43 protein-coding genes and 1 pseudogene (1 of these 44 cut by a window edge) are annotated in these 51,318 nt (G+C 64.1%); 17 read left to right on the top strand and 27 right to left on the bottom strand.

Annotated features, from left to right (window positions below):
- Nucleotides 1-729 carry the 5' end (the start) of a mechanosensitive ion channel family protein gene (locus tag D4754_RS20640; RefSeq protein ID WP_240453957.1) on the bottom strand. 762 nt of this gene lie to the left of the window's left edge, so the window shows 729 of its 1,491 coding nt (coding positions 1-729); the start codon lies at nucleotides 727-729; its stop codon lies beyond the left edge, outside the window.
- A 60-nt stretch (nucleotides 730-789) separates the two neighbouring features.
- Here D4754_RS20640 and D4754_RS24595 point away from each other — a divergent pair, with 60 nt between their 5' ends.
- Entirely contained in the window at nucleotides 790-1,221 is a 432-nt protein-coding gene (locus D4754_RS24595; RefSeq protein ID WP_121067513.1) for an IS3 family transposase, read from the top strand.
- On the opposite strand, the gene D4754_RS20650 is transcribed toward D4754_RS24595, so the two are convergent.
- The 5 genes from D4754_RS20650 to D4754_RS20670 form a co-directional block, all read right to left on the bottom strand.
- Entirely contained in the window at nucleotides 1,135-2,757 is a 1,623-nt protein-coding gene (locus tag D4754_RS20650; RefSeq protein WP_121067516.1) for a chemotaxis protein CheW, read from the bottom strand. The two genes, D4754_RS24595 and D4754_RS20650, sit on opposite strands and share 87 nt — an antisense overlap.
- The gene (locus D4754_RS20655; RefSeq protein WP_121067519.1) at nucleotides 2,754-3,239 is read right to left on the bottom strand and encodes a chemotaxis protein CheD; all 486 of its coding nucleotides are present in this window, start codon (nucleotides 3,237-3,239) and stop codon (nucleotides 2,754-2,756) included. The genes D4754_RS20650 and D4754_RS20655 overlap by 4 nt, the downstream gene beginning before the upstream one ends.
- Nucleotides 3,236-4,081: a CheR family methyltransferase gene (locus D4754_RS20660; RefSeq protein ID WP_121067521.1), complete on the bottom strand. Its 846-nt coding sequence runs from the start codon at nucleotides 4,079-4,081 to the stop codon at nucleotides 3,236-3,238. The genes D4754_RS20655 and D4754_RS20660 overlap by 4 nt, the downstream gene beginning before the upstream one ends.
- Before the next feature lie 39 nt (nucleotides 4,082-4,120).
- Nucleotides 4,121-5,590 carry a methyl-accepting chemotaxis protein gene (locus D4754_RS20665; RefSeq protein ID WP_240453958.1) on the bottom strand — a complete coding sequence of 490 codons (1,470 nt, stop codon included), beginning with the start codon at nucleotides 5,588-5,590 and terminating at the stop codon, nucleotides 4,121-4,123.
- 297 nt (nucleotides 5,591-5,887) lie between these two features.
- Entirely contained in the window at nucleotides 5,888-7,030 is a 1,143-nt protein-coding gene (locus tag D4754_RS20670) for a LysR family transcriptional regulator (protein WP_163026009.1), read from the bottom strand.
- A gap of 16 nt (nucleotides 7,031-7,046) precedes the next feature.
- Here D4754_RS20670 and D4754_RS20675 point away from each other — a divergent pair, with 16 nt between their 5' ends.
- Genes D4754_RS20675 through D4754_RS20695 form a run of 5 tightly spaced genes read left to right on the top strand, consistent with a single transcriptional unit; the run spans nucleotide 7,047 to nucleotide 12,171 of the window.
- On the top strand, nucleotides 7,047-8,015 hold the full coding sequence (locus D4754_RS20675; RefSeq protein ID WP_121067530.1) for a Bug family tripartite tricarboxylate transporter substrate binding protein: 969 nt from the start codon (nucleotides 7,047-7,049) through the stop codon (nucleotides 8,013-8,015).
- Nucleotides 8,016-8,056: 41 nt separating this feature from the next.
- Entirely contained in the window at nucleotides 8,057-8,533 is a 477-nt protein-coding gene (locus D4754_RS20680) for a tripartite tricarboxylate transporter TctB family protein (RefSeq protein WP_163026010.1), read from the top strand.
- A gap of 4 nt (nucleotides 8,534-8,537) precedes the next feature.
- A complete protein-coding gene (locus tag D4754_RS20685; RefSeq protein ID WP_121067536.1) occupies nucleotides 8,538-10,049 on the top strand; it encodes a tripartite tricarboxylate transporter permease in 1,512 nt (503 codons plus the stop codon).
- 11 nt (nucleotides 10,050-10,060) lie between these two features.
- The gene (locus tag D4754_RS20690; protein WP_163026011.1) at nucleotides 10,061-11,446 is read left to right on the top strand and encodes a RidA family protein; all 1,386 of its coding nucleotides are present in this window, start codon (nucleotides 10,061-10,063) and stop codon (nucleotides 11,444-11,446) included.
- The gene (locus D4754_RS20695) at nucleotides 11,446-12,171 is read left to right on the top strand and encodes a sulfite exporter TauE/SafE family protein (protein ID WP_121067542.1); all 726 of its coding nucleotides are present in this window, start codon (nucleotides 11,446-11,448) and stop codon (nucleotides 12,169-12,171) included. The genes D4754_RS20690 and D4754_RS20695 overlap by 1 nt, the downstream gene beginning before the upstream one ends.
- Before the next feature lie 170 nt (nucleotides 12,172-12,341).
- On the opposite strand, the gene D4754_RS20700 is transcribed toward D4754_RS20695, so the two are convergent.
- From D4754_RS20700 to D4754_RS20740, 9 genes are all read right to left on the bottom strand, one after another.
- A complete protein-coding gene (locus D4754_RS20700) occupies nucleotides 12,342-13,955 on the bottom strand; it encodes a GMC family oxidoreductase (protein ID WP_121067544.1) in 1,614 nt (537 codons plus the stop codon).
- Nucleotides 13,952-15,466 carry an FGGY-family carbohydrate kinase gene (locus D4754_RS20705; protein WP_121067547.1) on the bottom strand — a complete coding sequence of 505 codons (1,515 nt, stop codon included), beginning with the start codon at nucleotides 15,464-15,466 and terminating at the stop codon, nucleotides 13,952-13,954. Before D4754_RS20705 ends, D4754_RS20700 begins: the two co-directional genes overlap by 4 nt.
- Complete coding sequence (locus D4754_RS20710) at nucleotides 15,459-16,301, bottom strand: class I fructose-bisphosphate aldolase (RefSeq protein ID WP_121067550.1); 843 nt, start codon at nucleotides 16,299-16,301, stop codon at nucleotides 15,459-15,461. The genes D4754_RS20705 and D4754_RS20710 overlap by 8 nt, the downstream gene beginning before the upstream one ends.
- Nucleotides 16,274-18,019: a glycerol-3-phosphate dehydrogenase/oxidase gene (locus tag D4754_RS20715; RefSeq protein ID WP_121067553.1), complete on the bottom strand. Its 1,746-nt coding sequence runs from the start codon at nucleotides 18,017-18,019 to the stop codon at nucleotides 16,274-16,276. The genes D4754_RS20710 and D4754_RS20715 overlap by 28 nt, the downstream gene beginning before the upstream one ends.
- A 66-nt stretch (nucleotides 18,020-18,085) precedes the next feature.
- The gene (locus D4754_RS20720; protein WP_121067556.1) at nucleotides 18,086-19,081 is read right to left on the bottom strand and encodes an aldo/keto reductase; all 996 of its coding nucleotides are present in this window, start codon (nucleotides 19,079-19,081) and stop codon (nucleotides 18,086-18,088) included.
- Nucleotides 19,071-20,051: a sugar-binding transcriptional regulator gene (locus D4754_RS20725; protein WP_121067637.1), complete on the bottom strand. Its 981-nt coding sequence runs from the start codon at nucleotides 20,049-20,051 to the stop codon at nucleotides 19,071-19,073. The genes D4754_RS20720 and D4754_RS20725 overlap by 11 nt, the downstream gene beginning before the upstream one ends.
- A gap of 10 nt (nucleotides 20,052-20,061) precedes the next feature.
- A complete protein-coding gene (locus D4754_RS20730; RefSeq protein WP_240453959.1) occupies nucleotides 20,062-21,060 on the bottom strand; it encodes an ABC transporter permease in 999 nt (332 codons plus the stop codon).
- Nucleotides 21,061-21,071: 11 nt separating this feature from the next.
- Nucleotides 21,072-22,583, bottom strand: a complete 1,512-nt coding sequence (locus tag D4754_RS20735; protein WP_121067562.1) for a sugar ABC transporter ATP-binding protein — start codon at nucleotides 22,581-22,583, stop codon at nucleotides 21,072-21,074.
- A 74-nt stretch (nucleotides 22,584-22,657) separates the two neighbouring features.
- Nucleotides 22,658-23,671 carry a substrate-binding domain-containing protein gene (locus D4754_RS20740; RefSeq protein WP_121067565.1) on the bottom strand — a complete coding sequence of 338 codons (1,014 nt, stop codon included), beginning with the start codon at nucleotides 23,669-23,671 and terminating at the stop codon, nucleotides 22,658-22,660.
- A gap of 340 nt (nucleotides 23,672-24,011) precedes the next feature.
- On the opposite strand from D4754_RS20740, the gene D4754_RS20745 reads away from it, so the two are divergent.
- Genes D4754_RS20745 through D4754_RS20755 form a run of 3 tightly spaced genes read left to right on the top strand, consistent with a single transcriptional unit; the run spans nucleotide 24,012 to nucleotide 27,025 of the window.
- Complete coding sequence (locus D4754_RS20745; protein WP_121067568.1) at nucleotides 24,012-24,557, top strand: GbsR/MarR family transcriptional regulator; 546 nt, start codon at nucleotides 24,012-24,014, stop codon at nucleotides 24,555-24,557.
- Nucleotides 24,558-24,573: 16 nt separating this feature from the next.
- Nucleotides 24,574-26,010: a cytochrome ubiquinol oxidase subunit I gene (locus D4754_RS20750; RefSeq protein ID WP_121067571.1), complete on the top strand. Its 1,437-nt coding sequence runs from the start codon at nucleotides 24,574-24,576 to the stop codon at nucleotides 26,008-26,010.
- 4 nt (nucleotides 26,011-26,014) lie between these two features.
- Nucleotides 26,015-27,025: a cytochrome d ubiquinol oxidase subunit II gene (locus D4754_RS20755; protein ID WP_121067574.1), complete on the top strand. Its 1,011-nt coding sequence runs from the start codon at nucleotides 26,015-26,017 to the stop codon at nucleotides 27,023-27,025.
- Here D4754_RS20755 and D4754_RS20760 read toward each other — a convergent pair.
- Nucleotides 27,022-27,942 carry a LysR family transcriptional regulator gene (locus D4754_RS20760; RefSeq protein ID WP_121067577.1) on the bottom strand — a complete coding sequence of 307 codons (921 nt, stop codon included), beginning with the start codon at nucleotides 27,940-27,942 and terminating at the stop codon, nucleotides 27,022-27,024. The two genes, D4754_RS20755 and D4754_RS20760, sit on opposite strands and share 4 nt — an antisense overlap.
- 92 nt (nucleotides 27,943-28,034) lie before the next feature.
- Between D4754_RS20760 and D4754_RS20765 the strand changes: the two genes are divergently transcribed.
- From D4754_RS20765 to D4754_RS20780, 4 genes are all read left to right on the top strand, one after another.
- Nucleotides 28,035-29,288 carry an NAD(P)/FAD-dependent oxidoreductase gene (locus tag D4754_RS20765; RefSeq protein ID WP_121067580.1) on the top strand — a complete coding sequence of 418 codons (1,254 nt, stop codon included), beginning with the start codon at nucleotides 28,035-28,037 and terminating at the stop codon, nucleotides 29,286-29,288.
- 88 nt (nucleotides 29,289-29,376) lie between these two features.
- Nucleotides 29,377-30,360: a Bug family tripartite tricarboxylate transporter substrate binding protein gene (locus tag D4754_RS20770; protein ID WP_240453960.1), complete on the top strand. Its 984-nt coding sequence runs from the start codon at nucleotides 29,377-29,379 to the stop codon at nucleotides 30,358-30,360.
- Between the two features lie 107 nt (nucleotides 30,361-30,467).
- Nucleotides 30,468-30,932 carry a tripartite tricarboxylate transporter TctB family protein gene (locus D4754_RS20775; RefSeq protein WP_121067583.1) on the top strand — a complete coding sequence of 155 codons (465 nt, stop codon included), beginning with the start codon at nucleotides 30,468-30,470 and terminating at the stop codon, nucleotides 30,930-30,932.
- Nucleotides 30,933-30,934: 2 nt separating this feature from the next.
- Nucleotides 30,935-32,443 (top strand): tripartite tricarboxylate transporter permease, encoded by a 1,509-nt coding sequence (locus tag D4754_RS20780; protein WP_121067586.1) that lies wholly within the window; start codon nucleotides 30,935-30,937, stop codon nucleotides 32,441-32,443.
- Nucleotides 32,444-32,457: 14 nt separating this feature from the next.
- Here the strand turns inward: D4754_RS20780 and D4754_RS20785 are convergent, their stop codons facing one another.
- The 7 genes from D4754_RS20785 to D4754_RS20815 form a co-directional block, all read right to left on the bottom strand.
- Nucleotides 32,458-34,020: a hydantoinase B/oxoprolinase family protein gene (locus D4754_RS20785; RefSeq protein WP_163026012.1), complete on the bottom strand. Its 1,563-nt coding sequence runs from the start codon at nucleotides 34,018-34,020 to the stop codon at nucleotides 32,458-32,460.
- Nucleotides 34,017-35,840 carry a hydantoinase/oxoprolinase N-terminal domain-containing protein gene (locus D4754_RS20790; protein WP_121067592.1) on the bottom strand — a complete coding sequence of 608 codons (1,824 nt, stop codon included), beginning with the start codon at nucleotides 35,838-35,840 and terminating at the stop codon, nucleotides 34,017-34,019. The genes D4754_RS20785 and D4754_RS20790 overlap by 4 nt, the downstream gene beginning before the upstream one ends.
- Before the next feature lie 52 nt (nucleotides 35,841-35,892).
- Complete coding sequence (locus D4754_RS20795) at nucleotides 35,893-37,350, bottom strand: glutamine synthetase family protein (protein ID WP_121067595.1); 1,458 nt, start codon at nucleotides 37,348-37,350, stop codon at nucleotides 35,893-35,895.
- Nucleotides 37,351-37,404: 54 nt separating this feature from the next.
- Nucleotides 37,405-38,727: an aromatic ring-hydroxylating dioxygenase subunit alpha gene (locus D4754_RS20800; protein ID WP_121067598.1), complete on the bottom strand. Its 1,323-nt coding sequence runs from the start codon at nucleotides 38,725-38,727 to the stop codon at nucleotides 37,405-37,407.
- Nucleotides 38,728-38,766: 39 nt separating this feature from the next.
- A complete protein-coding gene (locus D4754_RS20805; RefSeq protein ID WP_121067601.1) occupies nucleotides 38,767-40,065 on the bottom strand; it encodes a TRAP transporter large permease in 1,299 nt (432 codons plus the stop codon).
- Nucleotides 40,062-40,580 (bottom strand): TRAP transporter small permease, encoded by a 519-nt coding sequence (locus D4754_RS20810; RefSeq protein WP_121067604.1) that lies wholly within the window; start codon nucleotides 40,578-40,580, stop codon nucleotides 40,062-40,064. The genes D4754_RS20805 and D4754_RS20810 overlap by 4 nt, the downstream gene beginning before the upstream one ends.
- Nucleotides 40,581-40,694: 114 nt before the next feature.
- Nucleotides 40,695-41,702 (bottom strand): TRAP transporter substrate-binding protein, encoded by a 1,008-nt coding sequence (locus D4754_RS20815; protein ID WP_121067607.1) that lies wholly within the window; start codon nucleotides 41,700-41,702, stop codon nucleotides 40,695-40,697.
- A gap of 201 nt (nucleotides 41,703-41,903) precedes the next feature.
- Here D4754_RS20815 and D4754_RS20820 point away from each other — a divergent pair, with 201 nt between their 5' ends.
- Entirely contained in the window at nucleotides 41,904-42,668 is a 765-nt protein-coding gene (locus D4754_RS20820) for an IclR family transcriptional regulator domain-containing protein (RefSeq protein WP_121067610.1), read from the top strand.
- A 61-nt stretch (nucleotides 42,669-42,729) separates the two neighbouring features.
- Here D4754_RS20820 and D4754_RS24475 read toward each other — a convergent pair whose 3' ends face one another.
- The 3 genes from D4754_RS24475 to D4754_RS20840 form a co-directional block, all read right to left on the bottom strand.
- A complete protein-coding gene (locus D4754_RS24475) occupies nucleotides 42,730-43,479 on the bottom strand; it encodes a Fic family protein (RefSeq protein ID WP_338031162.1) in 750 nt (249 codons plus the stop codon).
- Between the two features lie 450 nt (nucleotides 43,480-43,929).
- A complete protein-coding gene (locus tag D4754_RS20835; RefSeq protein WP_121067613.1) occupies nucleotides 43,930-44,892 on the bottom strand; it encodes a ParB/RepB/Spo0J family partition protein in 963 nt (320 codons plus the stop codon).
- Complete coding sequence (locus tag D4754_RS20840; RefSeq protein ID WP_121067616.1) at nucleotides 44,889-46,091, bottom strand: AAA family ATPase; 1,203 nt, start codon at nucleotides 46,089-46,091, stop codon at nucleotides 44,889-44,891. Before D4754_RS20840 ends, D4754_RS20835 begins: the two co-directional genes overlap by 4 nt.
- A 703-nt stretch (nucleotides 46,092-46,794) precedes the next feature.
- On the opposite strand from D4754_RS20840, the gene D4754_RS20845 reads away from it, so the two are divergent.
- A complete protein-coding gene (locus tag D4754_RS20845) occupies nucleotides 46,795-47,745 on the top strand; it encodes a replication initiation protein (protein ID WP_240453961.1) in 951 nt (316 codons plus the stop codon).
- 218 nt (nucleotides 47,746-47,963) lie between these two features.
- Here D4754_RS20845 and D4754_RS24635 read toward each other — a convergent pair.
- Nucleotides 47,964-49,031 (bottom strand): annotated as a pseudogene (locus tag D4754_RS24635) (ATP-binding protein).
- Between the two features lie 546 nt (nucleotides 49,032-49,577).
- Between D4754_RS24635 and D4754_RS20855 the strand changes: the two are divergent.
- Both D4754_RS20855 and D4754_RS20860 read left to right on the top strand, forming a co-directional pair.
- Nucleotides 49,578-50,492 carry a LysR family transcriptional regulator gene (locus tag D4754_RS20855; protein ID WP_121067622.1) on the top strand — a complete coding sequence of 305 codons (915 nt, stop codon included), beginning with the start codon at nucleotides 49,578-49,580 and terminating at the stop codon, nucleotides 50,490-50,492.
- A gap of 251 nt (nucleotides 50,493-50,743) precedes the next feature.
- Nucleotides 50,744-51,247: a type 2 periplasmic-binding domain-containing protein gene (locus tag D4754_RS20860; protein ID WP_240453962.1), complete on the top strand. Its 504-nt coding sequence runs from the start codon at nucleotides 50,744-50,746 to the stop codon at nucleotides 51,245-51,247.
- The last annotated feature ends 71 nt before the right edge of the window (nucleotides 51,248-51,318 follow it).

Consider the following 51,318-nt stretch of genomic DNA (forward strand, 5'->3'; position numbering starts at 1 on the left):
ACCCAGGAGATCGAGGGCGACCACGATCCCGACGATGCCGGAAGCGACACGGAAGGCCTGACGGTAGATACCGGCGATGAAGGCATTCGGCGCAATGCGATCCCAGAAACGTTGCCGCGCCATCACTACTCCGACGGCAACGATCATCGCGAAGGCGGCTGCGGCGAGGATGAAAAGGGGCAAGCGGGCGATGAACTGATCGAAGCGCCCACGGAAGCGCTTGAACGCCGGGTCGATTTGCTGGGAGATGTCGTCCGACGCGGCAAGGGCATTGTTCACGGCGACAACGCCTTCCAGACGCCCGGATATCCCTTCCACCTTCTGACTGACGCCCGGATCCGCAATGTCGCCTATGAGCGTGACCACGCCGGCCTCCACGGATACGGTTATCTCGTCGTGATCGAGCGCACTGATGATGGCGCGCAGACGTTCGGCAATGGCTTGGTCCGAGGGGGCGCCTTCGATCGCCAGAACGGGTGGCAGGTCACGTCCCGGGTCATTCTCCTGCGCGGAAGCCGGCCCAGCCGCGGCAACGAAAAGACAGATCAGACAGACAAGAAATCGCTTCATGAGACTACCATTATCGAAGATGTACAGGGTCATCCATACACACCTGCGCCCGACCGCCCTAGAGAGCAAATTTTGATTGCGTGGAGGCGAGAGTCCCTGAGCTCGGAGGCCTCGAGACGTCCGCAGCGGACGGTGCGAATCCTGGAACTGGAAAGACATCAATCGCGGTGGGTCGGATCGTCGAGCTACCCCCGAATTCGGACACAGAACCTCGGCCTGATGCGGCGGATCGACGAGCAGTTCCTGGAGACCCCGTTCCTAGGCCTCCGCCATATGACCTGGCACCTGCGCAATAACGGGCATCTCGCGAACAAGAAAAGGATACGCTGGCTTATGCGCCTCATAGGGCTGGCGCCAATTACCAAAAACCCAACCCGAATACCAAGATCCAACCTGCAGGCTCTCGTTATGAATGAGGGACCGCAGGGGGCAGGTCAGCATGTTTGCTGCCCTGAAGTCGAGCTGCCTCGCGAGAATCTCGACAACTCCATGCTCGTTACGACCGCGATAAAGCTTCGGAACGCGATGTATGCCCAGTTCCGGAAGTACCCATGCGGCGACGGCTCAGGAAATGCCTTTCTCGCCGACAAGATTCACGCACCGGCGCAGTACCGCATCTACGTCGAGGATCATGATGCTGATTTCCGGTGAGGGATTGATACAGCCGCAGATATCGTCGGCAACCTTCTTCGATTTGTTCTGGTGGCTCAGCGCGGGCATTGCGCCAAACTGACTTTTCGTGGTGTTCACGATTTCATCGACGGAGTCGACCACCAGACCGTATTTGTTGCCATCCTGTTTGAAAATCAGAACCCGCTCGCCATGATGTTCGGTGACGGGCAGGCCATAGAGTTTGCGCGGATCAATGAGGCTGATCAATTCGCCGCGCAGATTGACGACGCCATCGACGAAATCGTTTGCAAATGGTGGCTTCAAAAGGGATTTCGGATATTCGATCACTTCGCTGACATTCGCCGTATCCATGGCAAAGCGCATGTCCACAGTGAAGACAATGTATGTCTGTCGCGCATTCGCCAGGCGGGTCCTGGTTTGGGTCTTTGCGGCTTCCTCGGAGGGGTGAATCTCGTTGCATCGCAGGGCTGTACCGACGAGCAAGGGGTCCCGCTTCAAGGCTTCATGGTCGAGCAACATGATGATCGCGTTGTCTGTGCCGAGGAGACACCCCCTGACGATGTCCTCACGCGGCAGGGCGAGCTTAGTGAATTGGAGGACCTCGTCCTCGAAACAGTTGACGATGCTGTCGATGGAATAGACCAGCAGTCCGATCTGACCGCCTTCCGTTTCGACAATCAGCAACTTTCGCTTCGGCGAGACGCTCTTGCTTTTTTTGAGCAGGGCGGTGTCTCCCATGAAGTTCCGGAAGTCGGCCACCGGGATGATCCGGCCGCGAAGGTTTGCAATGCCGATGAAGCAATCATGGACGAGGAGCGAGTCCGTGATTTGGGGAGCGTCCATCACTTCGACCACGTGGCGCAGGTCGATGGCGCAGGTCGTATGCCCGAATTGAAACGAGAGGCAGTTGAAACGAGGGCCGCGAGACTTGGCGGATAACCCGGCACCGTCGCTCGCAAGGTTATCGCTGCGAGGCACCCGCTTGAGATTCAGGAGTTCGCACGGATCAAGGATCTGGACGATGCGCTTGCCGTCGTCGAGTTTGAGCAGCCCTTGCACGGCCACGTCCTTGGGTTGGCCCTGCTTCGCGCGAAAATCGACGCGTGTCACACCTTGGGCGTTCAGCACCTCGCCCGTGCGGTCGACCATGATGCCAATGCACAGCTCTCCGTCCTCGACGATCGCCACCTTGCGGTCCATCGCGTCGTTGTCCGGAAACTCGAGCAGCAGACGCAGATCGACAACCGGAATGATCCGGCCCCGCAAGTTGAACAGGCCCAGCATGAAAGCCGGAGAGAGCGGTACCGCCGAGATCGTCGCGGGCTCGTTGACGACTTCCTTGATCACGCCAGCGTGGAGCGCGAATTCGGTATTGCCCAGCCAGAAGGAACCGTAGATCGCCGGAGCCTTCGACGCGTCCGGTGTGCTCGGCGTCAGGTCTTTGGCGCCGGCCACGGGAGGCAGCGCTCCATCTATGGGATTTGGGGCTATTTGCGCCGAAGGGGCGCCGACATCGCGTGCATCGGCAGGCTTCAGCGTTGTCTCGGTGGTCATGTCGTGCCTCCCACGCGTGGAATTTCCGCGACCTGAAATTCACCGGTCGCGCAGTCGATGGTCACCTGGCGGCCAAGTACGCCACCGGTTTCGACGTGGATGTTGCGCACGCCCAGTTTGCGCACCGCCGAATAGGCGCTTCCGGAATTGATCGTCCCGACCAGACGTTTGGGGTCGGTGTCAGGCGGCATCGTCATGTTGGCGCCGCCCACGACGATGGCCTTGATGCTTCGGTAATCCTTCGGCCCAAGCTCCATCAGCGAAACGAGCGAGCGCACTGCCTGATCCACATGGCGTCCGCCGATCTGGTCCGTGACCTGTCCGGAATCGGACAGAAGGCAATGCGCCAGCCCGAAGATATCGCGGGCAGGATAGAGCAGTCCCAACCCTATGCAGGAGCCAAGAATGGCCGTCAGAAGCTGGCCCGACCGGCCGGTTTTGACTTGCCCGATCTGGACGTGGATCTTTTCCGTTGTCGTCATGCCAGGGCTTCACCCAAGCGCCGCGTTGGCCGGTAGATGATCGGCTCAATCTGCTCGAAATCGGTGGCCATGTGTTTCAGCGACTCGCTTTCCCCTATGAAGAGAACGCCTTCGGGATGCAGAACCGAGCGCACATTGCGCAGGATCTGTTGCTGATCCTCTGCCTTGAAGTAGATCAGCACGTTTCTGAGGAAGATGACGTCGAACGGCGCCGTGCTGGTCAGGGCCTTCAGCAGGTTGTGCTGCTGGAACCGGATGCGCGACGAGATCTGCGGGGCCACCGACCAACCCATTTCATCGGAACCGGTCATTTGGCGCGTGAAGATCTCCGGGTTTTCCTTCCGGAAACGGGCAATGGGTCGCCCTTTGTATATTCCCGCCGTCGCGACATCGATAACGCGAGAGGAGATGTCGGTCCCCAGGATCGAATAGTCGAAGCCGCCGGCGCGCTGTCTGACCTCTTCCAGGAAGACGCCGGCCGTGTGGGCCTCTTCGCCTGTGGAGGCCGCAGCGGACCACACGCGTATCGCGCGCTTCCTTTCTTTTGCGATGAAACCCGAAACGAACACGTCGTTGAAGTAACTCCAGACCCTCGGGGTCCGGTAGAAGTAGGTTTCGTTCGTCGTGACGCAGTTCGTCAGCTGCTGTTTTTCGGCCGGGTCCTGATCGACACGCGCAAGATATTCCTTGTAGCTGGACAGCCCAAGCTCCCGCATCCGGGGCCGGAGGCGTGAGACGAGCAGCGATCGCCGCGCGTCTCCGATGCTGATGCCGGTTTGGGCATAGACGACGGCGCGCAGTTTCGCGAATTCACCGTCGCTCATCATTTTCGAGAGATCCATGCCCTTACCCTTCGTCCCACGGTTTCCGAAAGTCAGCGATCACGTGTCCAACTTGGCGATTTCGTCGGTCAGGCCCTGGGCACCGCTCTTCAGTTCCTCGGTAGCGTTGGCGATCGAGTCGGACGCGACGACTGCCTGTTCGGTGGCGTCGACAATGGCCATGATTGCCTCTGCCACATCGCGCGCTGCGGTTTGCTGCTCGTTCGCAGCGACGGAGATCTGATTGATGGAGTCGGTCGTGTCCGAAATGCCGGCCAGGATCTTGGTGAACGCGGCACCCGCCTCACGCGAGACTTCGCTGCCTTGCGTGACACGCTTGACCGTCTCGTTGATCAGCTTGCTGATCTCCTTCGTGGCCTGCGACGACCGCTCGGCCAGTTTTCGCACCTCGTCGGCGACAACCGAGAACCCGAGACCATGCTCGCCGGCCCTTGCCGCCTCAATTGCTGCGTTGAAGGCAAGCAGGTTGGTCTGTCCGGCGATTTCACTGATAACTTTGACGATTTCGCTGATCTCTTCCGAAGACGCGTTGATCAGGTCCATCGCTTCGATCGAACGGTCGATCGCCTTGGCGCCAAGATCGGCCTCTTCCTTCGTGCGCTTGGCGATTTCATCCGACATCCCACTGTTCTGGGCGATGGAATCGATCGACGCGCTCAGTTCCTCGACGGACGCGTTGATCTCTTCGGTGGTGCAGCCCAGCGACTGCGCGCCGTCCGCCACGTTCTTCGCCTGCTCCGCGATGCTTGCGGATTTCGCTACGAAATCTTCGGCAATCTGGGAAACATTCTGCTCGACAGCCTTCTGGGCCGAGATGTCGGTGGCGAACTTGACGACCTTGAAGGGCCTGCCCTTGGCGTCGAGGATGGGATTGTAGGAAGCGCTGATCCACACTTCCTTGCCGTTCTTGCCGAAACGCTTGTACTGCGCCGACGCGAACTCCCCGTTCGCCAGGTCGGTCCAGAACTGCTTGTACTCCTTGCCTTGCACGTAGGCCGGGTCACAGAAAATCCGGTGGTGCTGGCCGCGAATCTCATCCAGAGTGTAACCGGTGACGGTCAGGAAATTATCGTTCGCCGTCAGGATCGTGCCATCGAGGTCGAATTCGATCACGGCCTGCGCGCGGCTGATCGCTTCGATCTTGCCATCCTGCTCGGCGGTACGGGTCTTCTCCTTCGTGATGTCGGTGGCGAACTTGACGACCTTGAAGGCCTTGCCCTCTTCGTCGAGGATCGGATTGTAGGACGCGTTCAGCCAGATTTCCTTTCCGCCCTTTCCAAAGCGCTGGAACTCGCCGGTCACGAACTGGCCCATTGCGAGCTGCATCCAGAAATCCTGATAATCGGACGACTTGACCAGCTCCGGATCGCAGAACATCTTGTGATGCTTGCCTTTGATGTCGCCCAGGTCGTAGCCGACCGCGTTCAGAAAGTTTTCGTTCGCCGTCAGGATCGTCCCGTCCGGTTCGAATTCGATAACGGCCTGAACACGGTTGATCGCGTCGATCATACCTGTCGCGTCGATGTCGTCGACGGAACCCTCGATCGACGATACTGCATTTGTTTTGGCACTCATGGCCCCGCCCCACTTTGAAAGTCACTCGGCGGCAACCTATGCGCCGACTACTAAGGGCTGATTACCGGATGACCGAACGCGCAAGGATAATGACTTCAATTTATGCAAGATCGAACAGACCGGACACCTGCCGCATATCGGGCACAGGTGGCCTGCCCCCTGAAAAGTGGTCTTCCCCGAAGCAGGCTTTCGAGCCAGACGGAGGATCAAGGAATGCCCGAGAAAGGACAGTTAGGTCCTTGCCTGCCGAGCTTTCAGGAACGCGCCGATCACTTCCTGCACGCCCTGAGGCAACGGCCGACGGTAACGCCCGATAAAGAGTGAACGCATCGGCGCAGGCTGCAGCCTGCGGTAGCTGCCGAAGCCCGCCTCGGCCTCGTGCCGCGCGATGGACAGCGGCCAGACCGTCCCGTGGCCGGTCTTCGCGACAATGCGCCGTGTCGCGGCGATGGAGTCGATCTGCATCTGGCAGGCGATGGATACCCCGTAGTCCCGCGCAAAGGACTCCGTCAGTTGCAGAAAGCCGGTCGACAGTACCAGCGGCACCTCGGCCAGCGCCGCCAGCGGCAGAGGCGCCTGATCCTGCAGCAGCGGGTTGTCGCTGCGGCCGAAATAAACCATCGGCTCCCGCTCGATCAGCTGGAACTGCAGCGTGTCGGTGTGCTTCTCCTGGAGCGAGATGATCAGGTCGACGCTACCGTCAAGAAGCAGGTCCGGCAGGTAGCGGCTCAGCCCTTCGGTCATCTCGACATCAGACTCGGGCAGCGCCTCTGACAGCATCTCGAACAGTTGCACGCCATGATCCTCGGCGCAGGTCGGCGGCACGCCGATCCGGATACGTTCCCTGGGGCGGTCACGTTGCGCCGCCAGATCGGCGGCCAACTTGTCGAAATCGTCTATGAGCCCGCGGGCCCGGTCGTAGAGCATCTGTCCCTCGCGGGTCAGAACGGCGCCGCGCGCGCTGCGGCGCAGGAAGGACAGCCCGAACTCCTGCTCCAGCGCCTGAATCTGGCGCGAAATGGCCGGCTGCGCGACATGCATCACTTCGGCCGCGCGCGAAAAGGATCCGGTATCGGCCACGGTCAGGAAGTATCGAAGTGCGCGCATTTCCATCGGGAGAACTCTTTCCGCCCAGGGTTTGGGCATGGCTGGAGGCTGCGCGGCGCCCTCGTCGACTGCCCCGCGAGTGATGTGCGTGCCCCACGGGCCGGCGATCCGCCCGTCCGTTCGCCTTATATGCAAGGCAAACTGCGTCGTTCCAGCCCGCCGCACCGGCCCCTGTGAAGCCGGGCGCGATACGCGCGGGGCATAAAGACATGCCGAAACGATATTGGTCAATTGCGCGGCTCGCCGCCAGCGATCGAGGAACAACAACTCACAGGGACCTAGAATGAACAAGCTTATCTCTTCCGGCCTCGCGCTGTCCTTGGCAGTGGCGGCAGCCCCTGCCCTGGCGCAGAATTTCCCATCGCAGCCGATCCAGATGAACGTCTGTTCACCGGCCGGCGGTGGCAACGATCAGAACGCTCAGGCCATCGCCCCCTTCGTGGAAAAGTACCTCGGCCAGCCGGCCATCGTGCAGTACAAACCTGGTGCCGGCGGCACACTGGCTGCGACCGAAGTGTCCGAGGCCGATCCCGACGGCTATACCCTGCTGGTCTGCGACCCGGGCGGTACCGTCTTCGGGCCCATCGCCCAAAACCTCGATTTCGGGGCCGACAGTCTGGTGCCGATCGCGCAGCTGACCTTCGTGCCCTGGGTGCTGACCGCCGCCGGCGAGGCGCCCTGGGACAGTGCCCAAGCCTTTGTCGACGACGCGCTGGCCCGCCCGGGCGAGATCGACGCGGCCATTGCCGACGTGGCCTCGGCCGACCATTACATGTGGCTGCTCTTTGCCCAGGACACCGGCATCGGCCCCAGCGGCCTGCGCTGGGTGCCTTATGGCGGCGGCGGGCCGAAAGTGCGCGCCATGCTGGCGGGCGAAAGCATGATCGACATGCTGTTGCCGTCTCTGGTCAAGGGCCCGATGGTCGAGGGCACGATGAAACCGCTAGCCGTCGCCGCCGGGGCACGTTCCGCTGCTATCCCCGATGTGCCGACCATGAAGGAACTGGGTATCGACGTCGTCGACGGCCTGGCGATCCACGTGTTCGCCCCCGCCGGCACGCCGGACGACATCATGGCCAAGCTGCGCGCCGGCTTCGCCGAGATCGCGACCGATCCCGATTATGTCGATGTCTATACCAAGATGGGCCAGGACATTTCCGGCTTCATGGACGGGAACGCCTACCAGCCGGTCTGGGAGCAGACCTGGGCAGTCGCGCCGGATCTGCTGCGCGAAGCGGCCGGCGCCAAGTGATGACACTTGGCGGACGCTCCCTTTCGCGTCTGCGCCTTGCGATGGCGGCCATTTCGGCCGCCATCTGCGCCGGCGCCGGCTGGCTTGCCCTGAACATCGACAGCTTCGTCAAGGGCTGGGCCTTTGCGATGCCCGGCACCACCGACAGTTCGCTGGCGCCGGCGACCTTTCCCCGGCTGATCCTGTGGCTGGTTGCCCTGCTGGCCGCCGCCAACCTCGTCTCCGCCATGCTGCACCCGGACGAAGACGAACCCGCGCAAACCGTCACTCCCGGTCAGACCGGCCCCATTACCCTGTCGCGCGTGATCATCCTGGCGCTTTCCACGCTCGCCTACCTGGTTTTGCTGTCCCGGGCCGGATTCATACTGACCTCGATTGCCGCAATCGGCCTTGGGGCGCTGGCGACCGGTTATCGCCGCTGGGTCCCCCTTCTGGCGGTGGCGCTGCTGCTGCCGCCCGCCACCTGGTATGCCTTCCGCTACGGCATGAAGGTGATTCTTCCGCAGAGCGACTTCTGACCCGATGACCGATGCAATCCTGACAGCCCTCGGCAACGTGACCGCGCCAACGGTCCTTCTGGCCTTGATGCTGGGGGTGGTGGTGGGCGTGATCATCGGCGCCCTTCCCGGCCTTTCGGCCACCATGGGCATGGCGATCTTCGCCCCTGCCACCTTCTTCCTGCCCCCGGTCGAAGGCATCTCTTTCCTGCTGGCGCTCTACAAGGGCGGCACCTTCGGCGGATCGTTGTCCGCGATCCTGATCGGCACACCCGGCACGGCCTCGAACGCCGCCACGGTCGCGGACGGCTATGCCATGACGCGTGCCGGAAAGGCCGGCCGCGCCCTTGGCCTGGCGGTCTGGGGATCGGTCGTGGGCGACGGGATCGGCATCCTGGCCCTTGTGCTCTGCGCGCCGCTGGTCGCCGAATTCGCCCTGCAGGTCGGCAATGCCGAGAAATTCGCGATCACCGTCATGTCGCTGACCCTGGTCGCCTATGTCTCCGGCAACTCGCTGCTGAAAGGGCTGTTTGCCGCCGCCATCGGTCTGGCCCTCTCGCTGGTGGGCACGGACCCCATCGGCGGCTCGCCGCGGCTGACCTTTGGCGTGCGCGAGCTGTCTGCCGGTATCGGGGTGATCCCGCTGGCCATCGGTCTTTTCGGCCTGGCCGAGGTGCTGGACCAGTTGGCTCGCTGGCGCCCCGGTCCGCTGGAAGCGCCCCGGGTCGAAGTGCCCCTGCTGCGCGACATCTTCCGTCGTCTGTGGCAGGTGAAATGGACGATCGGGCGCTCCTCGCTCATCGGGGCCTTTATCGGGGCGCTGCCCGGCATCGGTTCGGAAACGTCGAACTGGGTGGCCTATGCCCTGGCCCGGCGCGCGTCGAAAACCCCCGAGGCCTTCGGCAAGGGCGCCGACGAAGGCGTGGTCGCGCCCGAAGTCGCCTGCAACGCCACGTGCGGCGCTGCGCTGATCCCGACGCTGATCTTCGGCATCCCCGGCGATGTGGTGACCTCGATCCTGATGGGGGCGCTGATCGCGCAGGGTCTGCAGCCGGGGCCGACGCTGATCACCGACAACACGGGGCTGTTCTACACACTCTATGCCGGGCTGTTCGTGTCGATGGTCATGTTGGCCTTTGTCGGGCTCGCGGCCATGCGCTTCGCCAGCCGCATCATCCTGATCCCGCGCCCGTTGCTCTTTACCGCTGTCGCCGTGCTGTGCGTGACGGGCACCTATGCGATCAACGCCCGACTCTTCGACGTGGGAGTCATGGTGGCCGCCGGCTTCATCGGTTGGGGCATGCGCGCCCTGCAAATCCCCGTGGCGTCCCTGGTCCTGGCCTTCGTGCTGGGCGGCATCCTCGAAGACAGCTTCCGCCGGATGCTGATCCAGAGCCGTGGCGAACTGTCCCCACTTTGGGAACGGCCCATCGCCCTTGCCGTCTGCCTCGTGACGCTCGCCGTCATCGCTCTTGCGCTCAAGGGCACAATAACAGCCCGGTTTCGCAACCGGGCCGCTGAAACACCAACGCAATGAAGAAGAAGACAATGAAACGTGAAATCCTTGCCGATGGCGTCACCGCCGCCTTTCCCGACTACCCGCTCGCCGTCGAGGCCCACGGCCTGGTCTTCGTGTCAGGCATGCGCGGTGGGCGTCCTGGCGTGCAGCCCAATTCGATCGCCGAGCTGCCCAAGACCGCGCAGCACCTCGCGTCGGACTACGGTCTGCTGAACGCGGTCGAAGGCCCTGTCATCGCCGATGCATGGACCGCCTTCGAGAACTTGACCAAGGTGCTGGCTGCCGCCGGTTCGGATCAAAGCCAAATCCTGCGCCTGCACATCTGGCAGTCGGACAAGCGCTGGTTCCCGCGGCTGGAGCAGGTCCGCATCGTCTGGCAGCCGGTGCCCTGCCCTTCTTCGGGTCTGGGTGTGGGGACTGTTTGCGGCCAGTTCGGCCAGCATTATGGCCTCAGCGCCATTGCCTCGGTTCCCGGTCTTTCGCAGGACTATCCCCAGCGCGACGTGGTCAAGACCTTCGACAATGCCGACCTTCCCTCGGCCAGCTTTTACAGCCAGGCCGTCGCCTGCGGGCCGCTGGTCTTCCTGGCCGGTCATATCCCGATCAAGACCACCGCGCCGGGCAAGCCGGTTGTCGCAAGCTACGACGACGTGCCCGAAGAGGGCCGCGCCCTTGCCACCGGCAGATCGCACCCCGACAGCCGCCACGGACCGATCGCCGCGCAGACCTGGTTCACCTATGACGAAATCCGCAAGAACCTGGCCGCCCAGGGGCTTGGGATGGAGCATATCGTCCAGTTGACGATCTTCCTGGCCGACCTGCGCGATTTCCCCGACTTCCTGCGCGTGCATGCGCAATTCTTTCCCAAAGGCGGCCCGGCGATCACCGTCAGTGGGTTTGACGAGGTCGGGCACAAGGGCACCCTGCTGGAGATCGAGCCCGTCGCGGTGAACCCCGCCGCCGGGCTGGCCGTGACGCCCCATGGCTGGCAGATCCCCACGCCCCTGCCCGGGGCCGCTGCCGTGACGGTGGACAAGTTCTGCTTCCTGTCAGGCATGATCGGCATGACTCGGGATGGCGTGCTGGCCGCGTCTTCCACCTGTGTCGAGGAGCGCGAAGGCCGCGCCTTGGTGGCCGAGCTGGAACGCTTCGAGCGTGTGCCGGGTCTGGCCGCGCAGTGCTGGGCCAGCTTCGACCGGCTGGCGGAAACGTTGAAAGCGGCGTCGCTGGACCTGGACTCGCTGACCAAGATGACAGTCTTCATGGCCGATCCGCAGGATTTCCTGATCTTCGAGGCCGTGCGCCGGGCGCGCCTGTCCGACAGCCTGCCTGCGATGGAAGGCATCTGCGTCTTCGGTCCCGGCCCGGTCGAGGGCGCCCATGTCCAGATCGAAGCCATTGCAGCGCAAGCCTGATGCAGCCGCTTGAACTGGCTGTGGTCGCGGGTGTGTTAGGTGCGGGCGCCGTATTGCAAAGCTTTACCGGGTTCGGTTTTGCCCTGATCGTTGCCCCCATCGCCGCGCTGATTGCCCCGGACATGGTGCCGGGGCCGCTTCTAGCGCTGACCCTGCTGCTGACCCTCAGCTACACTTGGCAGGCGCGCGAAATGATCGACTGGCGCGATTTCGGGTACATCATGCTGGGTCGGCTGCCGCTAACGCTGGTGGCGGGCTATGCCATAAGCCGCGTGGACCCGGTGGTGATGAGCCTGGTGTTCGGCCTGTTCCTGCTGGGCGCCGTCGCTGTGACCTGGAGCCGGGTCAGCCTATCTCCCAGTCCTGCCATCCTTACCATCGCGGGCGGGTTGTCGGGCTTTTTCGGCACGCTGACCGCCGTCGGCGCCCCGCCGCTGGCCATCGCCTACCAGAACAGGGGTGGGCCCCAGATCCGCGCGACGTTGGGCGCCAACATCATCCTGGGCACGATCCTGTCGCTTTGCGCCCTCGGAGCCGTTGGGCGAATTGACTGGGCCCCGCTGGCCTGGAAGACAGCGGCGGCCCTGCCCTTTGTGCTCTGCGGGTCATGGATAGGGCGCAGGCTGGCCGACCGAGTGGACGGCGAACTTTTCCGCCGTATTGTCCTGCTGGTTTGCGCCATTTCCTCTGCAGCGGTCGTGATCGCAGCACTGTGGAAGCTCTGACGTGCAATTGGCCGAATGCGGAACAGACCTGCGGGTTTTTTCGCAAAGTTGCCCCGTCGTCATGGACAGGCTTCTGCTGTCGGCGATCACGCCGCAAGGTTTGCGTAGATCGCAAACGGGCAACCACGCTCAGTCAGAACGTCAATCTGATCTTTATTGGAACAATCCATTTATCTTCTGTCTTCCGCGATCATCCGGGCGGCCTTTTCGGCGATCATGACCACGGGGCTGGCCGTGTTGCCCGACACGATCCGCGGCATGATCGAGGCATCGACGATACGTAGCCCGTCAATGCCGTTCACGCGCAACCGGGGGTCGACCACGGCTCCGGCATCCTCCCCCATCCTGCAGGTGCCGACCGGGTGGAAGATCGTCGTGGCGATGGTGCCGATGGCATCAAGGATTGCCGCGTCGTCTTCCACGCCCGGGCCGGGCAACAGCTCGGTCGGCTCGAACCGGGACAGCGCGCGCGCCGCCATGATCCGGCGCGCCTGCCGAACGGTTTTCAGGGCCACCAGCCGATCCCGTTCGGCGCTGAGGTAGTTGGGGCGGATCTCCGGGTGGATCTTCATGTCTGCCGAAACGGCGTGGCTTGTGCCCCGGCTTTCCGGCCGCAGGTTGCAGACGGAAACGGTGATCGCCGGATAGGGGTGCAGCGGATCGCCCAGCTTGTCGGTCGACAGGGGTTGCACATGATACTCCAGATCGGGCGTCGCCAGCGACGGGTCCGAGCGTGTGAACATCCCGAACTGGCTGGGCGCCATCGACAGCGGCCCGCCACGGGTCAGCGCGTATTCCAGCCCCATCCGGGCTTTTCCGGCCAGGGAATTGGCCATGGTGTTGAGCGTGCGGGCATTCTTCACCCCGAAAACGGTGCGGATCTGCAGGTGATCCTGCAGGTTCTCGCCCACCTCGGGCAGGGCGTGGCGCGGTTCGATGCCCAGTTCGGACAGACGGTCGGGATCGCCGATACCCGACAGCTCCAGCAGTTTCGGGGAATGGATTGCGCCCGCCGCAAGGATCACGCCGCGCGCGGCATGGGCCGTGCGGGACTGATCATCGTGCCGGAACCGCACGCCGGTGGCGCGGCGGCCGTCGAGTATCAAATGCTCCGTCTCGGCATGGGTCAGCAGCCGCAGGTTGCCGAGTTTCAGTGCCGGGCGCAGGAAACCCCGGGCCGTGTTCCAGCGCTGGCCGTTCTTTTGGTTGACCTCGAAAAAGCCGCTGCCTTCGTTGTTGCCATCGTTGAAATCGGCACGCGGTTCGATCCCCAGTTCGCGCGCGGCCTCCTGCACCTCGCGCAGGATCTGCCATTGTAGCCGTTGAGGCGCGACCTTCCATGCCCCACCCGAGCCGTGCAGGTCGGTCCTGCCGGCGTGGTGATCTTCGGAGTGCAGGAAGAAGGGCAGGACATCGTCCCACGCCCAGCCAACATTGCCCAGCTGGCGCCAGTGGTCGTAATCCGCCGCCTGCCCGCGCATGTAGATCATGCCGTTGATCGACGAACATCCGCCCAGCACCTTGCCGCGCGGATAGGACAGCGCGCGACCGTTCAGGCCAGGTTCGGGTTGCGTTTTCATCATCCAGTCGGTTCGGGGATTGCCCATGCAATAAAGGTATCCGACCGGGATGCGCACCCAGTGATACCGGTCGGATCCGCCGGCCTCCAGCAACAGAACCCGGCATTTCGGGTCTTCCGTCAGGCGGTTGGCCAGCACGCACCCGGCCGTACCGGCGCCGACGATGATGTAGTCGTACTGTCCGTCCAGGTCGTCCGCGGTCATGCCTGCGCCTTTCGGGCGTCTTCGGCCCACAGCGGGCGCATCGCATCGCGGATGGCGGTGAAGCGATGGTAGCGCGCGTCGTAATGCGCCTGCATGTCCGGGTCCGGCGCCAGGCGGGATTTCGTGCGGGTCATCGCGGCCACGGCGCTTTCCAGATCCGGATGCAGACCGGCGGCAACAGCCGCCCCGATGGCCGCGCCCAGGGCCCCGGTTTCCTGCGATTCAGCCACCGTCACCGGCAGGCCCAGCCCGTCGGCAAACATCTGCGGCCAGACCGGGCTGCGCGTACCGCCACCCGAAAGCGTCGCGGACGAGACAACGAGCCCCGCCGCCCGCAACACGCCGACATGCCGCCGGTGTTCGAACATCACGCCTTCGTAGATGGCGCGAAGCACATGGCCTTCGCCGTGCCAGCCGCCCAGCCCGTAAAGCCCCGCGCGGAAGTCCGATCCCAAGCGCGAGCCATATAGAAACGGCAGGTAGATCGGATCGCCCGCGTCCGGCGTGACCTCGGCAATGCGGGCGCTGCACTGGCCGAACGGGTCATCATGATGGCCGCCGCGTTCGACGAATTCGCGCACGTACCATTCAAGGTTCGCGGCCGACGTCGCGCTGGATTCGATGTTCATGAAGCGCCCCGGCCCGAAGCCCGCGACCATGAACACGTCGTCCGAGGTGATGGGCGTTTCCGACACCACCTGGTTGATGCTCCACGTCCCCACGATCAGGGACGCCTGCCCGGCATGGACCACGCCCGAACCCAGCGCGCTGGCGATCACGTCGAAGAAGCCGCCGATGACAGGCGTGCCGGGGGCAAGGCCGGTCGTCCGCGCGGCATCTTCCGTGACGTGGCCCGCGATCCCGGTCGGATCGATCAGTCTCGGCAGCATCCCCACCGCATCGTCCAGACCATAGAGCGACATCAGCCGGTCGTCGTAGACGCCATCGGGCATCTGCACGAGGCCACAGCCCGACATGTCGGACACGTCGCTGGTGCGTTCGCCCGTCAGGCGAAAATTGATCACGTCCTTGCACAACAGCACCGTCGCCGCGCGGGCATAAAGCTCCGGTGCGTGGCGCTTGATCCATGCCAGCAGCATGGGCGTCTGCGATGGCCACGGCTTTTGCAGGCACAGGTCGAACAGCGCCTCGCCTGCTTTGGCCGAAAGCTCCGCCGCCATGTCCGACGCGCGGGTATCGAGCGACTGTATCCCGATCACCGACGCCCCGTCGCCATCGACAATATATAGCCCGTTGCCATGACCCGCGCAGCCCACGGCGGCGATGTCTTCGGGTGCGATCCCCGCCTCGGCGATGCAGGCGCGGATCACCTCGCCCGCGTTCGCCCACAGCTCGTCCATGTCCCGTTCGACGCGTCCCGGCGCGGGGCTGACCGACCGGCCATCCAGTGCCCGGGCCGCCAGCTGGCGGCCATCCGCATCGAAAAGCACGGCCTTGATGACCGTGTTCCCTGCATCCAGCCCCAGCAGGTAGCGCGCCGTCTCAGCCATTCCGGTAGATCTCCCACGCGGCTTCGCCATCCGCGCCATCGTGGATCAGGGCCATCAGGGCCGCGACCACGGCGCGCGGATTGTCATGCTGATAGATGTTGCGCCCATAGACCATCCCCTGCGCGCCCTGCGCCATCAACCGGGCCGACCGCATCAGCACGTCCTTCAGATCCGCCTTGCCGCCGCCGCGCACCAGCACCGGCACGCGGGCGGCTTCGATCACGCGGTGAAATTCCTCTGGATCGTCGGTCGGGTCGGCCTTGATGATGTCGGCCCCCATCTCGCTTGCAAGCCGGACCAGCGTCACGATCTTTTCGGCATTGCCATCCACCTGGTAGCCGCCGCGCACGTCGTTGGGCAGCATGACCAGCGGTTCGATCATCAGGGGCATGCCGTATTTCTGGCACGACGCACGGACGCGCGCGATGTTCGACACGCACTGACGGAAGAGCTCGGGCTCGTCCGGCAGCATGAACAGGTTCACCACCACGCAGGCGGCATCCATCTCCAGCGCGCCGATGATGGGTTCGTCTGCGTTCTGAAGCTCGGACCACATCACCCGGTGGCGGGTGTCGTTATAGGGGTTGCCCATGTCGATGCGCATGACCAGCGCGGGCTTCGTCTTTTCCGGCCGCGACTGGAGCAGATCGGCCTGCCCGTATGTCATCTGGATCGCGTCGGGGCCAGCGTCGATCAGGGTATCTACGACCCCGGCCATGTCTTCTAGACCGTTCAGGAAGCTCGGCTCGTTGCAGACGCCATGGTCGATGGCGACGTCGAGGCATCCGCCATTGGTGAACATCCGGTTCATGCGGGCTTTGGGACTGATGCGCATGCTGTGCTGCTCCTGTTCTGGGTTCTTTGATCAAGTGTGCGGGGCGATACCCCGTGATAGGCGTCCAGTTCGGCGACAAGGGCCGCGCACTGGGCGTGGGTTTCGTCGTCCGACCAGCCAAGTTCGGCGGCGGCAATGGAGGCGATGGCATCCACCAGCGCCCGGTCGATCCGCCCGGTGATCGCCAGCGGCGTACGGCGCAGAACGATGTCGGACAGATGCACGACCTGTTCATGACGGATGAGCCAGGCGATTTCGGCAGACGTCATCTGAAGATCGCGAGCAAGCGGGTGATCGCCCGTTGCCGCGGCACAGTAAGCCATGACGTCGTCGGCACGGCTGCCGTAGAGGTCAACAAGATGCGCGGCGCGGGGGCCGGAAATGCCGAAATGATCAACAAGGGCCTGCGCCAGCGGCGCCGCGCCCCGGAAGTCCCGCCCGCCGCCTATGGCGAGGTCGCGTGTATCGACCTGCCGTTCGGTTCCCAGTTCGGCCAGCACCATGTCCGACGTCTCGGTCGCGAAGGCGCGGAAGGTGGTCCACTTGCCACCGATCATGCAGAACTGGGGCACGGGGCCGTCCACCCGCCGCACGAAATGGCCCCGGCTGATGCGCCCGGTGAAATCGGCGTCGCTTGTCGGCAGGGGCCGGATGCCGCTGTAGCTGAAGACGATGTCTTCCTCCCCCACCGCGATGCCGGGAAACAGCCGCCGGAGCGACACGAGGATATAGTCGCGTTCGTCCGGTTCGCAGCGCGTGCGGGTCACTTCGGACACGCGGATATCGGTCGATCCCGCCAGCACGCGGCCAAGGTAGGGGAACACGATGCAGACCCGGCCATCGACGTTCTCGAAGAACATCATGTGGCCGCCAAGCGCGCGCTCAAGGTCGGGGTTGTCGAGGATCAGGTGCGATCCCTTGGTGCCGGTGACGAACGGCACATTGCCCCCGCCCGGGGACAGGCCGTTCCGCACCTCGTCCACCCACGCGCCGGCAGCGTTGACGATGATCCGCGGCGTCAGGGGCAGCCGGTCCCCCGTCTCCCGGTCGATCAGGACATGGCCGTCCCCCTCGCGCACCACTTCGGCATAGTTCAGCGCGGCCGAGCCCGACCCGGTTTCAACCGCATCCAGCATCAACTCGATCCCCAGCCGCTCGGGATAGGAGATCCACGCGTCGTGATAGGTGGCCGAACAGGTCAGGTCCGGAAACAGATCCGGCCAGATCTCCCGCGTCTTGCGGGCGCTGCGGAACCGGTGCGGCGGCAGTTGCCGGGCCGTGCGCGAAACGAAGTCATACAGGGACAGGCCCAGCTTGATCGGCACCGCACCACGCCGTGCCGGGCGGCCGGTGCGGCCAAGGAAGCTGGCCGCCGCATTCCACAACCCCGACAGAACCGGCACGATCGGCACCGTGGTGGGCAAGGGGCGGACCATGTGCGGCGCGTTTCGCAGCAGGGCATCGCGTTCGGCCAGCGATTCCCGCACCAGCCCGAATTCGCCGTTCTCAAGATACCGCAGCCCGCCATGGATCATCCGCGACGGCGCGGCGCTGCACCCCGAACAGAAATCGTTCCGCTCCACCAGCAGGACCCGAAGGCCCTGCAGGGACAGATCGCGATAGACGCCCAGCCCGTTGATCCCCCCGCCGATCACGACCGCATCGAAGCGGGCGTTCTCGCGGACGCGCCTCAGGCTATCGCTTCTTTGCATCGGCATGACGTTCTCCTGCGCCGGAAACCGTGCTTCCGGCGGGCATTCGGTTTTCTCGGTATCGGCCGGCCGTCAGGCGGCGAGCGGTGTCAGGTGCCTTGCTGCCGCCGCGGTAATGGCTTCGACCTCGTCCTGACCCAGCCGGATGCGCCCGGCCGCCGCATTTTCGCGCGCCTGGTGGGCGTTGCGGGCCCCGCACAGCGAGAAGGTGATCCCCGGCTGTTGCAGCGTCCACGCGATCACGATCTGCGCACGGGTCGCTCCATGGGTTTCGGCGATGGGATCGATCTCCTGCATCAGGGTTTCGACCCGTTCCCGGTTCTCGCGGGAAAACAGCGGGTTGTCCTTGCGCTGGTCATCGCCGGTGAAGGTCCGGTCCGGCCCCATCCGGCCGCTCAGCAGGCCAAGGGCAAGGGACGAATAGCTCAGCACCGACACGCCGTTCTCGCGGCACAGGGGCAGGATCGTGTCCTCCAGTCCGTGGCGGACCATGGAATATTCCTCCTGCACCGCGTCCAGCTGGCCGGCCTTCAGATAGGCCGCCACATCCTCGGCCGAGGTATTGCTGGCGCCGATGGACCGGATCTTGCCCGACGCCTTCAGACGCTCCAGCGCCTCTATCGTTTCGTCCAGCGGCGTCGTCGGATCCTGCCAGTGCGTGATGTAGTGGTCGATGTAATCGGTACCCAGGCGGCGCAGGCTTTCCTCGACCTCGTGGATGATCGACTCGCGGCCCAGGTAGCGATGCACCGGCCCGCTGTCGTAATCGAAGAAGTGGTTGCCCTGCTGCGTGTGCCAGACCAGCCCGCATTTCGTGGCCAGCACGACCTCGTCCCGCCGCCCGGCAATGGCGCGGCCCACGATCTCTTCGGCCACGCCCTGTCCGTAGGCGGGCGCGGTGTCGATCAGCGTGATTCCTTCATCCAGCGAGGTTCGGATCGCGGCGATGGAGGCGGCCTCATTCGTGCCGCCCCACATCCAGCCCCCGATGGCCCATGTCCCAAGACCCACGGCCGAGGCTTCGATCCCCGAGGCGCCGATGGGGCGGCGGAGCATATCATGCGACATTCTTCGATCCTTTCCAGTCTTCAAGAAGGGCGGTCACCGTCACTTCGTCCGAGACGAGCGAATGCAGGAAGCCGCCATTGAGCACCGCCTTCAGCGGCCGGGCCTTCTGCGGGCCCGAGGCCACGCCGATCACGGCGCGGCAGGCGTCGAGCTCGGCCGGGTCGACCGCGACAAGGCGCTTGTTCAGTTCATAATCAGCCACAGTCCCGTCGCGGCCGATCAGGTGGGCAAGAAATTCGGCTTCGACCCCCATGCGGACCAGCATCTCGCGGTCGGCCTGTGGCACCGGGTTCAGGTCGTAGTAGCTGGACCCGCTGGGCGCGACCGATCCCACGCCCGTCAGCGCGACATCGGCGCGGCGGGCCAGGTCTATGATCTCGCGCACCTGGGCCATGTCCTTCAGCATCTCGCATTGCTGGCGGTTCTCGGCAAACAGCGGCGCGTGCAGCAGCATCGCGCGCCCCTGCAGCCGTTCCGCCAGCAGCGAGACCAAGCGGTTCACGTCAGTATAGAACTTGCCCTGCACTCCGCCCGTCAGCGGCACCACCGTCACGTCCATGGGCCGTTCGGGCACGAGGTTTTCCACCACGGCGCTGACAGCCCGTCCGCCGGAGATGGCGATCACGTCCCCGTCGCGCAGGTTTTCCAGCAGAAGCCCTGCGGCCGCGCGCCCGACCTGGTTCAAAGTGGTTTCAGCGTTACCCAGCACAGACGGCGTGACCACCGCGGTCCGAAGATCGCTGGCGGCGCACAATTGCGCCTCAAGCTCGGCCAGCCTTGGGAAGGGCGTGTCGATGGTGATTTTCACCATGCCCAGCTTCCGACCCTGCGCGATCAGCCGGTTCACCTTGGAATGGGACATGTTCAGCCGTTCGGCGATTTCGGACTGCTTCATGCCTTCGATGAAGTGCAGCGTCAGGACCGTCTGGATCAGGCGCGCAAGTTCGAAGTCGAGGGTGGGATCCTGCATCATCGTGGCCCTATCCCCGTCGCTTGTTCAGGAAGAGATCGATCGTCACCGCCGCCAGCAAGATCGACCCCCGGATGATGTCCTGCCAGTAGACCGACACGTCGAGCAGCGCGAGCGAGCTGGACACCAGCGACAGAAGCGCCGCGCCAAGGATCGCACCCAGGATCGTGCCGGTGCCGCCGTTCAGGCTGGCCCCGCCGATCACGGCCGCCGCGATGACGTTCAGCTCCATCCCCAATCCGAAGGTAGGCTGGGCCGATCCGAAGCGTGCCATGTAGATGACCCCGGCCACACCACACAGGGCCGAGCACAGGGTGGTGGTGGCGAAGATCACCCGCTTGGTACGGATCCCGGAATAGGCCGCCGCACGTTCGTTGCTGCCGGTGTAGAACACCTTGCGGAACATGGTCGTGCGGCGCAGCAGGATGTCGAAGATCGCGACCACGGCCAGGAAGGTCAGGATCACCACCGGGATCGGCCCGATGGACCCCTGCCCGATGAACTTGAATTCGGGCGGCAGGGTGTAAAGGCCCAGCGGTCGCCCGCCGGTGCCCAGAAGGCAGATCCCCCGCGCGATGACCATGACGGCCAGCGACACGATAAAATGGTGCAGGCCGATCTTCGTCACGAAGAACCCCATGAACGCACCCACGGCGGTACAGCAGCCGATGGCAATCAGGGACGCGACCCATGGGTCGAAACCTGCCAGGAACAGCCAGCCGCCGATCACCATGGCCAGCGCGGTGACCGAACCCACCGAAAGGTCGATCCCGCCCGAGATCAGCAGGATCGTCATGCCCACCACCACGATACCTTCGACGGCGAAGGCCATGATGACGGTGCGGATGTTCACCCATGTCAGGAAATAGGGCGAGGCGAAGGACATCACGACGATCAGAAGCAGGATGATCGCGATCAGCCCCGTCTCGCGCATCTTCAACAGCCCCTTGGCCGCCGCCATTCCCCGGCCGTCCCGCGGGGCCTCTCCCGCTTCGATTGCCTGTTCCACGCTGCTCCCCCTCACGCGTCCGCTCCCTCGTGTTCCAGGACCGAAGCAAGGCTCATGATCGCCTCCTCGGTCATGTCGTCGCCTGCGACCTCGCCGCTTATCCGCCCTTCGCGGATGACAAGGATCCGGTCGCACAGCCCGATCAGTTCAGGCAATTCCGACGAGATCACCACGATCCCGACCCCGCTTCGGGCAAGGTCGCGCAGGATCCGGTGAATCTCGGCCTTGGCGCCCACGTCCACGCCGCGGGTGGGTTCGTCCAGGAAGATCAGGTCGGGATCGACCGACAGCATCTTGGCAATCGCCACCTTCTGCTGGTTGCCGCCCGAAAGCGACGACACCGGATCGGTCAGCTTGCCGTATTTCAGCCCCAGCCGTTCGCCCAGGGCCCGCGCCCGTTCGCGTTCGCCGCGGCTGTCGATCATGCCGCCGCGCCGCGAGATCCGCGACAGGTCGAGCGCCGAGATATTCTCCGCAATCGACATGTCCAGAAACAGGCCCGAGCCCTTCCTGTCTTCGGACAGGTAGACCATGCCCGCGTCGATGCTGTCGCCGTAATCGCGCAAGGTAAGGGCCTTGCCGTTCAGCCGGACCTCGCCCGTCACCTCGCCCTCGATCCGGCAGATACCCTTCACGATCTCGCTGCGCCCGGCGCCGATCAGGCCGGCGATGCCCAGCACTTCGCCATGGTGAAGGTCGAAGGACACGTCCCTGAACCGCGTGGCCTCGCTCAGATCGCGGACGCTCAGAATGACGTTGTCATCCGGTTCAGCCTGCTTGGCGGGATACAGGTCGTCGATGACCCGGCCCACCATCGCCTTGACGACGTCCGGCGGCGTGATCTGGGCCACGTCCATCGTCGTGATATAGCTGCCATCGCGGAACACGGTCACCCGGTCGCAATTGTCGAAGATCTCCACCATGCGGTGGGAAATGTAGATGATCCCGATGCCTTGATCGGCCAGCCTGCGCATGATGCCGAACAGAAGCTGCGCCTCGCGCTCGGTCAGGGCGGCGGTGGGTTCGTCAAGGATCAGCACCTTGCAGTCCAGCGTCAGCGCCTTCGCGATCTCGACCAGCTGCTGGTTCGAGATCGAGAGGTCCCCGGTGCGCGCCCGCGGATCAATGTCGGCCAGCTGGCGCAGCACCTCGCCCGCCTTGGCCTCAAGGGCCGCGTAATCCACGAAGAACTTCCGGCTCAGGTTCGTCTGCGGCATCAGGATGTTTTCGGCGACCGACACGTCCGGGCACAGCGCGATTTCCTGATGAACCAGCCCGATCCCCAGTTTCTGCGCCTCGGTGGGCGAGGCGATGGTCACCGCCGCGCCATTCCAGAAGATCGTTCCGCTGTCTGGCGCAAGGATACCGTCGATGACGTTCATCAGCGTCGACTTGCCCGCGCCGTTTTCCCCGGCAAGAGCATGGATCTCACCGCGTTTCAGTTCGAAATCGACACCCTTCAGCGCATGGATCGCCCCGAAGGATTTGTGCACATCCGAAATTTTCAGAACGACGTCATCCATAAACCCAGTTTCCCTCCCCCCGGACGGGTGCGGCCGACGGACCCTGCCGTCGCGCCGCAATGCTCAGACAGGCCTTACCGGCCGTCCATGTACGCGTTTAGATCGAAATCGTCGGCGTTTTCCTTCGTGATGACGGCAAAGCCGTTGTCCATGAAGGGGATCTGGAACGGGTTATAGCCGGATGTCTTGTAATCGTTGAACGGCTCGAACACCTCGGCGTTGTTGGCCAGGTGCAGCGCCACGAAGCCCATGAAGCCCTGGATGCCCTGGTTCGGGTTCAGCGCCATGTGCACGTTGCCGGCGCGGATATGCTCCAGCATCGTGGGCGTGATGTCGGCGTGCATCACCAGCACGTCCGCCCCTGCCTCCTGGATCGCGGCCACGGCGCCTTCGGCCGAACCGGCTTCGGGGATCCACACCGCGTCAAGTTCCGGATTGGCCTGCACGATCGACGACATCGCCCGGTAGGCGGCGGTGCTGTCCTGGTTCGTGGCCTGCCGTCCGACCAGTTTCCAGTCCGGATGGTTGGCTTCCATGTAGTCGATCAGCGAGGTCACACGCAGATCGTGGTTCGACTGGCCCGGGTTTTCCAGAACCGCGTACTCCCCCGCCTCGCCGCGCTGCGCCACGATCTCCTCGGCGGCGAACTTGGCTTCGGCATGGTTGTCCGACGTGATGTAGGCCGTGCGATCCGACAGCGGCGAATCCGCCGCGAAGGTCACGACCTCGATACCCTGCGCCATCGCCTGGTTGATCGGCTCGATGAACGGATCCGACTGCATCGGGTGCAGCAGCACACCGGCGGGCTGGCGCACGACATCCTGCTCGAACGAAGCGATCTGTTTCGAGATGTCGTAATCCGGCGTGCCCGAGAAGACGGTCTCGCAACCGAAGGCCTCGGCCGCTTGGTGGAACGCCTCGTATACCGGCACCCAGTAGGGATGCGCCGATACCATGACGTTCATGATATAGGTCTCCCCCGGCTCGCACATCAGAGAGCCCTTGCCCTCCTCTGCCGCCAGCGGGGTTGCGGCCAGGACAGCCGTCATCATTCCGGCCAAGGCCGGGGCTTTGAATCGTTTGGTCATATTGCTCCTCCCGTTGCACCCGGTGTGATCCCGGGTTCTCATGACGCCGCAATATCTTTCACTCCGCGGCATTCATTGCAGGGACGCTACGAGCGCGTTTTGGACACGTCAACAATGGGAAGGATATTCTGCAGTTCATGAAATAAATTTCAGGGACTCTGTCGTAACCTTTGCCTTGATGGTTTCTACCCAGCGGCGTGATTTGTTGATGAGGTGCATCCGGGCGGAGTGCCGGATGACCATTCCGTGAGCAAGCGCAGACCGCGTTGATCTTCGGAGACGCCACCCTATCTACAATTTCAGAAATTTCTGAAAACTCTGCAAGAAAAAGTCTTGGCCTATGAACATGTCCCCGCTGCACCAGGAGTTCGTTCTGCACTTCGGTGAAATGGGCAGCCGTTGGGGGATCAACCGGACCGTTGGTCAGATCTACGCCCTGCTGTTCCTGTCGGCGGATGCGCTGAATGCCGACCAGATCACCGAGGCGCTGGGGATCAGCCGGTCGAACACGTCGATGGGGCTGAAGGAACTGCAGGCCTGGCGGCTGGTGCGACTGAAGCACGTCCCCGGCGACCGCAAGGACCATTTCACCACGCCCGACGACCTGTGGGAAATCGTCCGAATCCTGATCGAGGAGCGCAAGAAACGCGAGATCGATCCGACCCTGACCAAGCTTCGCACGCTCGAAATGCAGGGGCCCGTCGGGGACGACTACTCCGAAGCGCGGATTTCCGAACTGCGCGAGATGATCGAGATGATGACCGGTTTTTACGAGGACATGGCCCGGCTCGAGACCGAGCAGCTGGTGCGCCTGATGACATATGGCAGCCGGATCGCGGGCGTCATCGAAAAGGTCGGTGGCTACCTGCCGTCGTCGAAAAGCTGAAATAGGACACGAATGAATGGAAGCGCTCGACACCCTTCTGCTCAGCCGCATCCAGTTCGCGGCAAACATATCTTTTCACATCCTGTTCCCGACGATCACCATAGCCCTGGGCTGGGTTCTGCTATTCTTCCGGCTGCGCTTTGCGCGCACGCGCGACGAAAAATGGATGGCGGCCTATCGTTTCTGGGTGAAGATCTTCGCGCTAAGCTTTGCTATGGGCGTGGTGTCTGGCATCACCATGTCGTTCCAGTTCGGGACCAACTGGCCCGGCTTCATGGAAACAGTGGGCAACATCGCCGGCCCCCTGCTGGCCTACGAGGTGCTGACCGCCTTCTTCCTTGAGGCGGCCTTCGTGGGCATCATGCTGTTCGGATTTTCCCGAGTGCCGGCCTGGCTGCATATCACCGCGACCGCGCTCGTGGCGTTCGGCACTACGTTGTCGACCTTCTGGATCATCGTGCTGAACAGCTGGATGCACACGCCGCAGGGGTTCGAAATGATCGACGGCGTGGCCCATGCCACCGACTGGTGGGCGATCGTCTTCAACCCCTCGATGCCCTATCGCTTTGCCCACATGGTGCTGGCGTCCTTCCTGACGGTTGCGTTCCTGGTGGCGGGCGTCTCGGCCTTCCGCTGGATCATCGGCGACCGCTCGCGCGAGGTGCGCGCGATGCTCAAGACGGGGGTTTCGATCGCCGCGCTGCTGATCCCTGTGCAGATCTTCATGGGGGACATGCACGGCCTGAACACGCTGGAGTATCAGCCCCAGAAGGTCGCCGCCATTGAAGGCAACTGGGAGACGGGGCCGAACGTGCCGCTGCTGCTGTTCGCCCTGCCCGACGAGGCCGCCCGCGAAAACCGGTTCGAGCTGGGCATCCCGAACGGGGCGTCGATGATCCTGACGCACCACGCCGATGGCATTGTGCCCGGACTGAACGATTTCGTCGCCGCCGACGGAACCCCCCTGCACCCGCCCGTGGCCCCGGTCTTCTGGTCCTTCCGGGTGATGGTTGGCACCGGGCTGGCGATGCTGGCCCTGAGCTGGGGCGCCGTCTTCTTCATGTGGCGCCGGCGTCACCTGCACGACGGCCGGATCCCCGGTCACCGGATGGCGGTCGAAGGCCTGCCGAAGCCGCTGCTGTGGGCGCTTGTGCCGATGGCGTTCTCGGGCTGGGTGGCGACGCTGGCGGGCTGGTATACGACGGAAATCGGGCGACAGCCCTGGCTGGTGTCGGGGGTCATGACCACCGACATGGCCGTGGCCGACGTGCCCGCCCCGATGGTGGCGGGAACGCTGGCGATCTACCTCGCCATCTATGCAGCCCTGCTGATCGCCTATGTCGGCGTCATCGCCTACCTCGCTCGGAAGGCCGCCCGCGGGGACGACGCCCCCGGCAACAGCATGACCCATTCGGGCAAGGCGCAGGTCGTTGCCCTAAACCCCGCGGAGTAAGCCGATGCCCGATTTCTCGACCCCTGCCGACTGGCTGCCCTGGGCCTTTGCCTCGCTCATGGGGCTCTCGATCCTCGTCTACGTCGTGCTCGACGGCTTCGACCTTGGTGTCGGGATCCTCTTTCCGCTCGCCGACCCGGAGGAACAAGACCGCATGATCGGGTCCATAGGGCCGTTCTGGGACGCCAACGAAACCTGGCTCGTGCTGGCGGTGGGACTGTTGCTGGTGGCTTTCCCCACGGCGCATGGCATGATCCTGTCGACATTGTACCTGCCGGTCTTCGCGATGCTGATCGGGCTGATCCTGCGCGGCGTGGCGTTCGAATTCCGCGCCAAGGCCCGCAGCCGGCACAAAGTGCGGTGGAACCGCCTGTTCTTCGCCGGATCGCTGATCACGGCGCTGGCGCAGGGCTTCATGCTGGGGCTGTACATAATGGGCCTGGAAAAGACGGTGGAAACCTATCTGTTCGCCACGCTCACCGCGCTGTGTCTTGCGGCGGGCTACGGGTTCATCGGCGCGACATGGCTGGTACACAAGACGACGCGGCATCTGCAGATCAAGGCCCTGCAGTGGGCGCGGCGCAGCCTGTGGGCGGTGATCGCGGGGGTCGGCGCCGTGTCGATGGCAACGCCGCTGGTCAGCGACCGGATCTTCGGGAAATGGTTCTCCTTCCCCGAGATCCTGTGGCTGGCCCCGCTGCCGGCCGTGTCGGGCGCGCTGATCGCAGCGCTCTGGATCATGCTTCGGCGCATGCCCTTTGCCGGGGACCGGTGGAACTGGCTGCCCTTCGCCACCGCCAGCGTGATCTTCGCCGCGGCCTATCTGGGACTGGCCTACAGCTTCTACCCCTACGTGGTGCCAGAGCGGCTGACCATCTACGAGGCCGCCGCCGCCCCCGAAAGCTTGATGATCATCCTGGTGGGGGCCTGTTTCGTCGTGCCGGTGATCATCGCCTATTCGATCCTGGCCTACGTGATTTTCCGCGGCAAGGCGACGGAGCTGCGGTATTACTAGGCACCGGAACGTCGCACGAGCAGTTGATCGGCCGTGGGGCGGGCAGCCATGGCCATAGTGCGAAAGGCCAGCGCCGCCGGCGACAGATCTTGCCCGGTCCGGGCATAGATGTTGTAAACACGCTTTTCGGTGGGTCCGGGCAGATCGCGGAACATCACGCCGAAGATATCAGAAAAGATCGCGGCATAGGACGGCGCGATGGTCAGCCCCTGCCCGGCCCCGACCAGCGCCAGCGCGGTCGTCAGCCCCCGCACCGAAATCGCGCCGGCAGTGGCGCGGACGGGATCGCGGAACACCGTTCGGTCGAGATGCAGGCTGAATTCATCGGAATACCTGATCCAGCGTTCCGCGCCCAACCGGCCCCATGTCAGCGGTTCTTCCGGGCCTGGCGGCTGGCCAAGTGGCAAGACCACCTGCATGGCCGACCGCCAGAAATAGTCGCCGGTAACGCCCGACGGCAGGATCCGTTCGGGTCCCAGCCCGATTTCGGCGTCGTTCATCGCCACCGCTTCGACCACGCGGTCGCCGGTGGTATCCATCACGCTCAGCTCCACGTCGGGATAGGCTTTCCGGTATCGGCTCAGCACGCCCGGCAACCAGGAACAGGCCAGGATCTGCGGCACCGCGATCCGAAGGTGTCCGCGTCGCAAGGCCCGCAGGTCCGCCGCGCCGTCGGTCAGGTTTTGCAGATCGACCAGCATCCGCGACACGGTATTGCGGATCTGGCGGCCGAATTCGGACAGCTCGGTTGCACGGCCCGACCGTTCGAACAGCACCATCCCGATCTCGACCTCCAGCTGCCGGATCTGCATCGACACCGCGGATTGGGTAAGGCCCAGCCGTTCGGCCGCAAGAGTGAAACTGCCGGTGTCGGCGATGCTCTGGAAGGCCTGCAACTGGCGAAGCGTGATCGGCATCAAGTTTCCTGATCCATCAAGAAGATTAATTGATTTGTATTATGCTGCGCTGCAGATAACAATTCCCGTCACGACAGAGACGGAACACCACAATGCATATCGGAATCATCGGAACGGGCATCGTCGGTGCGGCGACAGCGGGCTGGCTTCAGCGCGACGGGCACAGCGTCACCTTCTTCGACCCGAACGAGGCGGGGGAAGCCTGCTCGTTCGGCAATGCCGGGTCGCTTTCGCCCAGTGCGGTGCTGCCCGTAGGCATGCCGGGGATGTGGAAGAAGGTGCCGAAATGGCTGCTCGATCCCGATGGGCCGCTGGTCATCCGCGCCCACTACCTGCCCACTGTTCTGCCTTGGCTGATGCAGTTCCTGCGCCATTCCAACGAACGCGAGGTCACCCGGATCGCGACCGCCCTGCGCGGCCTGCTGAGCCCGGTCTTCGATTCGTACATGCCACTGCTCCAACGCGCCGGCGCATCTGATCTGGTCCGCCGCGACGGCTGTCTTTACGTGTATTCATCGCGCGAAAGCGCCGACCGCTGGTCCTGGGGCGCCAACCTGCGCCGGTCGCTGGGCGTCGAGATGCAGGAGCTTGAGGCCGAAGCGCTGTTCGACTTGGAGCCGGACCTGCGTGGCAGCTTCGGATTCGGCCAGTTTGCACCGGAAAACGGCGCAACGCCCGACCCTTCCGCGCTCGTCAAGGCGATCTACGGCCAGGCGATAGCCGATGGCGCCGGGCACATCCGCGCGCGCGTCACCGGTTTCGACCGCAAGGCCGACCGGATCGCGGCGCTGACGCTCGATGACGGCTCCCGGCACGAGGTCGACGGCGTCGTGATCGCCGCCGGCGCATGGTCGGGCCAGTTGACCCGGATGCTGGGCACGCGGGTGCCGCTGGAAAGCCAGCGGGGCTATCACGTCACCATTCAGGATCCGGGGATCGACCTGAAGCGCAACGTGATGGCGGTTGAACAGAACATCATGGTGAACCCGATGCAGATGGGGCTGCGGCTGGCCGGAACGGTGGAATTCGCCGGGCTGAAGGCCGCGCCGGACTTTCGCCGTGCCGAAGCGCTGCTGTCCCGTGGTACCGAAATATTTCCGGGCCTGCGCCCGGACAAGCACACGAAATGGATGGGCCATCGCCCCTGCCTGCCGGATTCGATGCCGGTCATCGGGCGGGTCCCGCGCACGCAGAACGCATGGATGGGCTTCGGCCATGGACATGTCGGCATGTGCGGCGGAGCCACCACCGGGCGCGAGCTTGCCAATCTCGTGTCGGGCCGCGCGCCCGAGATCGATCTCGAACCGTTCCGTGTGGAGCGGTTCTCCCGCCCGGGGGCGGCATGACCGCCCCCACCCCAAAAGCCCCCGGAGACACCGGCCCCGGCCGGCCCAGAAGGGGCACCCTCCCGACAGGAAGCAAAGGAGACACACGATGGACGTGCTGAAACGCAAGATCCTCGCTACATTCGCCGCGGCCGGCCTTGCCATGGCGCTGCCCGCCGGCAGCCTGATGGCGCAAAGCTGGCCGGAAGAACCGATCACCATCGTCGTGCCCTTTCCGCCGGGCGGGTCGACCGACCTCCTGGCGCGCAAGATCGGCGAAGCGATCTCGGGGCCGCTGGGTCAGCCCGTCGTGGTCGAAAACCGGGGCGGCGCCGGCGGGACCGTGGGCGCGAACTATGTCGCGAACGCGGATCCGGACGGCTACACCCTGCTGATGGGTGTCACCGGATCGAACGCGATTTCGGCCGCACTGCGCGACGACCTGCCCTATTCGCCGACCGAAGATTTCGATCCGGTGTCGATCGTGATCTCGTCGCCCCTGGTTCTGGTCGTCCGGTCCGACAGCGATTTCGAAACCGTCGAAGACGTGCTGACCTATGCCCGCGAGAACCCCGACAGCTTTACCCACGGCACGCCGGGCGTCGGCACGTCGATGCACATGTCGGCCGAACTGTTCGGGCTGGTATCGGACACAAGCCTGGTGCACGTGCCCTACCAGGGCAGCGCCGCAGCACTTCAGGATCTTCTGGGCGGCCAGATCGACGCCATGTTCGGCGACATCCTCGTGACCTCGGAATACATCACGTCGGGTCGGCTGCGCCCGCTGGCGGTGACCGGAACGCAGGAGCATTTCCTGCTGGAAGGCGTGCCGACGGTGGAAGAGGCCGGGCTCGACGGGTATTCCGCGTTTTCGTGGCAAGGTCTGTTCGCCCCGGCCGGAACCCCGCCCCAGGTGCTCGACACGCTTTACGCGGCCGTTTCGGACGCCCTGCAATCCGACGATATCCAGGCGCTGTTCCGCGAACGCGGCTTCCTTGTCGAAGGCATGTCACCGGCTGAATCGAAGCAGTTCATCGCCGACGAGGTCGCGAAGTGGACCGAAGTCGTGGACGCTGCCGGCCTGAAGAACTGAGCCCGGACGCCTGAACCCGCGGGTTTCGGCCCGCTCACCACGCACCCAGACCGGGCCCTACCAGCCATTTGGCACATGGGGCCCGGTCCGCATCCGGGACCACAAGCATGACATCGGTGAAAAGCCTGTTGCCAGGGGCCACGCTCTTCGTCTTCGCGCTGGCGATGGCGGTGATCGCCGCCGGCTATCCGCTGGGATCGCTGCTGCGGCCGGGGCCCGGGTTCTTCCCGCTCGTGATCGCGATCCTGCTGGCCGGCCTTGCCCTTGCGACGATGGTCGAAGACTGGCGCCGTGACGGCGGCCCCGTCCCCCCCGATGACGAAGGCGCCGATGCCGGCCGCGTGTCCATGCGCCCGGTCATCGCCACAAGCGCCGCGATCATCGTGTTCGCACTTTTGCTGGAACGGCTGGGCTTCGTTCCCGCCGCGCTTGCGCTGGTGGCCATCGCCGCCCTGGGGGAACCGCGCAGGAACTGGCTGACGGTCGCGCTGGTGGGCGTGTTCATGTCGGCCTTCGGCATCGTGCTGTTCATCTGGCTTCTCGGCCTGCCGATCGAACCTTTCGGAGCCTGATGATGGATCTTCTGTCCGGCATCACCTTGGGCCTGCAGACTGCACTCAGCTGGCAGGCCCTGATGTTCTGCTTCATCGGCGTGACCGTCGGAACGGTCGTGGGCGTGCTGCCCGGGATCGGCGCGCTGGCCGCGATTTCACTGGCACTGCCATTGACCTACTACCTCGATCCGACCGTGGCGCTCATCATGCTGGCCGGGATCTTCTACGGCGCCCAGTACGGCGGCTCGACATCGTCGATCTTGCTGAACCTCCCGGGCACCGCCACCGCGGCGATCACCTGCCTTGACGGCAATCCCCTGGCCAAGCAGGGACGTGCGCCGCTGGCGCTTTTCGTCACCGCGATCAACAGCTTCATCGGGTCGACCTTCGCAATCGTGCTGGTCATGGGTTTCGCCCCGGTGATTGCCGAATTCGCGCTGAGCTTCGGCTCGGCCGAGTATTTCTCGGTCATCCTGCTCGGGCTGGTCGCGGCATCGACCATGACATCCGGATCGGCCTGGAAGGCGCTGGCCATGGTCGTCTTCGGTCTGGCGTTGGGTCAGGTGGGCACCGATATCAACACCGGGCAGTTCCGCTTCACCTTCGGTCAGTACGCGCTGGCCGACGGGTTCAGCCTTGTTGCACTGGCCATGGGGCTGTTCGGCGTGGCCGAGATCATCTCGAACATCGGCCAGCCGCCGGGCACCGTGCATTCGGTCGGGCGGATCCGCTTCCGGGACATGCTGCCGGCCAGGGGCGAATGGAAACGCATCTGGGCGCCCACATTGCGCGGTTCGGTCATCGGCTCGTTCGTCGGGGCCCTGCCGGGCACCGGCCCGGGTATCGCCACGCTGATGGCCTATGCTACCGAGAAACGGCTGTCGAAAACACCCGAACGCTTCGGCCATGGCGCGCTGGAAGGACTGTCCGCCCCCGAAGCTGCGAATAACGCCAGTGTTCAGGCCGCGTTCATCCCCACCCTTTCACTGGGCATCCCCGGCGATGCGGTGGTCGCGGTGCTGATGGGCGCGATGATCCTGCACGGCATCCAACCCGGGCCGAACCTGATCACCAACGAACCCGAGATGTTCTGGGGCCTGATCATGAGCTTCTGGGTCGGGAACATCCTGCTCCTGATCCTCAATATCCCGTTGATCGGGCTATGGGTGAAGCTGCTGTCGATCCCCTATCACCTGCTCTATCCCGGGATCCTGATCTTCATCTGCCTCGGGGTCTACTCGGCCGACAACAATGTCTTCGACATCTACGTCGTCCTGGGTTTCGGGCTGGTCGGCGTGCTGATGCGGCGCTGGGGCTTTCCCGCCACGCCGGTGCTGCTGGGCTTCATCCTTGGCCCGCTGCTGGAGGAACATTTCCGCCGCGCGATGCTTCTGTCGAAAGGCGATCTGCTGGTGTTCTTCGAACGCCCGATCAGCGCGATCTTCCTTGCGCTCAGCCTGCTGTTCCTGGGCTCGGTCTTCCTGCCGGGCCTGCGCAAGCGGCTGGGCCGCCAGGCCACCGACACGTAGGCCGCGTTCGCCGGTCAACCCGGTGGCGTGCGGTATCCCGCGCCGCCGCAACTTTCGATGACCAGCCGGTCGCCGCGGTCCAACCTTGGGGCCGAACGCGCGGGCAGGTCTTCGCGCGTACCATCGGCCCGCAGCATGGTTACAGCCGCCGGGCGCGGCGCACCGCCGCCATGCGCGCCGTCGGGAACCTGCGTGAAGCGGTCGCCGCGCACCGAAACCGATATCCCGTCGGCCAGCGCCTCGTAGACACGGATGATGCCGTCGCCGCCACGGAACCGCCCCTCCCCGCCCGATCCACGCCGGATGCCCGCCGAAACGACCCGGATCGGGGCCACCGCCTCCAAAGCTTCAGCAGGCATGTTGCGGGCATTGCCGACATCGGTCGAAATCCCCGGCGCCCCGTCGCGATCGGGCCCGCCGCCGGCGCCGCCGGCTATGATCTCGGTCGACAGGAAGGGCTGGCCATCGGGGTACCGGCCCGAAAAGGCGATGACAAAGGACATGCCGGAATTGGCCGCCGGCATCCGGGCGGGCGCGGCCTGCGAAACGGCACGCAACACCGCCGAACAGATGCAGCGCACCATGTTGGTCCGCGCGTTCACCGCCGCCGGAGGCGACGCATTCACGATGCTCGCCTCGGGGAGGGTCAGGTCGATGCAGCGCAACAGGCCCCCGTTGCGGAACACGTCGTCGCCCACCAGCGTCAGCAGTGCATAGAGCACGGCCGACAGCGGTCCCGACCGCGCGCAGTTGACGGGGGCCGCGACCTGCGGCGCCGACCCGGTGAAATCCGCCGCAAGCCGGCCGCCGGCAAAGCCCAGCCGCACCTGTACCTCGCACGGTCCCAAACCCGGCACGGGGTCGAGCGCATCGCGCCCGTCAAACGGGCCGGAGGGCAACGCGGCAAGCCGGTCCAGCACCTCGGCTTCGGTCCGTGCAAGGCAGGCCGCGGTCGCGGCAAGAAAGGCGTCGGTGCCCAGATCGCCGCAGATCCGGACGATCCCGCCGCAGGCATTGCGACTGGCGGCAAGCTGGGCTTCCAGATCGGCCATCACGATGTCGGGCACCCGCGAGGCGAGGCGGATCATGCCCGCGATCTCGGGCAGGAACCCTTCGCTGGTCCCGGCGCGGATGGCGGGAATCCTTAGGCCCTCCTGATAGATCTCGGTCGCATCCGGCGGGACCGATCCGGGCCGGGCACCGCCAACATCCTGATGATGCAGAAGACTGGCGGTCAGCGCGACCGGCCGGTCACCGGCAAAGACCGGTTGCACCAGCGCGATGTCCGGCAGGTGGGTTCCGCCACTGAACGGATCGTTGAACAGAAAGATGTCGCCCGCCCGCATGCACGACACGGGATAGGCCGCAAGGATCGCCGATACCGCGCCGGGCAGGGCCCCCAGAAGCAGCGGGATCGCCTCGGACAGGGCAAGGAGTTCCCCGTCGGGCGTGAAAAGCGCGCAGGAGCAATCGGCCCCTTCCCGCACCACCGGCGATACGGCGGTGTGGAACAAGGTCTGCTGCATGGTCTCGGCCAGACCGTCGAGCCGCATCTGGAGAATCCGCAGATCTGTCATCGGGACGCGTCCTTCGGTTCGGTCACGGGCTCTAGCACAAGCCCGGCGCCCTGCGGGGCAAGGTGCCAGCCGGGCGGCACCCAGACATGTCCGGCGGGCGTTTCGGCCATTGTCCCGGCGCTGCCGCCGGTGGCGGTGACCGTCGGGACGGGAAGGCAGCCGTCGCCGGCATCGTCCCGCATCAGGGCCAGCGCGTGCAGGTGCCCCGCCCCCGGCAGCCCCACACCGAAGCGGGCGCGATAGTGTTCGATTAAGGCCTCTGCGATCTCGGCCCCGGTCCGGGGAAGGCCGGGCAGGGCCAGCCTGACCGGATGCATCTGTCGCCGGGCCGAAAGGATCACGACACATGTCGGATCGCCCCCCGGCCCTTCCGCCAGATCGGGCCCCAGATCGGCCCGCAACCCGTCGATCCACGTTGCAAGCTGCGCCGGATCGATGTCGGGCAGCGCGCAATCCAGGGCGATCTGGGCCTCGGTGCGGCCGCGCGACAGCGCGATGCCAATCGCCCCGCCCACGGCCGGCGCCGCGGGCAGCAGAACGCGTCCGGCGCCCATAGCCACGGCCACGCCTGCGGCCAGCAGCGGGCCAAGCCCGCCCATCGCGACCAGCGCCGCGCGCGTCGGATCGACATTGCGGCGGGCCGCAAAGCTGGTCAGCTCGGCCGCCAGCGCCACCTCGACCGCGGCAATCGCCTTCGCGGCGGTACAGCGCAGATCGGCCCCCGGCGCCAGCAGCGCGATCCGGTCGGCCGCGCCGCCAGTCGGGATCGGTAACCGGCCCAAGACCGACAATGCGTCCTCGACCCGCGCCGGGCCGTCGGCAGCCAGTACGATATCGTCGCCGCGCCGGGCCAGCCCCTGCGAGGCACCCAGCGCGACACTGGCCATGTCGGCCAACTCCTGCCGCAGAAGCACACCGGCGAATTGCGCGCTGTCGACCATGCGCGGCCCGTCCGCGCCGACCAGCGCCAGATCCGTGCTGACCGATCCGGTATCGAAGACCAGCGCCTCGCCCCCCGCGACGGCTGCTGCCGCCACCCCGGCCGCCGCCGGGCCACCGGCCAGCACGCGCGCCGGGCGGGCGAGGGCGCTGGCCTCGTTGCAAAGGGTGCCCCGGTTGTCGGCAAACAGGACACGACCCGTGAACCCGGACGCGGCCAGCCGCGCCGATACGCGCGCCAGATCCGGCGCGACCACCGCCTTCAGCCAGGCATCGAGCACCGTCGAAACCGTGCGCTCGTATTCACGCGGTGCGGGGTCTACGTCGTGCGACAGGCTGATCGCCACGCCGGGCAGCGCGTCACGTAGCCTGTCGGCCACGATGCGTTCATGCGCGGGCGAGACATGGGCAAACAGAAGACAGACGGCCACCGCCTCGGCCCCGGTCGCGCGCAGCTGCGCGACAATCGCATCGAGCGCGGCGTGGTCGATCGGCCCAAGCTCCGTACCCGCCGCGTCGAGACGGCCGGGCAGTCCGTAGATCGCATCGGGCGCGACCAGGAAGCTCGGCGCAGGCGACGCGGCCACCGGATCGTAAAGGGCAACGCGGTTCTGGCGTCCAAGCGCGAGCGTGTCGGTGAAGCCTTGGGTGGTGACCAGCGCAACCCGCGCCGGGCGCCGGGCAAGAAGCGCGTTCAACGGCCGGGTGCTGGCCAGCCGCAGTTCGTCCACATCGACCGGAGAGATCCCCAGCAGGTCCATTCCCGTCACCAGCGCGTCATGCGGATCGGCGGCGCCCGGCACCTTCGCGACACGGGCCGCCTGCCCGTCCCACAGCACGAGGTCGACGAATGCGGAACCGATATCCACAGACAGGATCACGGGCCCGCGCGCCCGGATGCAAAAGGTTGGCAGGGCAAAAGGCGGCGCGCCATCACAGGACCCCGAAATATTCGCGGTGTTCCCATTCCGAAACCGTCATCAGGTACCGGTTCCATTCCGCCCGCTTCAGGGTGGCGATGTAGCCGCGGAAATCGTCGCCCAGCGTGTCGGCGTAAAGCGTGCCGTGTTCGAACGCCTCGATCGCGGCGATCAGGCTTTTCGGCAGGCCCGGCGCGTCCGCATCGTAGGGTGTCACCACCGGCGGCGGCGCCTTGGCCCGGGACTCGACCCCGGACAGCCCGGAAAGGATCTGTGCGGCGAACACGAAATACGGGTTTGCCGCAGGTTCGGCGACACGGTTTTCGATTCTCGAAGCCTTATCGCCCGGTGTCATCAGCCCGCGGACCATGGCACCGCGATTGTCGCGGCCCCACTGGATGCGGTCGGGGGCCAGCTGGAACGGCTGATACCGTTTGTAGCCGTTGACGGTGGGCGTTGTCAGAAGACAACTTTCCTCGGCATGGGCCAGGAGGCCCGCGATCCAGCCCGACGCGACCGTAGTCAGGTCTTCGCCTTCCTCCGGCATGAACAGGTTCCGGCCGCTGCCTGTCTCGACCAGCGACTGGTGCAGGTGCCAGCCAACCGAGGCGCCGTTCTCGATTCGTGGCCGGCACATGAAGCTTGCGTGCATGCCGTGCCGCGCCGCCACTTCCTTGGCCATGGCGCGCAGCATGATCATGTTGTCGGCATGGTCCATCGGCGCGGCCGGTTCGAACACGAACTCGACCTGCCCCGGTCCCATCTCGACCTCGACCGACCGGAGCGGCAGCCCCAGCCCCTGCGCCGACCGGCGCAGCGTGTCGAGCGCGGGTTCCAGCCGATCATAGACGGTTTCCGACAGGAACTGGTAGCCTGGGGCCAAGAGCCGTGTTTCGGGCGGCGCCGACGGCATCCCGCCATCCCCGTGCGCCAGCCGGGGATCGGCCAGGTCGAAGAGGTGGAATTCGACCTCAAGCCCGACATGCATCTCCCAGCCGCGCGATGACAGCCGGTCCAGCGCCCGCCGCAGGATCTGGCGGGGGGCAAAGGGCACAAGCGTGCCGTTGGTGAAGGCCAGATCGCAGAAGACCCAGGCCGAATGCGGCGCCCAGGGCAGAACGCGAAAGGTTTCCGGCGCCGGGACCATCAGCATGTCCCCTGCCCCGGCCATCGGGTTCGCGCCCACCGCCGCCTCGGCCGACCAGACCGGGAACACGGTCCGGCCCGAAAGGTCCTTCAGCAAAAGCGTGGCCGGCGCCCCCAGGCCCGAACGAAAGACCGACGGCAGCGCATCCGCCGTGACGGTCTTGCCGCGCAGGATGCCATGGGGATCGACGAACAGGACGCGGACCGTTTCGATGCGGTCCGCGCGGACCCGGTCGATGACCTGCTGGGCCATCGCCACCGCGTCGGCATCCAGCAGCCCGTCCCGGGCCAGGCGGCCTTGCGATACCGCGTCATCCTTCGTCATGGCCTGCTCCCCATCCCTCGTGACCCCCCGCCTGTGCCTCGGACCATGCGCCGCTCATTCGGCAAGCGTGGCGTCCCAGCTGCATGCCTTGCGGCGTTCGGCGTCGCTGTCGTGCCACGCCGCCTTCCAGTCGCCGTCCTGCGCGATGGCATCAGTCGACACCGGGCCGAAGATCTTGTCCAGCGCGACACTGCCGTGCATCGGCATCGCCGTCTCGTCCCCGGCTTTCACCGCGTCGATCGCGCGGCGCAGCATCCGGCGATAGCGGATGATCCCGACATCGGACTTGCCCAGGTGTTCGTCGGTGCGATCCTGGATGCGGCCCATGGATTCCACCGCCCACTGGTCGTGGACGTTGATGTCCATGCCCATGCCCGTATACGTCATCACCCCCTGCTCTTCCGGGTCGTATCCGTAGCTGTTGGACTTGTTCTTCAGCGGTGCGTAATCCGGCAGGCGGTGTTCCTTCAGGCGCTGTTCGCGCATCAGCTCCTTGTTCACCGGCGCGCCGAACGAGGTGAACATGGAATACCAGTAGCAGGTTTCGTCATCGACCGGCACGTGCCACTGGGTGATCGTCATCTCGCGCGACATCGGGATGCAGATCGCCTCGGGGAAGATCTGGTTGGTGACGCGGACATGGATGCGGCCATCCTCCATGTGGCGCAGCGCGGTCAGGCGCAGGCCGAAATCGGTCTCCTCGACCTGGATCTCGGGGCGCGGATAGTCGCGCAGCAGCTTCGTCATCGGGATCTCGGTATTGGCCGCCTTGTCCCGGAACTGCTTGCCATAGCTTTCGTTCGGGTCCTCGTCCTGCAGGAAACGGTGCAGGAACGATGCATGTGCGGGATCGATGCCCACCTCCATCGCCTGCAGCCAGTTGCATTCCCACAGGCCCTTGAAGGCGAAGACATGGGTTTCCGGGGCGCGGAAGCAGTCGAATTCGGGGAAGGCCGGCGGCTCGCCCGGGCCCATGTAGGCAAACACGATGCCGTTCTTTTCGACCACCGGATAGGCGCGCGCCTTGATCTGTTCGTGCATCCGGCTGCCCTCGGGCTCGGCCGGTTGTTCGACGCACTGGCCGGACCGGTCGAAATGCCAGCCGTGGAAAGGACAGCGCAGGCCGTTGTCCTCCAACCGGCCGAAACACAGGTCGGCGCCCCGGTGCGGACACTGGCGCTGGATCAGACCCAGTTCGCCCTGTTCGTCGCGGAACAGGACAAGATCCTCTCCCAGAAGCCGCACGGGCACCACCGGGCGGTTGCCGGCCAGTTCGTCGATCAGCGCGGCCGGCTGCCAATATCGGCGCAGAACCTCGCCGGTATCGGTGCCACGGCCCACGCGGGTGATCTGTTCGTTCAGGTCCTGACTGATCATGGTGTCTCTCCTCTGGAAATCATGGCTTTGGGGCGCGTTCTAAAGACGGCCCGGCAGGAAAAGGATGATGGCGGGAACCGCCAGCAGGATGGCCAGCCGCACGATGTCGATGAAGACGAACGGCAGCACACCCGTCATTATGGTCTTGGTCGGCAGATGGCGCGCCGCGCCCTTGACCATGAACAGGTTCATGCCCACCGGCGGCGTGATCAGGCCCAGTTCGACGGTGACCACGGCGATTACGCCGAACCACACCGGATCGAACCCTGCGTTCATCACGACCGGGAAGAAGATCGGCACCGTCAGCAGGATCATCGCAAGGCTTTCCATGAAGCAGCCCAGGATCACGTAGAACACGATGATCAGTGCCATGGTCTGCCAGGGGGCAAAGCCGTTGTCCTGGATGAAGCTGACCATCGCGAAGGTGATCTGGCTGGTCGACAGGACAAAACCGAAGACCTCGGCCCCGATCAGGATCAGGAAGATCGCGCCGGTGGCCTTCACCGTCTCGACCAGCGCCGCCCTGATGCCGTCCCAGCGCATGCCGCGGGCCAGCGCGAAGACAAGGGCCAGCGCGGCACCGGCGCCGCCGGCTTCGGTCGGCGTGAAGAACCCGCCGTACATGCCGCCCATCACCAGCCCGAACAGCGCAAGCGCCGGCGCGAAAAGCCTGAGCGTGGTCAGCACGCCGCCGCCCGCGTCCTCTGCCTCCGGCGCGCTCTGATCGCCCGGCCAGATGCGCGCCATGACGACGATGGTCAGAAGGTACAGCGCCAGGGCCAGCACCCCGGGCAGGATGCCCGCCAGGAACATATCTCCCACCGATTGCTCGGTGATCAGCGCGTACAGGAGCAGGGCGATGGACGGCGGGATCAGGATGCCCAGCGTGCCGCCCGCGGCCAGTGACCCGGTGGCCAGCCGCGGATCGTATCCCTTGGCCTCCATCTCGGGATAGGCGACCTTGGTCATGGTCGACGCGGTCGCCAGCGACGATCCCGAAACGGTCGAGAACACGGCCGAAGCGACGACCCCGGCCGCCGCCAGCCCGCCGGACCATCCGCGCATCAGCCGTTGTGCCCCGTCGAACAGATCGCGCGCCACGCCCGAGCCCGAAATCAGCGCCCCCATCAGCAGGAACAGCGGCACCAGCGTGAAGGAATAATTCGACGCGGTCTCGAACGTCGCGGTCTCCAGCACGCTCAGCGCCGGCCCTGCGCCGACGATGGCGGCGAAACCGCCGAAGCCCGCCAGGATCATCGCCAGACCGATCGGGCTGCCAAGGATCACCGCGGCGAAGAGGAACGCGATGGACATGTACCCGATCACCAGCGGCGTCATGACAGGTGCCCTTCGCTGACATGCGTGGCCGTCAGCGCCTGATCGAACGAGATCAGCGCAAGCGCCAGGCATTCGACGGTGATCGCGGAATAGAACCACCATAGCGGCAGCACCAGGTCCTGGGTCACGTCACCACGGTTCAGAAGGATCTGCGCCTCGTGTCCGAACGACCACGCCAGAACCAGCGCCAGAACCATGGCCAGCGCGTACCACAGGCGGACGGCCAGCTTCTGAACGATCGCCGGCATCCGGTTCACGAACAGATCGACCGAGATCATGCCGTCGCGCATCGACGCGGCCAGTGCCGCCATCACGAGGATCAGCAGGGCATAGGACGCCTGCTCGACCGCGCCGGGGATCATCAGGTTCACGGCCCGGCCGGTGGCATCGAACAGGATGCGCGTGACAACGTTGAACGCGATTACGGCCATCATGTAGACGGCCGCGGCCCCGGCTATCGCCAGACTGGCGCGTTCCGCCCAGACCGACAGGCGCGAAATCGTCGAAAGGATCATGTTCCTGGCTCACTTGGGGGCCATTGCGACCGCCCTGCTTGCTTGTATCTTCATCAACGAACCGGCCCCGGGCAGCATGCCCGGAGCCGGATATCCTGTCATGTGGGCCCCGGTTCAGCCCAGTTCGGCCTCGCACTCGCTGACATAACCCTTGACCGCCTCGTAGGTCGCGGTCCCCGGCAGGCCCTTGTCGTCCAGTTCCTTGATGTAGGCCTGGGTCGTTTCGGCCGTCGCCGCTTCCCAGCGGGCGCGCTCCTCGGGATCGAGCATGATCACCGTTTCGGGGTCGAGCCCGGCCAGCACCTTGGCGCCCGCCTCGTCATAGCCACGCCCGGCCGTCACGGCCCAGTCCATGCCCGAATTCGCGTCGATCGCAGCCTTCGCCTCGGGCGTCAGGCTTTCGTAGACGTCCTTGTTCATCGTCGCGACGAAGGCCAACGCATAGAAACCGAACTCGGTATGATAGTCGGTCAGTTCTTCCAGGCGGAAGCTTTCGACGCTTTCCCACGGCAGCATGTAGCCGTCGATGGTGCCGCGCTGCAGCGATTCATAGGTCTGCGGTGCCGGCAGGCCGATAGGTTCGGCCCCCAGACGGTCAAGCATGTCGCCAACCACGGCGGTCGGGCGGCGGATCTTCAGCCCTTCCAGATCGGCCAGCGTCTTCACCGGCGTGCCGGCGGTGTGCAGGTGCCCCGGATCGTGGGTGTGCACGAACAGGACATGGGTCTGGTCGTATTCCTCGTCCAGCGCCCCGGAATCGTAGAGTTTCTGGAAGGCGCAGGATCCGACGGCCCCGGTATCGAACAGGCCCGGCAGCTCCATGATCTGGCTCAGCGGGAAGCGGCCGGCTGTATAGCCCTGCACGGTCCACGCGATGTCGGTGATGCGGTTGATCGCATTGTCATAGCCAGCAGGCGCCTTGCCCAGGGTCTGGGCCGGGAACACCGTCACGGTCACTTCCCCGTCCGAGGCGTCTTTCACGGCCTCGGCCCAGTCCTGGAAAATCTGCTCGTGCTGCCACGAATTGGGCGACATGAAATGGGCATAGCGAAGGTTCTGGGCCTGGGCTGCGGCGGGGACAAACGCGGCCGCGGCCAGGGTCATGGCGAGGGTACGAAACATCAGGGTCCTTTCTGGCTGTCCGGAAATGCGCTTGCAAAACTTGTGCGTTTATCGAACATATGTGCTATAATTTGAAAGTTCCGGCTGCGCCGCGGAAAGTCAAGGCAGCGCGCGCGCTTCGCCGTACAAATCCGTGGCTGGGCCAAAGATGCCCGACATTTGTGCATTCACGGCACCACGCGTCGGCAAGACAGGATATCGATGACCGCGAACCGGGATATCTCTCTGACCTTCATGAAGGGCATGACCGTCCTGCATGCCTTCGACGCGGCCGCCACCGGGTTGACCCTGGCCGACCTGTCACGGCAGACCGGATATGACAGGGCGACGGTCCGCCGGCTTGTCCTGACACTGGTCGACCTCGGCTATGTTGAGAAGACGGGCAACCGCTTCCTCTTGACGCCGCGGGTCCTTGTGCTTGCCGGCAGTTTCCTGCGGGGGCACAGCTTCGGCAAGATGGTGCAGCCTCTGCTGAACATCTGCGCCGGAGAGATCGGCTTCGCCGTGGCGCTGGCCATGTCCGATGGGGATCACGCCGTCTACGTCGCGCAGTCGACGCTTCAAAGCTCCCGGTTCACCTTCGGGTTCACGGTGGGCAGCCGGGTGCCGCTGCTTCCCACCGCGATCGGACGGATGTTGCTGGCCTGGGGTGATCCTGCCTGGGCAGAGCACGCGCTTGGGACGGCCCCGCTGGACCGCTACACCGACGCGACCCTGTCGGACCGGGACGCCGTCGCCCGCGCCGTGCAACAGGCGATGGCCGACGGGTACTGTATCACCCGCGACGAATTCGAAGCAGGGGTGACGGCGCTTGCCGTGCCGGTCGGTGGCCCGGGCCGCGCCCGCGCGGTGCTTGGCTTATCGGAACCGCATGCCAGCCTGCCCGACAGCGCACTTTCGGCAACACTGGCGACACTCAGGCAATGCGCGGCCGAACTGCGCCCGGGTTTCGACATCTCACAATGAATGGTGACCGCCAAACCTGATTCTCGCATCACGTCCGGATCGGGGGCCAGCAACGGCGCTTTCACGTTCCAAGAACCATGAAAACGCCGCTTTCTGCATTGCCCTTCGATGTCCAATAATTTGCATCCTTGTTCCGCGTAATATGCCGCGACAGGTACAGGATCGGGATGTCGAGAAGCCCACTCTGCGTAAGGTAAAGCACATTGAGGATCCGCCCAATCCGGCCATTGCCGTCGGCGAACGGATGGATGCTCTCAAACTGATGGTGGATCAGTGCCATCTTGATGAGCGGGTCCAGTTCCGACCGACCGTCATCGTTCACGAACCTCTCGAGCGCCGTCATGTGGTCTACGATCTCGCGTGCGCCCTGGGGCGGGACAAAGACGGTTTCGTCGGTCTGCTCGTTTCTCAGTGCCGTGCCCGGCACCGCGCGGAACCCGTCGCTGCGGTTTTTCAGCAGACGGTAGATGTCGATCAGGGTCGAGTTCAGGACCAACCCGCCCGTCTGCTGTAAGCGGCCGAAGCCCAGCCGGACCGCATCGCGGTAGAGCGCCACCTCCTTCGCGGCAGGCGAACCGGGGTCGTCAGGAAAAAGATCGGCCTGGAACGGTTCGTCCTGTGTGGTGACGATGTTTTCCACCTCGGACGACGCCTTGGCCTTCTGCAGGGCCAGCGTGTCTATCAGGATGCCCGGGTTCGGGATCGTGCACGCCTGCCCTTTAAGATCTGCCAGCGCTCGTGTCGCACGGTTCAGTGCCTTCAGGACAGGGATTGTCTCAAGCTCCGCCGGCGGCGGCAGTTGCGGGATCAGTTAGGTCGACTTCTACATACGGCCTTCGTTACTTTAATGTTTCGTCGTTCTTGTAAGGATTTGGCAGGACGCTTCGGGAATGCAGGCATTGATGGTGTCGGCATCCGGCTGGTCGAGGAAGACTAGGAAATGCTCCCCAGCCCTCGTGAAGCGCAGGTCTTCGGCAACATTCACTAGCACGGCGTAACTTCTGTCGTAGGCCCGTCAGATCGCGTCTTCCCGGTTTCCGTCAACCAGATCACCGGTTGTCCCTACGCCGGGATCAGGACATCATTCCATCTCACTTTTTCAGACCCCAATGGTTAGAAATTAGCGCTATTGCTTCTCGCGGCATAATCCCAGCCTTGCCAACTTGTTGGCCGTAGAGAACGCAACCGGATAGTTGGTGCAAAAAGTGAAGCAAGACACTGAAAAAAATAGGTTTTTCCGGATCTTGCCAATTGGCAATATCTATTTGTTGTCAGCTCGGGCCTTAAGGAAAGCTTCAACGGCATGCCGCAATTCCTCATCGGGTAGATCCCGCGGGAACTCCAGCGACAGGCGCGCTCCCTTGCGCCGCAACTGTACCTGCTGCCCGTACACGGCGTCTGCGGCACGGCGCTCCTTGGGCGGTTTCGCGGCAGATTTCAGGCGTGCGATCACTTTTGGGGCCTGCACCCCCTGCCCTGCCGACTGCTCCGCTGCTAGCCTGTCGGCTTCGGCCAGGATCGCCTCGCGCCCGGGCGCATCAGCAAGGAGAGGCTTCAGCTGCCGCGCATGAAGCTCTTTCACGTCACGAACCGACGGAAACGCCGATACGATGCGCGGGTCCAGCCGCGCCAGTTGGAGGTAGCGTGACAGCCACCCTTGCGACACCTGCAGCCGCTCGGCCATCAGGCTTTGCTTGCCGCCATAGTATTCAGCCACTGCGCGGGCATAATCGCGTGCGCGCTCCAGATCCGAGATATCCTCGCGGTCGCGGTTCTCGATGTCGGCAAGTCGAAACGCCTCCTCGTCCGTCAGCTCGCGCTCTTCGATCAGGTACTGGAACTTCGGATAGTTGTTCGCACGCAGCCAAGAGATCGCGAAGTGCCGCCGTGCGCCGCAGATCACCTCGTAGTCGGCCACCTGACCCGCCGGAAGCCGCCTGACAATGGCCGGGAATTCCTGTTGTCCCTGGCTCAGGATCCCGTCAATCAGTTCCTTGCAGTTCTCATAGCTGAGCGCCTCGTAGGCGCGGTTGTGCCCCGCCCACATCACGCAGCTTGCCGGATCAACCAGCCGCAGCACCTTTTCCTGCCGCTGACCCGATGCCTGCTCGGCCATCGTGGTCGACCGTTTCAGGAAGCGCGCGCCGGACCGGTCACGCGCCGGGGCGGCAGCACCGATCCCCTTCAGAACATCGTCGAAAACTGCATCGTGCCGTTTGCTCAAAGGATGCCCTCCTTGCGCAGATCCGCGTGATGGCTGGGCCATGTCTTGCGGATCAGGGTTTCGATTTCGCGGCCAACCGCGTCCAAGTAGACTCGGCAGCGCTTGTGGGTTTCGGTGCGCGTCGCAGGGCCCGTGATTTCATACACGCTCATCAGGTTGGCGCTGGCATTGTCGATCTCGGCGCTGTCCTTCAGTACCGATTGCAGGATGTCCTGCGGGAACACTGCCTCCATCACCCGCTTGATGGCAACGTGCGCGCTTTTCTGATCGTTCATCTTTGTCGCCAGGATTTTGACGAAATGATACCCGCGCGCGCCTCCGTGTTCGGCCAACTCGTTCAGGGTGGCTCCCATCATCTTCAGGAAGTGCGCGGTCGATCCGAAGTCGATATTGTTCGGCGGCGCGGGGATCAACAGCGCGTTCGCGGCCCGCAGAACGGACAGTGAAATCATCCCCAGTGCCGGTGGCGGATCCAGCAAGATCACATCGAACTGGTCGGCAATGGTGGCGATGCCCGTCCGCAGGCGGTCCAGAACAAAGCCTTCTTCATTCATCATCCGCGCGGCGAATTCGTATTCCGCATCGTACAGGCCCAGGTTTGCTGGGATCAGCGCGATATTGGGCCAGTAGGTCGCCCGCAACGCATAGTGCAATGAAGACGGCCCACCATGACGGAAGAACGGGTACAGCGTGTCCTCGTCCTCGTCGACGTCCACGTCAGGGTTCAACCCGAAGATTGAGGTCGTGGAGCCCTGGCTGTCACAATCCACCACGCAAACGCGATAGCCCCGCAGCGCCAAGAACTGTGCCAGGTGGACGACAAGTGTCGACTTGCCCACGCCGCCTTTGAAGTTCTGTACCGCCAGCACCGTTGCCGGATCGTCAAGGCCGCGCCGGGGCAATGTGCCGAACACCTCGCGCATCCGGTTCACGTCTTCCAGGCTATAGCCTGTGCGCCGCCCGGTTGCCGGGTCCTTTTGGGGTTCGGGCAAACGCCCGTCGCCTTCAGCATCGCGGATCGCCTTTTCGGTGCGACCTACCATTTCGCCCGCCGTGCGGACGTTGAAGCGCAGGTTTAACGTTTTCTGCGCACCCGGCGCATAGACCCTCTCCCGAAGGCGTTCGATCACCGTATCGGCGCGGGTTGCAAGGCTGTCGATCTCGTCAAGCGTTACGGGATAGTCTTCTGGCTCGATCATTTTCGCCCCATGATTTTTCCGAGAGGGTACTCGCGGTAGGGAAACCGCTCAAGTACGAATAATGAGTCCCACGGCACGAAAAAGCGAACCTTCATGGCAGGGCTCTGATTGACGGGAATATTGCTGTGTTGGCTGTAATGTTCGGAAGATCAGATACTCCGCATCCTTTCTTTCACCCAGAATGTAGCACATTACCTGATCGGGCGGGAAAACGGGTGCTCCACGGACCAAAACCAAAACTCATCAAATCGAAAAACCTTCTTGTTCAGGATTCATGGATTCAAATGTTCAGGCCTGCCAACAGTCAATTTTTTAGAGCGCTTCTCCAATTTCGGCCTACTTCTTGGGACGGTTTGGCTTACGGATCGGGACGGCTGGCGCTACCTATTGGGGGGGCTGGCCATACGTACCGGGAAGCTCAAATCTTACATTTTGGGCTGCTCTGAAAGGGCGAATCGTACGACTCGAAAAAGCCTTAAAAAGCAGGGTTCTCTGATTCGACGACCTCGGTGTCCTGTGATTGAAAGCTTACGTATCGGGTGCGGGGCCTTCTGGTGCCGCGCTTGTCAGCTTACATCGGAACCGTTACAAATGTAAGAAAACTAAGGTATGAGTCCGAGCAGCCATGGCCAAGTCATCCAAAGGATACCGGACTGTCGACGCCCGGCCAAGCCGTGAGTCGTTGATAAAGCCGGGAGAGCTGGTGGACCTCATCGAGGTCACGCCGCTGACCCTGACCGACCGGCGGATCTACAACCAATTGCTGGAGAACGCGTGGGAGGCCATCGACAAGCCGGTCGTCCACGTTATCGCCAAGGCGGATCTGCGCGGATCGCATAATTCCAACGACCGGATCGGGGAAAGCGTCGAACGGCTGATGGCTGCGATCGTGAAGGTCGAGGCAGTGTGGGACGGCAAGCCCGCCGTCGAACGGGTGCAGCTTCTCGGAGGCAACATGGAGATGGCCCGAGCCGACGGCTTGTTCGAATACGAAATTCCGGCGCGGCTCCGCAAGATCATCTCGAACTCGACCGTCTTCGCGCGACTGCAGCGGGAAGTCATGTTCGCGCTCAGTTCGAAATACGCACTGACGCTCTACGAAATGGTTCAGAAGCGCGGGAATCTCCGATGGAAGTCATCGGAGAAATTCACGTTGGACGCGCTGCGCGGTGTGCTGGGGGTGCCCAAAGGCAAGCTGACGTCGTGGTCGAACCTGCGAATGCGGGCGATCGATCCCGCGGTGGCAGAGGTGTCGGCATTGTCGGATTACATGGTCGAGATCCAGCCGATCAAGACCGGCCGGTCGGTAACCCATGTGGAACTGCGCTGGTGGCGCAAGGACGGTGAAGAGACGGGCAGGGTGGAACGAGCCATGCAGTTTGCCTCGCCCGGTCGGCGTGCGCGTGCGGAGGGGCGCACCGAGAACGTTGCCGAAGAGGCTCCTGCGCGGCCCCGGCCCGCCTGGCTCGACAGGCAGGGGGCTGCCCTGAAGACCCAGACCTATGAAACCGCGCGGCTTCGACACCCTGGCTACGACATTTACTTCGTCGAAAGCGAGTGGCGCAGCTGGGCGGCGGGAAAGGAGCCCGCTGCCGATCCCGACAGGGCCTTTCTTGCCTTTTTCCGGAGATATGCCGAGGCGAACCCGCTTTAGGTAGGCAAGGATCTGGGATTAAAGGGATTTCCGGGTTCTTGCCAGTTGGCAATGCTTCAGGATGTGGGGCAGGGGCCGACCAGTACGAGACGCGGGGGGCCTGCTACTAGGAGCGCAACATCCCGACGGCGGCGGCCAAGGGCATCGCACGCAATCCGTTAGCGGTGGGAACATCCCGTTCTCCGGCATACACGAGGATCTTCCGGTCAGCGCTGATGTCATCCGACGCCAGATGAAATCCGCGGGATACTTTTGGCGCCGTCGCGCGCTTGACTTCTATCGCCCATGTCTCGCCGCCGGGCAACCTCAGCACAAGGTCGAGATCTGCCCCGGCTGAGGTGCGATAGAAATATGGCTCTGTCCCCGGTCGGGGCAGCGGAGATGAGGGTTTCGATGCAGAATCCTTCCCAGCTTCCTCCGATCACGGGATGCCCAAGTAGGCTCTCCATTGAAGCCAGGCCCAGCAATGCGTGTACCAGCCCACTGTCCCGCACAAAGACTTTTGGTGATTTCACGAGACGCTTGCCGACATTTTCGTGCTACGGCTGCAGGCGCCGAACCAGCATCAGGTCGACCAGCAGGTCGAGGTACCGCCCGATCGTCTGTCCTGATACGCCGAGACCTTCTGCCAGAGCCGCGGCGTTCAGCAGACCACCCTGCGCATGGGCCAGCATGGTCCAAAAGCGGCGCAATGTGGCGGCCGGGATTCGGGGGCCAAGGGCAGGGATGTCGCGCTCCAGATAGGTGCGGAGGAAGTCCTCAGGCCAGTTCATGCTGGTTCTGTCGTTATTGGCCTGGAAGCTATCCGGGAACCCGCCGCGCAACCACAACCGGTTCAGATGCTCTGGGTTTACCTCGTCGATCAAAAGCGGCGGCGTTTCGATGTACCGGACGCGTCCAGCAAGGGATTCCGCCGACTGATGCAGCAGGGCCCTCGATGCCGATCCCAGCAGCAGGAACTGCCCGGTACGCATGCCCTTGCGGCGCCGCATATCGATCTGGCCGCGAAGGATTTTGAACAGGCCCGGCATCTGTTGTACCTCGTCGAGTATCACGAGCCGACCGAGTTGTTCATCGAGGTACAGGTCTGGCTGTGACAGGACCTGCCGGTCGGATTCGCGCTCCAGGTAAAGGTAGACGGAAGGGCGTCGCGCCGCTATTTCCAGCGCAATCGTGGTTTTTCCAACCTGCCGGGGGCCTAGAAGGACTGCGGCAGCTTGGGTTTCAAGTGCCGCATTAAGGTTCTGATTGGTATGGCGTGGATACATACCTTGAAAATCTTCCATCTTGTGGATGATATACAAGGTAAATCGAGATGTCGGGCTGCGCGAGTGACGATGTCGCGGGCTCGTCCAACAGACTATCTCGGAGCCGCCGCGCTAAGTGTAAATGACGACAGGTTAAGACCGCCAAGGCAACGGATCCGGAACGGTTGCCGACAAAATACTCACCCAGCCGATCGAAGAAAAGGCAAAGTTATTGGACGTATGTGCAACCTGCGAGGCGCAGCGCTTACTTTGCAAAACGGATACGCATCCGCCGCCGCATCGATCGAGCGCCTGGACGCCTGGCCATTGGAACGCGCGGTTCATTCAGGATCGTCAGGCCCAGAAGATCCTCCACCTGACTGGCGAAGATAGTACCCGCTATTTCGGTCGTGAAGCCCATGGTGACAGAGACCAAAATGAACTTGATGAAGCTCTCCAGACGCGGGACGATGGTCGCCGCAAGCTACCCGAAATCGAAAGGGCAGGGTCCGACGTCCCCAACGCCGGCTTGTTTGGTCACCACAACTGTCGTTACGTCTAATGTGACGTCAGGAGAGCCACACAATGTCTTTCACACTGAAGCAGTTGCGTTACTTCGTGGCGGTCGCCGAAAAGGGCTCCGTCATCGGCGCGGCGCAGTCGCTGTCGATCGCACAATCTTCCGTGACCGAGGCATTGAAGAACCTCGAGGCCGACTTGGGTGTGACGCTGTTCGAACGCCATGCCCGGGGGCTGAACATCACGCACAGCGGGCACCAGTTCCTGCGGCATGCGACCCAGATCCTGACCGACGTGTCCGGCGCGCAGCGGGCGTTCAAGCGGCCGCCGGGCACGACATCGGGGCGGTTGAATATCGGGGTCACGTCGTTGATGGCGGGTTATGTCATGTCGGACCTGCTGGCGCGCTACCGTCGGATGAACCCGGTGGTCGATGTGTCGGCGCTGGAAGATTCGGGCGAGTACCTTGAACACCTGCTGATCGGTGGCGAACTGGACATTGCGGTGATGGTGATTTCCAATTTGCGCGATCGGATGGCGCTGCAATCCGAAATCCTCGACGTCTCGGCTTTCCGGTTGTGGCTTCCACTTAACCACCCCCTGGCTGTGCGCGAAAGCATTGGGCTGGACGATGTCGCGCGCGAGCCGTTGATCATGCTGAACGTCGACGAGATGGAGGAAGAGGCGGTCAAGCTGCTGTCGGCCTTCGGCGAGCGGCCCCAGATCGCCTTCCGGACCCGAAGCGTTGAAGCCGTGCGCAGCCTTGTCGCCACTGGGGCAGGGGTGACACTGCTGCCGGATCTGGTTTACCGGCCGTGGTCGCTGGACGGGGACAGGATTGAAAGCCGCGATGTCTCGGGCGCCCTGCCGATCGTGCAGGTGGGCGTGGTCTGGCGGCGGGGGCTGCCGCTGTCGCCCGCCGTGCGCGATTTCATCGCGCTGGCACGGATGGGGCAGGGCGGCAAGCACCTGCGGCTTTGATGTGCCCAAGCTATCGGAATTTCCGAATGATGCTTTCTGAATAATGAGTTTGCGCGCGCAGCATCAGCGACGCATGGTTTCGGTGCGGCAGAGGAACCCCGGGCCTGTCATGGCAACAGGGCTCCCGGACCGCGCCCCGGGTATCTGACGGTCGGGGGTCACAAACAAACAAGCCAGGGCGGCCCGCGGGTCCCGGCCATGCTTAACGCGTGGCCAAGGGATGCGTCTGGTCGGCCCGCAGGGAGACCGCAATGAAGAATACTTTCATCACTGCCGTGGTGAGTTCGATCACGGCCGCCTCGGTCGCGACATCGGCCCTGGCCCAGATGACCGAGATTGGCGAAGGCGAAGGCCAGCTGTCAATCGTCGCTTGGGCGGGGTACGTCGAGCGCGGTGAAACCGACCAGAGCTTCGACTGGGTCACCGGATTCGAGGAAGCGACCGGCTGCATGGTTTCGGTCAAGACGGCCAACACCTCGGACGAGATGGTCGCCCTGATGAACGAAGGCGGCTTCGATCTTGTCACCGCGTCGGGCGATGCGTCGCTGCGAATGATCGCAGGCAAGCGGGTGCAGCCGATCAATATCGACCTTGTACCGTCGTGGAGCACAGTGGACGAGCGCCTGAAGGACGCGCCCTGGCACACCGTCGACGGCGTGCACTACGGCGTGCCCTACATGTGGGGCCCGAACGTTCTTATGGGCACCTCGATTTTTGACTGTTTTCTCGACTATGGAGCAGTTGGCGCAGCCTGAAGGGCTTGGAAGGCCGTCAGTTGACGGGTTGTTGCGTCGGGTCTGATGATGCGCAGCCCATTTCAGGGTCG

The sequence above is a fragment of the Chachezhania antarctica genome (assembly GCF_003646465.1).
Classification (GTDB): Bacteria; Pseudomonadota; Alphaproteobacteria; order Rhodobacterales; family Rhodobacteraceae; genus Chachezhania; species Chachezhania antarctica.

Bases quoted from the DNA above. Each gene is read 5' to 3' on its own strand.
- D4754_RS24595 (WP_121067513.1), top strand. From the start codon at position 790: ATGCGGCGGATCGACGAGCAGTTCCTGGAGACCCCGTTCCTAGGCCTC.
- D4754_RS20650 (WP_121067516.1), bottom strand. From the start codon at position 2,757: ATGACCACCGAGACAACGCTGAAGCCTGCCGATGCACGCGATGTCGGC.
- D4754_RS20655 (WP_121067519.1), bottom strand. From the start codon at position 3,239: ATGACGACAACGGAAAAGATCCACGTCCAGATCGGGCAAGTCAAAACC.
- D4754_RS20660 (WP_121067521.1), bottom strand. From the start codon at position 4,081: ATGGATCTCTCGAAAATGATGAGCGACGGTGAATTCGCGAAACTGCGC.
- D4754_RS20665 (WP_240453958.1), bottom strand. From the start codon at position 5,590: ATGATCGACGCGATCAACCGTGTTCAGGCCGTTATCGAATTCGAACCG.
- D4754_RS20675 (WP_121067530.1), top strand. From the start codon at position 7,047: ATGAACAAGCTTATCTCTTCCGGCCTCGCGCTGTCCTTGGCAGTGGCG.
- D4754_RS20680 (WP_163026010.1), top strand. From the start codon at position 8,057: ATGGCGGCCATTTCGGCCGCCATCTGCGCCGGCGCCGGCTGGCTTGCC.
- D4754_RS20685 (WP_121067536.1), top strand. From the start codon at position 8,538: ATGACCGATGCAATCCTGACAGCCCTCGGCAACGTGACCGCGCCAACG.
- D4754_RS20690 (WP_163026011.1), top strand. From the start codon at position 10,061: ATGAAACGTGAAATCCTTGCCGATGGCGTCACCGCCGCCTTTCCCGAC.
- D4754_RS20695 (WP_121067542.1), top strand. From the start codon at position 11,446: ATGCAGCCGCTTGAACTGGCTGTGGTCGCGGGTGTGTTAGGTGCGGGC.
- D4754_RS20700 (WP_121067544.1), bottom strand. From the start codon at position 13,955: ATGACCGCGGACGACCTGGACGGACAGTACGACTACATCATCGTCGGC.
- D4754_RS20705 (WP_121067547.1), bottom strand. From the start codon at position 15,466: ATGGCTGAGACGGCGCGCTACCTGCTGGGGCTGGATGCAGGGAACACG.
- D4754_RS20710 (WP_121067550.1), bottom strand. From the start codon at position 16,301: ATGCGCATCAGTCCCAAAGCCCGCATGAACCGGATGTTCACCAATGGC.
- D4754_RS20715 (WP_121067553.1), bottom strand. From the start codon at position 18,019: ATGCCGATGCAAAGAAGCGATAGCCTGAGGCGCGTCCGCGAGAACGCC.
- D4754_RS20720 (WP_121067556.1), bottom strand. From the start codon at position 19,081: ATGTCGCATGATATGCTCCGCCGCCCCATCGGCGCCTCGGGGATCGAA.
- D4754_RS20725 (WP_121067637.1), bottom strand. From the start codon at position 20,051: ATGCAGGATCCCACCCTCGACTTCGAACTTGCGCGCCTGATCCAGACG.
- D4754_RS20735 (WP_121067562.1), bottom strand. From the start codon at position 22,583: ATGGATGACGTCGTTCTGAAAATTTCGGATGTGCACAAATCCTTCGGG.
- D4754_RS20740 (WP_121067565.1), bottom strand. From the start codon at position 23,671: ATGACCAAACGATTCAAAGCCCCGGCCTTGGCCGGAATGATGACGGCT.
- D4754_RS20745 (WP_121067568.1), top strand. From the start codon at position 24,012: ATGAACATGTCCCCGCTGCACCAGGAGTTCGTTCTGCACTTCGGTGAA.
- D4754_RS20750 (WP_121067571.1), top strand. From the start codon at position 24,574: ATGGAAGCGCTCGACACCCTTCTGCTCAGCCGCATCCAGTTCGCGGCA.
- D4754_RS20755 (WP_121067574.1), top strand. From the start codon at position 26,015: ATGCCCGATTTCTCGACCCCTGCCGACTGGCTGCCCTGGGCCTTTGCC.
- D4754_RS20760 (WP_121067577.1), bottom strand. From the start codon at position 27,942: ATGCCGATCACGCTTCGCCAGTTGCAGGCCTTCCAGAGCATCGCCGAC.
- D4754_RS20765 (WP_121067580.1), top strand. From the start codon at position 28,035: ATGCATATCGGAATCATCGGAACGGGCATCGTCGGTGCGGCGACAGCG.
- D4754_RS20770 (WP_240453960.1), top strand. From the start codon at position 29,377: ATGGACGTGCTGAAACGCAAGATCCTCGCTACATTCGCCGCGGCCGGC.
- D4754_RS20775 (WP_121067583.1), top strand. From the start codon at position 30,468: ATGACATCGGTGAAAAGCCTGTTGCCAGGGGCCACGCTCTTCGTCTTC.
- D4754_RS20780 (WP_121067586.1), top strand. From the start codon at position 30,935: ATGGATCTTCTGTCCGGCATCACCTTGGGCCTGCAGACTGCACTCAGC.
- D4754_RS20785 (WP_163026012.1), bottom strand. From the start codon at position 34,020: ATGACAGATCTGCGGATTCTCCAGATGCGGCTCGACGGTCTGGCCGAG.
- D4754_RS20795 (WP_121067595.1), bottom strand. From the start codon at position 37,350: ATGACGAAGGATGACGCGGTATCGCAAGGCCGCCTGGCCCGGGACGGG.
- D4754_RS20800 (WP_121067598.1), bottom strand. From the start codon at position 38,727: ATGATCAGTCAGGACCTGAACGAACAGATCACCCGCGTGGGCCGTGGC.
- D4754_RS20805 (WP_121067601.1), bottom strand. From the start codon at position 40,065: ATGACGCCGCTGGTGATCGGGTACATGTCCATCGCGTTCCTCTTCGCC.
- D4754_RS20810 (WP_121067604.1), bottom strand. From the start codon at position 40,580: ATGATCCTTTCGACGATTTCGCGCCTGTCGGTCTGGGCGGAACGCGCC.
- D4754_RS20815 (WP_121067607.1), bottom strand. From the start codon at position 41,702: ATGTTTCGTACCCTCGCCATGACCCTGGCCGCGGCCGCGTTTGTCCCC.
- D4754_RS20820 (WP_121067610.1), top strand. From the start codon at position 41,904: ATGACCGCGAACCGGGATATCTCTCTGACCTTCATGAAGGGCATGACC.
- D4754_RS20840 (WP_121067616.1), bottom strand. From the start codon at position 46,091: ATGATCGAGCCAGAAGACTATCCCGTAACGCTTGACGAGATCGACAGC.
- D4754_RS20855 (WP_121067622.1), top strand. From the start codon at position 49,578: ATGTCTTTCACACTGAAGCAGTTGCGTTACTTCGTGGCGGTCGCCGAA.
- D4754_RS20860 (WP_240453962.1), top strand. From the start codon at position 50,744: ATGAAGAATACTTTCATCACTGCCGTGGTGAGTTCGATCACGGCCGCC.